The sequence below is a fragment of the Campylobacter sp. CFSAN093229 genome (assembly GCF_011068225.1).
In the GTDB taxonomy this organism is placed as follows: domain Bacteria; phylum Campylobacterota; class Campylobacteria; order Campylobacterales; family Campylobacteraceae; genus Campylobacter_D; species Campylobacter_D jejuni.
On the sequence record NZ_JAAMXB010000003.1, the window covers coordinates 1 to 44,393 of the forward strand.

The 44,393-nt window shown below is 30.5% G+C and carries 43 protein-coding genes and 2 pseudogenes; 29 read left to right on the plus strand and 16 right to left on the minus strand.

Going from position 1 to position 44,393, the window contains the following annotated elements:
* Positions 1-111 precede the first annotated feature (111 nt).
* From FBE93_RS08260 to FBE93_RS01135, 13 genes and pseudogenes are all read left to right on the plus strand, one after another.
* Positions 112-414, plus strand: coding sequence for a hypothetical protein (locus FBE93_RS08260; protein ID WP_172669132.1), 303 nt, complete (start codon positions 112-114; stop codon positions 412-414).
* Positions 415-429: 15 nt separating this feature from the next.
* Positions 430-624 (plus strand): hypothetical protein, encoded by a 195-nt coding sequence (locus FBE93_RS08265; protein WP_171831927.1) that lies wholly within the window; start codon positions 430-432, stop codon positions 622-624.
* A 56-nt stretch (positions 625-680) separates the two neighbouring features.
* Positions 681-854: a hypothetical protein gene (locus FBE93_RS08270; RefSeq protein ID WP_171831928.1), complete on the plus strand. Its 174-nt coding sequence runs from the start codon at positions 681-683 to the stop codon at positions 852-854.
* Positions 842-1,294 (plus strand): hypothetical protein, encoded by a 453-nt coding sequence (locus tag FBE93_RS08275; RefSeq protein ID WP_171831929.1) that lies wholly within the window; start codon positions 842-844, stop codon positions 1,292-1,294. Before FBE93_RS08270 ends, FBE93_RS08275 begins: the two co-directional genes overlap by 13 nt.
* Positions 1,295-1,510: 216 nt before the next feature.
* Complete coding sequence (locus FBE93_RS01095) at positions 1,511-2,302, plus strand: HrcA family transcriptional regulator (RefSeq protein WP_002856966.1); 792 nt, start codon at positions 1,511-1,513, stop codon at positions 2,300-2,302.
* Positions 2,299-2,829, plus strand: a complete 531-nt coding sequence (grpE, locus tag FBE93_RS01100; protein WP_002893254.1) for a nucleotide exchange factor GrpE — start codon at positions 2,299-2,301, stop codon at positions 2,827-2,829. Before FBE93_RS01095 ends, grpE begins: the two co-directional genes overlap by 4 nt.
* A gap of 22 nt (positions 2,830-2,851) precedes the next feature.
* Positions 2,852-4,723 (plus strand): molecular chaperone DnaK, encoded by a 1,872-nt coding sequence (dnaK, locus tag FBE93_RS01105; RefSeq protein WP_002893252.1) that lies wholly within the window; start codon positions 2,852-2,854, stop codon positions 4,721-4,723.
* 131 nt (positions 4,724-4,854) lie between these two features.
* Positions 4,855-6,752: pseudogene (locus FBE93_RS01110) on the plus strand (class I SAM-dependent DNA methyltransferase).
* Positions 6,749-7,402, plus strand: a complete 654-nt coding sequence (locus FBE93_RS01115) for a restriction endonuclease subunit S (protein ID WP_002934436.1) — start codon at positions 6,749-6,751, stop codon at positions 7,400-7,402. The pseudogene FBE93_RS01110 and the gene FBE93_RS01115 overlap by 4 nt, the downstream one beginning before the upstream one ends.
* 11 nt (positions 7,403-7,413) lie before the next feature.
* Entirely contained in the window at positions 7,414-8,358 is a 945-nt protein-coding gene (locus tag FBE93_RS01120) for a hypothetical protein (RefSeq protein ID WP_165434087.1), read from the plus strand.
* 2 nt (positions 8,359-8,360) lie between these two features.
* Positions 8,361-11,277 (plus strand): annotated as a pseudogene (locus FBE93_RS01125) (DEAD/DEAH box helicase family protein).
* 32 nt (positions 11,278-11,309) lie between these two features.
* Positions 11,310-12,335, plus strand: coding sequence for an MBL fold metallo-hydrolase (locus FBE93_RS01130; RefSeq protein WP_165434088.1), 1,026 nt, complete (start codon positions 11,310-11,312; stop codon positions 12,333-12,335).
* 69 nt (positions 12,336-12,404) lie between these two features.
* Complete coding sequence (locus FBE93_RS01135; RefSeq protein ID WP_002934448.1) at positions 12,405-12,746, plus strand: cupin domain-containing protein; 342 nt, start codon at positions 12,405-12,407, stop codon at positions 12,744-12,746.
* A gap of 22 nt (positions 12,747-12,768) precedes the next feature.
* On the opposite strand, the gene FBE93_RS01140 is transcribed toward FBE93_RS01135, so the two are convergent.
* From FBE93_RS01140 to FBE93_RS01210, 15 genes are all read right to left on the minus strand, one after another.
* Positions 12,769-13,935, minus strand: coding sequence for a pyridoxal phosphate-dependent aminotransferase (locus FBE93_RS01140; protein ID WP_002934450.1), 1,167 nt, complete (start codon positions 13,933-13,935; stop codon positions 12,769-12,771).
* Between the two features lie 171 nt (positions 13,936-14,106).
* Positions 14,107-14,745, minus strand: a complete 639-nt coding sequence (gene cysE, locus FBE93_RS01145) for a serine O-acetyltransferase (protein ID WP_002893248.1) — start codon at positions 14,743-14,745, stop codon at positions 14,107-14,109.
* Positions 14,746-16,581, minus strand: coding sequence for a biosynthetic arginine decarboxylase (gene speA, locus FBE93_RS01150; RefSeq protein ID WP_072225844.1), 1,836 nt, complete (start codon positions 16,579-16,581; stop codon positions 14,746-14,748).
* Positions 16,578-17,804 (minus strand): histidine--tRNA ligase, encoded by a 1,227-nt coding sequence (gene hisS / locus FBE93_RS01155; RefSeq protein ID WP_002934453.1) that lies wholly within the window; start codon positions 17,802-17,804, stop codon positions 16,578-16,580. Before hisS ends, speA begins: the two co-directional genes overlap by 4 nt.
* On the minus strand, positions 17,804-18,379 hold the full coding sequence (gene tmk, locus FBE93_RS01160; RefSeq protein ID WP_002934454.1) for a dTMP kinase: 576 nt from the start codon (positions 18,377-18,379) through the stop codon (positions 17,804-17,806). The genes hisS and tmk overlap by 1 nt, the downstream gene beginning before the upstream one ends.
* Entirely contained in the window at positions 18,370-18,846 is a 477-nt protein-coding gene (coaD, locus tag FBE93_RS01165; protein ID WP_002852633.1) for a pantetheine-phosphate adenylyltransferase, read from the minus strand. The genes tmk and coaD overlap by 10 nt, the downstream gene beginning before the upstream one ends.
* Before the next feature lie 39 nt (positions 18,847-18,885).
* Complete coding sequence (locus FBE93_RS01170) at positions 18,886-19,449, minus strand: UbiX family flavin prenyltransferase (RefSeq protein ID WP_002934455.1); 564 nt, start codon at positions 19,447-19,449, stop codon at positions 18,886-18,888.
* Entirely contained in the window at positions 19,446-20,108 is a 663-nt protein-coding gene (gene flgA / locus FBE93_RS01175) for a flagellar basal body P-ring formation chaperone FlgA (protein ID WP_165434089.1), read from the minus strand. The genes FBE93_RS01170 and flgA overlap by 4 nt, the downstream gene beginning before the upstream one ends.
* Before the next feature lie 83 nt (positions 20,109-20,191).
* Positions 20,192-20,968 carry a MetQ/NlpA family ABC transporter substrate-binding protein gene (locus FBE93_RS01180; protein WP_048818643.1) on the minus strand — a complete coding sequence of 259 codons (777 nt, stop codon included), beginning with the start codon at positions 20,966-20,968 and terminating at the stop codon, positions 20,192-20,194.
* A gap of 9 nt (positions 20,969-20,977) precedes the next feature.
* Positions 20,978-21,748, minus strand: coding sequence for a MetQ/NlpA family ABC transporter substrate-binding protein (locus FBE93_RS01185; protein WP_002857015.1), 771 nt, complete (start codon positions 21,746-21,748; stop codon positions 20,978-20,980).
* A 48-nt stretch (positions 21,749-21,796) separates the two neighbouring features.
* On the minus strand, positions 21,797-22,570 hold the full coding sequence (locus tag FBE93_RS01190) for a MetQ/NlpA family ABC transporter substrate-binding protein (protein ID WP_165434090.1): 774 nt from the start codon (positions 22,568-22,570) through the stop codon (positions 21,797-21,799).
* Between the two features lie 191 nt (positions 22,571-22,761).
* On the minus strand, positions 22,762-23,673 hold the full coding sequence (locus tag FBE93_RS01195; protein WP_002932509.1) for a methionine ABC transporter permease: 912 nt from the start codon (positions 23,671-23,673) through the stop codon (positions 22,762-22,764).
* Positions 23,670-24,680, minus strand: coding sequence for an ATP-binding cassette domain-containing protein (locus FBE93_RS01200; protein WP_002932511.1), 1,011 nt, complete (start codon positions 24,678-24,680; stop codon positions 23,670-23,672). The genes FBE93_RS01195 and FBE93_RS01200 overlap by 4 nt, the downstream gene beginning before the upstream one ends.
* Before the next feature lie 4 nt (positions 24,681-24,684).
* Positions 24,685-27,297, minus strand: a complete 2,613-nt coding sequence (locus FBE93_RS01205; protein WP_002932513.1) for a valine--tRNA ligase — start codon at positions 27,295-27,297, stop codon at positions 24,685-24,687.
* 22 nt (positions 27,298-27,319) lie between these two features.
* The gene (locus FBE93_RS01210) at positions 27,320-28,339 is read right to left on the minus strand and encodes a hypothetical protein (protein WP_002932515.1); all 1,020 of its coding nucleotides are present in this window, start codon (positions 28,337-28,339) and stop codon (positions 27,320-27,322) included.
* Positions 28,340-28,467: 128 nt separating this feature from the next.
* Here FBE93_RS01210 and FBE93_RS01215 point away from each other — a divergent pair, with 128 nt between their 5' ends.
* The 14 genes from FBE93_RS01215 (at position 28,468) to purU (ending at position 41,150) form a co-directional block, all read left to right on the plus strand.
* Complete coding sequence (locus FBE93_RS01215; RefSeq protein WP_002932517.1) at positions 28,468-30,498, plus strand: ATP-dependent helicase; 2,031 nt, start codon at positions 28,468-28,470, stop codon at positions 30,496-30,498.
* A 48-nt stretch (positions 30,499-30,546) separates the two neighbouring features.
* Complete coding sequence (gene peb2, locus FBE93_RS01220; RefSeq protein ID WP_002932523.1) at positions 30,547-31,287, plus strand: AcfC family adhesin PEB2; 741 nt, start codon at positions 30,547-30,549, stop codon at positions 31,285-31,287.
* Positions 31,288-31,384: 97 nt separating this feature from the next.
* On the plus strand, positions 31,385-31,912 hold the full coding sequence (gene tpx, locus FBE93_RS01225) for a thiol peroxidase (RefSeq protein ID WP_002856712.1): 528 nt from the start codon (positions 31,385-31,387) through the stop codon (positions 31,910-31,912).
* Positions 31,913-32,158: 246 nt separating this feature from the next.
* The gene (gene napA, locus FBE93_RS01230; RefSeq protein WP_002932525.1) at positions 32,159-34,933 is read left to right on the plus strand and encodes a periplasmic nitrate reductase subunit alpha; all 2,775 of its coding nucleotides are present in this window, start codon (positions 32,159-32,161) and stop codon (positions 34,931-34,933) included.
* Positions 34,934-34,950: 17 nt separating this feature from the next.
* Positions 34,951-35,691, plus strand: a complete 741-nt coding sequence (napG, locus tag FBE93_RS01235; protein ID WP_165434091.1) for a ferredoxin-type protein NapG — start codon at positions 34,951-34,953, stop codon at positions 35,689-35,691.
* A complete protein-coding gene (gene napH, locus FBE93_RS01240) occupies positions 35,688-36,470 on the plus strand; it encodes a quinol dehydrogenase ferredoxin subunit NapH (RefSeq protein ID WP_072225845.1) in 783 nt (260 codons plus the stop codon). The genes napG and napH overlap by 4 nt, the downstream gene beginning before the upstream one ends.
* Positions 36,467-36,991 carry a nitrate reductase cytochrome c-type subunit gene (locus tag FBE93_RS01245; RefSeq protein ID WP_072225846.1) on the plus strand — a complete coding sequence of 175 codons (525 nt, stop codon included), beginning with the start codon at positions 36,467-36,469 and terminating at the stop codon, positions 36,989-36,991. The genes napH and FBE93_RS01245 overlap by 4 nt, the downstream gene beginning before the upstream one ends.
* A gap of 4 nt (positions 36,992-36,995) precedes the next feature.
* Entirely contained in the window at positions 36,996-37,910 is a 915-nt protein-coding gene (locus FBE93_RS01250; RefSeq protein ID WP_165434092.1) for a WD40 repeat domain-containing protein, read from the plus strand.
* Positions 37,903-38,241, plus strand: coding sequence for a chaperone NapD (locus FBE93_RS01255; protein ID WP_002852435.1), 339 nt, complete (start codon positions 37,903-37,905; stop codon positions 38,239-38,241). The genes FBE93_RS01250 and FBE93_RS01255 overlap by 8 nt, the downstream gene beginning before the upstream one ends.
* A 12-nt stretch (positions 38,242-38,253) precedes the next feature.
* On the plus strand, positions 38,254-38,427 hold the full coding sequence (gene tatA2, locus FBE93_RS01260; protein ID WP_002852615.1) for a Sec-independent protein translocase subunit TatA2: 174 nt from the start codon (positions 38,254-38,256) through the stop codon (positions 38,425-38,427).
* 78 nt (positions 38,428-38,505) lie between these two features.
* The gene (locus tag FBE93_RS01265) at positions 38,506-38,754 is read left to right on the plus strand and encodes a tetratricopeptide repeat protein (RefSeq protein ID WP_002859818.1); all 249 of its coding nucleotides are present in this window, start codon (positions 38,506-38,508) and stop codon (positions 38,752-38,754) included.
* The gene (locus tag FBE93_RS01270; protein WP_002856776.1) at positions 38,751-39,242 is read left to right on the plus strand and encodes a hypothetical protein; all 492 of its coding nucleotides are present in this window, start codon (positions 38,751-38,753) and stop codon (positions 39,240-39,242) included. The genes FBE93_RS01265 and FBE93_RS01270 overlap by 4 nt, the downstream gene beginning before the upstream one ends.
* A complete protein-coding gene (locus FBE93_RS01275) occupies positions 39,211-40,329 on the plus strand; it encodes a CCA tRNA nucleotidyltransferase (RefSeq protein ID WP_032598706.1) in 1,119 nt (372 codons plus the stop codon). The genes FBE93_RS01270 and FBE93_RS01275 overlap by 32 nt, the downstream gene beginning before the upstream one ends.
* The gene (gene purU, locus FBE93_RS01280; RefSeq protein ID WP_002852510.1) at positions 40,326-41,150 is read left to right on the plus strand and encodes a formyltetrahydrofolate deformylase; all 825 of its coding nucleotides are present in this window, start codon (positions 40,326-40,328) and stop codon (positions 41,148-41,150) included. The genes FBE93_RS01275 and purU overlap by 4 nt, the downstream gene beginning before the upstream one ends.
* Here purU and FBE93_RS01285 read toward each other — a convergent pair.
* Positions 41,147-42,421, minus strand: coding sequence for an aminotransferase class V-fold PLP-dependent enzyme (locus tag FBE93_RS01285; protein ID WP_165434093.1), 1,275 nt, complete (start codon positions 42,419-42,421; stop codon positions 41,147-41,149). The two genes, purU and FBE93_RS01285, sit on opposite strands and share 4 nt — an antisense overlap.
* 35 nt (positions 42,422-42,456) lie before the next feature.
* Here FBE93_RS01285 and FBE93_RS01290 point away from each other — a divergent pair, with 35 nt between their 5' ends.
* Together FBE93_RS01290 and flgS are read left to right on the plus strand one after the other, a co-directional pair.
* Positions 42,457-43,335: a DUF234 domain-containing protein gene (locus FBE93_RS01290; protein WP_072225848.1), complete on the plus strand. Its 879-nt coding sequence runs from the start codon at positions 42,457-42,459 to the stop codon at positions 43,333-43,335.
* 3 nt (positions 43,336-43,338) lie between these two features.
* The gene (flgS, locus tag FBE93_RS01295; protein ID WP_002859823.1) at positions 43,339-44,358 is read left to right on the plus strand and encodes a fla regulon two-component system sensor histidine kinase FlgS; all 1,020 of its coding nucleotides are present in this window, start codon (positions 43,339-43,341) and stop codon (positions 44,356-44,358) included.
* The last annotated feature ends 35 nt before the right edge of the window (positions 44,359-44,393 follow it).

Sequence of the window (44,393 nt, forward strand, 5' to 3'; positions counted from 1 at the left end):
TAGGGGTTTGGAAGGTAATAGAGGATAAAATTTAAAATTTTCTAAGTTAAAATTACATAGAATATATTAGCAATATTTTTGAAAAGATGTCGAAAATTTGAAGGCATCAAAATGGATTTTATAAAATTTCTTAATCATTTTCAACCCATATCTAAATCTTCTCAGCAAGCTAGTGTATATAAATCTTTTAAGTTGAATTTAAAGCCAAAGATTCTTAATGAAAAAGACGAAAATTCCTCTTCATTTCAAGATCAAAAAACAGATGTAGCTCAAACTATGCTTCAAAGATTAGAAGATGAAAAAGTTTTCAATCAAAAGGTGAGTGATAAAGTAAAAAAAGCTGAAAGAGGTATGACTACTATATATTTTAGAGATCCTATTACAAATAAACTCGTTCGTAGTGCTTTAAGTTAAACAGTTATCAATAAAATGGGAATTAAATTTAATAAAGAAGATATGACTAAAAGACTTGATGGATCATATATATTAAGTGGAAAAGCTGAAAATTTTGTGGCTGGATGGTGTGCTGATATAGCATATACTAGAGCTTATGTGGCTAGCGATAGAAATAATGATGGATATTTAGAAGATTATGAGCTTGAAGATACGAAAGTGGTTTTGTAGCACAGGAAACAAATTTAGGACTTTTTGTGCAATCTTATACATAATTAAATGGTAGTGTGGATACTCTATTTGGTTTTGAAAAAGATTTTAGAGAAATGCGTCCAGATGATACCAAAGATACAGATTACGCTGGTAGAACTATAGGTTTAGAGCTTGATAAAATGATAAGAAAAGATGGAGATTTTAATGGAGAACTTATAGTTTTAGCGAAACTGGCATGCAAGCAGTGAAAACCAAAGCTCCAAATTCTGGATGGACTGAAAGTGTAGGTATATTAACTTTAACTAAATTTGATCAAACTAATACAATAGAAATTAAAGATATCTTGGATAAATTAGGTAAAGGTGTAAAATATGATGATTTAAGTGAAGATGAAAAATCTCTACTTAAAATGCAATTATCTGATAAAATTTTTGATGAAGTTGAAGATAAAGAAACTGGTAATAAAAAACTTGTTTTTAATCTGGATAAATTTAAAATTTTCTATGAAGCTTTTGTGGATTTATTCAAACAAAGAAGTGCAAAAATGCTAGGTTTAAAACCTGAAGATGCAACTAAACTTAATTATGACAATCTTGGTGAAATTGTCAACGAAATGAAGCAAACTTATTTTGATACAAATTCTACAAGTTATGGAAAAATAGCTGATTTAATTAAAATTTGGGCTTAGTTTTTATAATTATCTTGTAAAGTGTATTGTTATTTTTATTTTGATATATTGATATATTGTATTCTTATAAAAAAGTAACTAATAAAAGTTTAGTCATATAGACTAAATAAAATTAAGTATATTTTTTTATATTTATACTTGACAAAATAACACTCAATGTTGTATAATACTTCTAGCAATCAAAAAATAGAGTGCTAAAAATTTAAGGAAAGAGCTATGAAAAGCCGAGATAAAAAGGATTTGATTTTAGATTCTATCATCCAAACTTATCTTTTAGATAATGTTCCTATTGGTTCAAATGAATTGAATTTAAATCTTTGCATCCCTGCTTCAACTATACGCGTCTATCTTAAAAGGCTTAGCGACGAGGGTTTGATCACTCAGCTTCATATAAGTAGTGGTAGAATTCCTACTATTTTGACAATGCAAAATTACTGGCAAAGTTTTTGGAAAAAAGAACAAGATCAAGATATCAATATCAAAAGTGAGAATTTTTTAAAAGAGTTGAGTAAAGAATTTGAAATTTACTGTCTTGTTTATGGTGGTAGAAGCTTAGTGCTTAAAGAAGTGCTTGATCTAAATGCTAAGTTTATAGTGCTTGATTTTAAAGAAGAAGAGCTCGTTTTAAAATATGAAAAAGAAGCATGGAATTTTTTACAAAGTCTTATAGGATTGGATCTTTTTAGTATAGAAAAAATAGCTTTGAGGGTTCATTTTATGGATCTTGTAGAAAAAATAGCTAGCTTAAGGCAAAATTTGATTTGCTATAGAAGCAATGAAGAAAGAGCTTATCAAATTTATCAAAATGATGAATTTGTTAAGCTCTTAGATTGCGGAGTTCATCGTTATTTTAAAGAAAGTCTTGAATTTGAACCTTTATTTAAAGAAGGTTTTATGGGGCTTAAGGTGGATGCGCAGTTTTTGGGCGAAGATGTAAATATTATCTTAGCAGGTAGTGTTTATACGGATTATAAAAAAATATTACAATACATAAAGGAGGCGGCGTGAGCGAGCAAAAGCAAGAATTTGAAAATGAAAACGCAGAAAATTCTGAACATTTGCAAGATGAGAATTTGCAAAATATCGAAGATGTTGAGCAAAACAGATTGCAAAAAGACTATGATGAATTAAAAGACAAATATATGCGTGCAAACGCTGAATTTGAAAATATTAAAAAAAGAATGGAAAAAGAAAAGCTAAGTGCTATGGCTTATGCAAATGAAAGCTTTGCAAAGGATTTGCTTGATGTTTTGGATGCTTTAGAAGCAGCTATCAATGTCGAATGTCATGATGAAATTAGCTTAAAAATCAAAGAAGGAGTGCAAAACACTTTAGATTTGTTTCTTAAAAAACTTGAAAAGCATGGAGTGGCTCTTATTAAAGAAGAAAAAGAGTTCGATCCAAATTTACATGAGGCAATGTTTCATGTAGATAGTGAAAATCATCAAAGTGGTGAAGTGGTTACCGTGCTTCAAAAAGGCTATAAAATAGCCGATCGCGTAATCCGCCCAACCAAAGTTAGTGTAGCAAAATAAATTTTAATAAAAAGGATAAAAAATGAGTAAAGTTATAGGTATAGATTTAGGAACAACCAATTCTTGTGTTGCTGTGTATGAACGCGGCGAAAGTAAAGTAATCCCAAACAAAGAAGGTAAAAATACAACTCCTTCTGTGGTAGCTTTTACAGATAAAGGTGAGGTTTTAGTAGGAGATAGCGCAAAACGCCAAGCGGTAACTAACCCTGAAAAAACTATCTATTCTATTAAAAGAATTATGGGTTTGATGATCAATGAAGACGCGGCTAAAGAAGCTAAAACAAGACTTCCTTATCATATCACTGAAAGAAATGGTGCTTGTGCTATTGAGATTGCAGGTAAAATTTATACTCCGCAAGAAATTTCAGCAAAAGTTTTAATGAAACTAAAAGAAGATGCTGAGGCTTTCTTGGGCGAGAGTGTTGTAGATGCAGTTATTACTGTACCTGCGTATTTTAACGATGCACAAAGAAAAGCGACAAAAGAAGCAGGAACGATAGCAGGACTTAATGTATTAAGAATTATCAATGAGCCTACTTCAGCAGCTCTAGCTTATGGACTTGATAAAAAAGATAGTGAAAAAATCGTGGTTTATGATCTAGGTGGGGGAACTTTTGACGTTACTGTGCTTGAAACTGGCGATAATGTAGTAGAAGTTTTAGCAACAGGTGGTAATGCTTTCTTAGGGGGCGATGATTTTGATAATAAACTTATAGATTTTCTAGCTAATGAATTTAAAGATGAAACAGGCATAGATCTTAAAAATGATGTTATGGCTCTACAACGCTTGAAAGAAGCAGCTGAAAACGCTAAAAAAGAATTAAGCTCAGCTAATGAAACTGAAATTAATTTACCATTTATCACAGCAGATGCAAGTGGGCCAAAACACTTGGTTAAAAAACTTACTAGAGCTAAATTTGAAGGTATGATTGATTCTTTAGTGGCTGAAACCATCACTAAAATCAATGAAGTAGTAAGTGACGCAGGTCTTAAAAAAGATGAGATTAAAGAAATTGTTATGGTAGGAGGCTCTACTCGTGTTCCTTTAGTGCAAGAAGAAGTGAAAAAAGCTTTTAATAAAGATCTTAACAAGTCTGTAAATCCTGATGAAGTTGTAGCTATTGGTGCGGCGATTCAAGGTGCGGTTATAAAAGGCGATGTTAAAGATGTGCTTTTACTTGATGTTACTCCGCTCTCTTTGGGTATAGAAACTCTAGGTGGGGTAATGACTAAGATTATCGAAAAAGGTACAACTATTCCAACTAAAAAAGAGCAAGTTTTCTCAACCGCTGAAGATAATCAAAGTGCTGTAACTATCAATGTTTTACAAGGGGAAAGAGAATTTAGTCGTGATAATAAATCTTTAGGAAATTTCAATCTTGAAGGAATTCCACCAGCACCACGCGGTATGCCACAAATCGAAGTTACTTTTGATATCGATGCAAATGGTATTTTAACTGTTAGTGCAAAAGATAAAGCAACAGGTAAGGCTCAAGAGATCAAAATCACAGGTTCAAGTGGACTTAGCGAAGAAGAAATTAATAACATGGTAAAAGATGCTGAACTTCACAAAGAAGAAGATAAAAAACGCAAAGAAGCTGTAGATGCTAGAAATGCAGCTGATAGCTTGGCTCATCAAGTAGAAAAATCTTTAAGTGAGTTGGGTGAAAAAGTTGCTGCTGCTGATAAAGAAAATATCCAAAAAGCTCTTGATGATTTGCGCGAGACTTTGAAAAATCAAAATGCAAGCAAAGAAGAGATTGAAAGCAAAATGAAAGCTTTAAGTGAAGTTTCTCATAAGTTAGCTGAAAATATGTATAAAAAAGATGAGCCAAACACAGCCAATGATAAAAAGAAAAAAGATGACGATGTAATCGACGCTGAAGTTGAGTAATCTTCCAAAATCTCCATTCAAGCCTTTTTAAAAGGCTTGAACTCAATTCTATTTTATCTTATTTAATTTTTAAATATTTTTTAGTAGTGATCTTATATAATATATTATTAATAAAACACAAGGAACGCATCATGGAACAAAGCCAATTCCAACCCATTATCAACTTCATATGGAGCGTGGCAGATGATTTACTTCGTGATGTTTATGTAAAGGGTAAATACCGCGATATTATTTTACCTATGACGATTATAAGAAGAGTAGATGCAGTTTTAGAACCTACAAAAGATAAAGTTCTCAAAGTTTACAACACTTATAAAGATAAATTTGAAAATTTAGATTTTATACTAGGCGGAAAACAAGGAAACAACCTAGGCTTTTCTAATTATTCTAAATTTAGCCTACAAACCCTTCTAAATGATCCAAAAAATATCAGAATAAATTTTGAAAAGTTTTAGTGAAAATATCAAAGATATCATTTTAAAATTCAAATTCAAAAACCAACTTGACACCTTAAAGAATCAAACATACTTTTTGGAGTGATAGAGAGATTTTGCTCACCTAGGGTAAATTTTGGCATAGAAGATATCTTAGATGAAAAAGGAAATGTTATCCACAAAGGCTTAAGCAACCTTGGCATGGGGTATGTTTTTGAAGAACTCATTCGTAAATTTAACAAAGAAAACAATGAAGAAGCCGGAGAACATTTCACCCCAAGAGAGATCATAGAGCTTATGACCCATCTTGTATTTTTACCCGTAAAAGAACAGATCAAAAAAGGAACATGGCTTATTTATGATAATGCTTGTGGAAGCGGTGGAATGCTCACAGAGTCAAAAGAATTTATCACAGATCCTGATGGCCTTATAAAATCAAAAGCAAACATCTATCTTTACGGACAAGAAATCAACCCTGAAATCTACGCCATATGCAAAGCAGATATGCTGATAAAAGGCGAAGATCCAGATCATAAAAATTTGGCTCCACTTTAAGCAATGATCAACAAGATAAAAAATTTGATTTCATGCTTAGCAATCCACCCTATGGTAAGTCTTGGGAAAATGATCAAAAAATTCTAGGGGTAGAAAAGAAAGGTTTAAATTCAACTTGCAATGACCCAAGATTTAGCGTAGGTATCACAAGCAAAAGCGATGGGCAAATGATGTTTTTGCTCAATATGCTTAGCAAGATGAAAACAGATACCCCTTTAGGCTCTCGCATTGCAAGCGTGCATAATGGCTCATCACTTTTTAACTCAGATAGTGGCATGGTGGCCATAAGAAAACATATCATAGAAAAAGACTATCTTGAAGCTATAGTCGCTCTACCTACAAATATGTTTTACAATACAGGAATTCCTACTTTCATATGGATCATCACCAACAAAAAGCCAGAACATAAAAAAGGCAAAGTCCAGCTTATAAACGCTACAAGCGAAGAGTATTTTTCTAAGATGAAAAAGTCTTTAGGCTCTAAACAAAATGAAATAACAAAAGAACATATAGAAAAAATCACTAAGTTATTTTTAGATAATATTTCTAACAAAGACTGCAAAATTTATGACAATGAAGACTTTGGCTATACTAAAATCACTATAGAAAAACCAAAAAGTATAGAAGTTTTAAAAGATGATGAAAAATTTGCAAAATTCAAAGACAAAGACAAAATCTTAGAAAAATTACAAGAGTTAGAGCAAAACCCACAAGATTTTGAAGATAGAAATGAATTTATAAGCTTTTTAGGTGTAAAACTCAAAAAAAGTGAAGAAAACCTCATCATCGATAGTGATAAAACCAACAACACCGAAAAAATCCCACTCAAAACAAACATACAAAGCTACTACGACACAGAAGTAAAACCCTATATGAAAAATTCTTGGATAGCTTGGGATAGTGCCAGTGTGGGTTATGAAATACTTTTTAACAAATACTTTTATACCTATACTCCACTAAGAAAACTAGAAGAAATAAACAACGAATTAGAAAAGCTAGAAAAAGAAGTGCAAGATCTTTTAAAAGAGATCATACAATGACAAATTTCAAAGATAGTGGCATAGAATGGCTTGGCGAAATTCCACAGCATTGGGAAGTAAAAAGACTTGCAAATTTTGGAACATTTCTTAAAGGCAATGGTATATCACGACAAGATTTAGTTGAATATGGAGAGCCGGCTATTCTTTATGGAGATATTTATACAAAATATCAAATAAAAACACATTTTTTATATTCTAAAATTTCTAAAAAAACTTTACTGAGTACGACACCTATATACAATGGAGATATTTTATTTTCGGGTTCTGGAGAAACTAAAGAAGACATAGGAAAAAGCATTGTCTATCTAGGCGATGATAATGCATTTGCCGGTGGTGATGTGATTATTTTTAGACAAAAAGAAAATAATGCTTTATTTTTATCTTATGTGTTAAATACAAAATATGCTAATTTTTGCAAAAGTATTAATTCAAAAGGTGAAATCATAGTTCATATTTATGCTTCAAATTTAAAAGATATTAAAATTCCACTTCCACCTTTAAAAGAGCAAGAACAAATCGCAAATTTTTTAGATGAAAAATGCGAAAAAATAGATTTATTGATAGAAAAAACCGAAAAACAAATAAAATTAATAAAAGAATACAAAACCACACTTATAAACCAAGCTGTATGCGGTAGGATTAATTTGTAAAGGGAGAAAAGATGAAAGAAGAAATTTTAGAAAATATAAAACAAAATTTTCAAATTCATTATTATTTTGATGATAACTCTCATCCAATGAATGCTTTTGTTCGCAATGCTATGGAGAAAGATTTTCTAAATTTTATTAATGAAGTAGGAAACATTTTAGATATAAAAATTAAACTTGAAAGCCAAGCTAGAGAAGAAGGCGGACTAAAGGAAAATATAATAATATATTTAATAGGATGTATTCTAGGTTATTTTGCTCCGGCTGTAAATAATATTTTAACTTTTTATCTAACAGGTCAAAATAGATTACAAAATGCAGATTTGAAATTAAAAGATCTTGAGTTTAAACTGAAAGAACTTGATTTAAAATTAAAAGAAGAAGAATTAAAAAATAAAAAATCTCAAAATGAGTATATTAAAAAAATAGAAGAAAATCATAAAATATATAGATTATTATCAAATTTTTATAAAAAAGTAGAAAATTATGAAAAAATTAAAAAAATAGGATATCAAATTAACAATTCAAATGAATTAATTATTGAACGAGAACAATTTAAATCTTTTATTATTGAAGAGAACAAAGACACAGAAATTGTTGAAGATGCTGATATTGAAATAATATCACCTGTATTAAAAGAAGGTAAATATAAATGGAAAGGTATTTATAATGGAGAAAAAATTGATTTTAGTATGGGTGATAGTGGTTTTAAAAACGCTGTCATTAAGCAAGAGTATAATTTTATTAATGGAACAACCATTAATTGCCAATTGGAAATTAGTAGAACTTTTGATGATTATGGGGAAGAAACTAAAACATTATATAGAGTAAAAAAAGTTTATGGTATAAAAATTAATGATATTTCTAAAATTACAAAATTTGGCCAAAAAAGAAGAAAACAAAAAGAAGAAAGTTTAGAACCAACTTTATTTGATTTCGCAAAAGATACTAAGGAATAACAATGACTAACTACACAGAAAAGAAGCTTGAAGATTTCATAGAATCATATTTATTAGAAAATAATGCCTATATCAAAAGAACAAATGAAAATTACGATAAAAATTTATGTTTAGATGCAGAACTTTTTGAGAATTTCTTACAAGCTACGCAAAGTGTAGCATTAGAAGAGCTTAAAAAGCGTTGTGGGCAAAACTATAAAAAAGAACTTTTTAATCGTATTTTCTCACAGATTAAAACCAAAGGCATAGTCAAAGTCTTGCAAAGCTATGTGGAGATCAAAGGCATTAAAATTTACCTAGCCTTTTCAAAACCAAATACTAGTGCAAACGAAGAAAGCGTGAAAAAATACGAGCAAAACACCCTTTCTATTATACGCCAACTTCACTATAGCACGCAAAATAAAAACTCCCTTGATATTGTGATCTTTTTAAATGGCTTGCCCCTTATCACTATAGAACTTAAAAACCATTTCACCGGGCAAAATGTCTTTCACGCTATAGAGCAGTATAAAAAAGATAGAAACCCAAAAGAAACTATATTTAACTATACGATAGTGCATTTTCACTAGATAATGATCTTTGTTATATGAGTACAAAATTAGATCAAAATGCGACTACATTTTTACCTTTTAACCTTGGTTTAAATAATGGTAGTGGCAAAATAGGCTTAGCAAATGGAGCAGGCAACCCACCAAGTGATGGTATAAAAACAGCTTATTTATGGGAGAAAATCTTTAAAAAAGACACTTTGCTAAATTTATTTTTTAATTTTGTGCAAGTTGTGAAAAAAGAAAACGAAGAAATCATCATATTTCCTAGATACCATCAATTTGATGTAGTAGAAAAGCTACTCGCCCATGCAAAAGAAAACGGCACAGGGCAATGCTATTTGATTCAGCATAGTGCAGGAAGTGGTAAGAGTAATTCTATATCTTGGCTTGCGCATAATCTTGTAAGTTTACATAGACTTAAAAAAAATATCTTTGATTCTATCATCGTAGTAACCGATAGAAAAGTGCTTGATAGGCAAATAAGAGAAAATGTAAAATCTTTTTCATAGAAGACAAAAGATCTAGTCGAAGCCATCACTCATGGAAGCAAACAGCTTAAAAATGCTTTAGAAGAAGGTAAGAAAATCATCATCACAACCATACAAAAATTTCCTTTCATTTTAGATGAGATCAAAACTTTAAAAAGCAAAACTTTTGCTATCATCATCGATGAAGCACACTCTAGTCAAAGCGGAAACAACGCTCAAAAAATGGCAGAAGCCATAAGGGATAAAAGTAGTGATGAAAATCAAAATTTAGATGATGAAATTTTAGAAATCATAAAAAATAAAAAACTCCAAAGCAATGCTTCTTATTTTGCATTTACCGCTACGCCTAAGCCAAAAACCTTAGAAATGTTTGGTATGCCTTGTGATGTTAATGGAGAACAAATGTTTATCCCTTTTCATCTTTACTCGATGAAACAAGCTATAGAAGAAGGTTTTATACTCGATGTATTAAAAGGCTATACAACGTATAAAAGTTACTATAAAATCATATCTTGTACAAATGACAATCCAAAATACGACAAAAAAAGAGCAAACGCAAAACTAAAAGCCTATGTCCAAAACAATATAAAAACAATCGAACAAAAATCACAAATCATGTGTGAGCATTTTTTCCAAAATAGCTTTAAAAAGATAAATGGCAAAGCAAAAGCTATGGTTGTAGCAAGCTCAAGAGAAAATGCTGTGAAGTATTATCTTGTTTTTAGAGAGTATTTAAGAAAAAATTATCCATATTTTAAAGCTATAGTGGCTTTTTCAGGTGAAGTAAATTTAGAAGGTGAAATTTATAGCGAAAGTGGTTTAAATGGTTTTGCAGAAAATGTTTTAAAAGATGAGTTTAAAAAAGATGAGTATCGTTTTTTAATCGTTGCGGAAAAATATCAAACCGGATTTGATGAGCCATTATTACATACTATGTATGTAGATAAAGCATTAAGCGGGGTAAGTGCGGTACAAACTCTATCAAGACTAAACTGAACTTGCAAAAACAAGGAAAATACTTTCGTGCTAGACTTTGTAAACACCCATAAGATATAGCAAAATCTTTTAGTATATTTTATGAACAAACTTACTTAAGTGAAGCCCACAGATGATAATAGAATTTTTGATTTAAAAGCAAATCTAAATGAGTATGAAATTTATACCCAAGAAGAAATAGATGATTTTACAAATGCTATTTTAAGAAAAGAAAAAGAAAATATCATTCATGCAAAATTGGACATAATGCTAGATAGATTTAATCAAAAAAGTGATGATGAAAAATTAGATTTTTATAATAAAGCAAAAACTTATCTTAAAGAGTATTCTTTTCTTGCACAAATATTACCCTATGAAGACATAGAGCTTGAAAAACTCTATATATTGCTTAAAAAACTTGCTAGTAAGATCATCTGCCTAAATCAGAGGATTTAGCCAAAGGAATTTTAGATAATGTGGATTTTGATAGTTATCGCTTACAACTTGATAAAACACAAGATATCATTTTGCAAGGAAATGGAGAGCTAAAGCCTTTGTTTGCAGATGGTTCGAGCAAAAGTGTTGAAGCTGAATTAGAAGAACTTTTAAACATCATCAAAGATTTTAATAACAAATACGCAAATATAGACTTTAATGAAAGCGATAAAATCGCTAAAATCTTATACGATATAAAAGATGATATAGCAAAAAATGAAAGAATACGTGAAACTTTTAGCAAATCCGATATGCAAAATTCTCGTATCGAGTTTGATGCACTTTTAAAAGATAAAATTCAAGATATCTTGGAGTTAAATTTAGAACTTTTTAAACAATTTAATCAAAATATAGAATTTAAAGACAAGATAGCAAATACCATGTTTGATATGGTTTGTAATGATTTTTAAAGTATAAAATTGTCAAAAAAGGATAAATGTTTATGAGTGTAGATTTTTTTAAAACCTTTGATATTTCAAATAATGAAAGATTAAAAGCTAAAAAAATACAGGGTAAAAAATATGAAATTTTTCTTAATGAAAACGAGCAAAGCCTTATAACTCCTAAAGTATCTTTTAGAGAAATTTTGAGGTATTATTATCTTTATCCAAAAAATGCCATTCCTTCTTTTAAATTACCTTTTTTTAAGCCTGATTTGAGTGATTTTAGCACCCCACATATTACTTGGCTTGGCCATTCTTCGCTTTTTGCAAGTTTTAAAGAATATAAAATTTTGATTGATCCTATTTTTAACACTCATGCTTCGCCCATTTCTTTTATCAACAAGGCTTTTAAAAATGCTCCTGTTTATAATATAAATGATTTTAATGAAATTTTTGCTGTGATTATCACGCATTCGCATTTTGATCATTTAGATGCTAAGAGTGTAAAAGTTTTAAAAGATAAGGCTAAATTTTTTATCACTCCTTTAAAAGTGGGAAATTATCTAAAAAGCTATGGGGTGAGTGAGAAAAAAATCATAGAGCTTGATTGGTGGAATGGAATAGAATTTGATGATTTAAAAATCATTGCAACACCTGTACAGCACAGTTCAAGTAGGGGTGATGGCAAAAACAAAACCCTTTGGGCTTCTTTTGTGATGGAATTTTTAAGTGTAGATAAAAGAGTGTTTTTTAGTGCAGATGGAGGGTATTTTACGCATTTTAAAAAAATAGGTGAGTATTTTGGAGGTTTTGACTTAGCTTGTCTTGAAAGCGGACAGTTTAATATCGCTTGGCCATATTCACACTCTTTTCCTGAGCAAATTTTAAAAGAGGCAAAAGATCTTAATGCAAAGGCTGTCATGCCTATACATTGGGGGAGATTTTTAGCAGGAACTCACGCGTGGAATGAAGTGATAAAATTTCTTTATGAAAATTTAGATTTACCCCTTATCACACCAAAAATGGGCGAGGCTTATGAAATAGGGGCTAAATTTAAACAGGATTTTTGGTGGAAAGAAGGATAAATTAACACAAGTTTATAATTTATATTTTGGTTTTTGCTATAGTTTTATAAAACTAAAAAAGGAGATTTTGTGAAAATCATTCAATGGAATAGGGCGGAATTTAACCCAAAAGAAGTGAAAATCAATGTTTTAATTGACAATGAAAAAGGTAAAGAAATTCAAATTTTATTAGCTAAAGACAGTGTGATGAAAGAGCATAAAGCTCCTTTTGCTATACATGTTCAAGTTTTAAGTGGTAAAATTTGGTTTGAAGTGGAAAAGGAAAAATTTGAATTAAATGTTTTAGATATGATAAGCCTAGAGGCAAATGTAGCGCATTCTTTAGGTGGATTGGAAAATTCTATAATAAGATTGAGTTTAAATAAATCAGATAGTGTTCAAAGGGTAAATGCTGTGCTTAAAAAGCCTTAAAGTAATTTTAAGGCTTTAGGGCTTAATAAGAAGCAATGAAATTTGCTATTCTTTCTAAACCTTTTTTGATAAGCTCATCGCTTGTGGCATAAGAAAGTCTGAAGTATCCATCCATTCCAAAACCTACACCTGGAACAACGGCAACTTTTTCTTGTTCAAGTAATTTTTGACAAAATTTCATAGAATCTTTTTCTATTTTTTGTATATTTACAAAAAGATAAAAAGCACCTTCTGGTTTATAAACACTGATATTTGGGATTTGTTTAAGTATGTCTAAGGCTAAGTTACGGCGTTTTTCAAAGGCTTGACGCATTTTTTCTATATCTTTATCACATTCTCCATTTAAAGCAGGAATGGCCGCATGTTGAGTAATGGAGCAAATATTTGAAGTGCTTTGTCCTTGAAGTCTTTTAACGGCTGAAATTAGGGCTTTATTTTTGCTTGCCATATAGCCAAAACGCCATCCTGGCATAGCTCCACATTTGCTAAGTCCGTTAATAGTTACAGTGCGTTTTAAAGCATCTTCACTTACACTTGCAAAAGCTACAAAATCAAAACCATCATAGCGAAGTTTTTCATACATTTCATCACTTAAAACAGTGATTTGCGTTCCTTCTAAAACTTTAGCAATTTGAGTTAATTCTTCTTTAGAATAAATCGATCCCACAGGATTTGAAGAAGAGTTTAGCATCAAAACCTTGGTTTTAGCTGTGATAGCTTTTTTTAATTGTTCAGCGGTAATTTTAAAGCCATTTTCTTCTAAGCCTTCTACAAATACAGGTTTTCCACCTGCAAATTTTACCATTTCAGGATAGCTTACCCAGTAAGGACTAGGGATAATCACTTCATCATCTTTTTCTACTAAACATTCTATACATTCAAAAAGAGAGTGTTTTGCGCCTACATTGGTGATAATTTCGCTTGTTTCATAATCAAGATTATTATCTTTTTTAAATTTGATTTGAATAGCTTTTAATACTTCAGGAATTCCCGCAATAGCAGTGTATTTTCCACATCCTTTTTCAATAGCACTTATAGCGGCATTTTTGATAGTTTGTGGTGTGTCAAAATCAGGTTCACCTGCTGAAAAACTAATGATATCTTCGCCTTTGGCTTTAAGTTCATTGGCAAGTGCAGTGATGGCTAAAGTGATAGATTCTTCTAAAACTTGAGATCTTTTTGTAAGCATTTTTCAATCCTTGATAATTTTTGTTTAATTTTAGCAGAAAATTGCATTTTTACAATAAATTTAATTTAAAAATGAGTTATAAATTTCAATAAATGTGAAAATTTGTATTAATTTTTAGGAAAAATTAATACGCATAATAATACATATAATTTTATGTATTATAAAAAATTATTATTTTTGTGATTCAGGTTGTTTTAATATAAGATTTTCAAGTTCTAAAATTTTCTTTTCTAACTTTTCTAGTTTGTCATCGCAATTTGCATCTATGGCTCTAATGTTTTTATTTTTACGCTCTTCGATAATATAAGCAGGAATTCCAACGGCAGTTAAATTTGCACCTACATCTTTAACCACTACAGCATTTGAGCCTATTTTGGCATTTTCTCCTATGGTGATATTGCCAAGTACTTTTGCGCCTGAGCCTATGATCACTCCTTTTTTTATGGTTGGATGGCGTTTAGTACCTTTTTCTAGGCTTGTTCCACCTAAAGTAACGCCTTGATAAATTAAAACATCATCTTCTATAATTGCTGTTTGACCTATAACCACTCCATTGGCATGATCTATAAAAACACGCCTTCCAAGTTCTGCGCCAGGGTGTAAATCTACCCCAGTTAAAAATTGTGAAATTCCACTAATCATTCTTGCAATACGTTTAAAATTTCTTATATAAAAAAAATGTGCAAAGCGGTAATTTACTACAGCCCACACTCCAGGGTAATTAAAAAAAAGTTCTATACAAGAATTAAAAGCTGGATCTTGTGCCTTTGGCTGAGAAAAATCTTCTTTTATAATACCCCAAAAATTCATCTAAACTCCTATGCTTTTTAAATAACCATTATCATTTAAGAAAAGATAAAGTTCCCCTAAAATATGCTTTTTTTGCTTGTCATTTACAAGCTTAGAATTACTTATGCGTTCATTAAGTATATCCATGATAGCGTGTATATCATAGTTTAAATCTTCTAAGGCATCAAGTATGGATTGTGCTTCTATAATCCCCTCAACTTCATAGCCTTTTTCATTGATACTTATAATAGCTTCAGTGGGATGAGTAAAAAGATTGTGTTTCATTCCAAGTACTTCTTGATAGGCACCTACAAGAAAAAACCCTAGAAAATAATTTTCTTTTTCTACATCTACATCGTGTAAAAATAAAGGTTTATCTTTAGAATATGAAATTTCTCCATCGCTATCGCAGGTTATATCCCAAATACTTGCACTTCGAGTCGGTTCTTCATCTAAGCGATCAAGGGGCATGATGGGGAAATTCTGTTCTAAGCCCCAAAAATCGGGTATGCTTTGAAAGAGTGAAAAATTTACCAAATACCTTTCTTGCACTTCATCCTGTATGGCAAGTAAATCCGCAGGATTTTGTTTATCGCCTAAAAGCAAGATGGCTTTTTTCGTAATCAAATGAGTTAAAATTTCAGCATTGGAACGATCTTGTAAATCCACATAGCCCAAATCAAAAAGAGTTAGAATACTCTCTAAATGATCTATGCTATCGTGCAAGTATTCTAAAGCATTGGAAGGTTTTATGCTTTTATAAAGATCATAAAGCTCATCGATAAGTTTTGGATTTTGTTTTTTAAGTATGAGTTTGTTTTCTGCGTATTCTTGAGAAAAAAGTTCTAATACAGGAGCGATTAAAACAGCATGATTGGCTGCTACAAAACGTCCGCTTTCTATGAAAATATCAGGCTCTAAATCTTTTTTTTGTTCAGCTATATTTTTTAGGATAAAAACTACATCGTTAGCGTATTCCCTTAAGGTATAATTTCTACTTTTTTCATTTTTAAATTGTGAGTATTCCACAGCTAAACCGCCACCAAGATTGATAGCTTTTAGATTTTTAGCCCCCATTTTTCTAAGTTCTGTGTAAATATTTCCTGCTTCGTTTAAGGCTTTTTTTAAAGGATGAATTTCGGTAATTTGTGAGCCTAGATGAAAGTGAATCATGGTAAATTGTTCTAAAAGTTTGTTTTCTTTGAGTAAATTTACTGCTTCTATGAGTTCAGTGGATGTAAGTCCAAATTTAGAATTAATCCCACCGCTTTTTGCCCAAATTCCAACTCCAGCAGAATGCAAACGCACACGTAAGCCTATATTTGGTTTGGGTTTAAAGCGTTCTTTGGCTATGTCTATGATAGCTTCAAGTTCATTAAGTCCTTCTATGGTTAAAGTAATATTATGTCCCATTTCAGCTGCGATAAAGCCTATATTGATAAGTTCTCTATCTTTAAAGCCATTTACTGTAATAGGTGCACCTTCATTATTATAAGCCATAGCGAGTAAAAGCTCTGCTTTAGAACCTGCTTCAAGTCCGTAGTTATAGTCTTTTCCAAGCTTTACAAGATTTTTTACAAAACCAGGGTATTGATTTACCTTTAAAGGATAAACAGCGTTAAATCCTCCTTTATAGCCAAATTCTTTTCTTGCTTTATTGAAATTTCCGTAAATATTTTCAATTTGTTTTTGAATAAGATGAGGAAATCTTAAAAGTAAAGGTCCCTTGTATCCATCATCTCTTAATTCTTTAACTATATCAATAATAGCAGGTTTTTTCTCATGATTGATACAAACTTTACCATTTTTGATAATGAAATTTTCATTTCCCCAAATATCAATACCATAATCCATTATAAAACCTTCTTTAAGTCTGAAATTTTAATCATTTTTTCTTCTTTTTTTGCTAAATTTTTATAAAACAAACTTTCATTTTGTGCTTCATTTTCTCCCATACAAAGAAAAATTTCAGCATTATTTTTATCCGCGTTTTCAAGATGTTTAGCTAGTTTTCTTGCTTCATAGCTTAAAAGCACTTTATGTTCTTTTCTTAAATTTGTAGCGATATGCAAAAGTTTTTGGATATAAATTTCATCCATAGCACAAAGATAAATTCCTTCTCTTTGAACCTTTTCTTCTTTTTGTTCTAAAATAGCTATAATTCTTTCTATACCCATGGCAAAACCTACACCAAAACCACTTTTTCCATCAAGGTATTCAATAAGTCTATCATATCTTCCGCCGCCAGCAATAGCAGCTTTTGCACCAATTTCATCGCTAATGAATTCAAAAGCCGTTTTAGAGTAGTAATCAAGCCCTCTAACAAGTTTAGAATCCACTTCAAAATCCACTCCGTTTTCTTTTAAAACGCTTTGTAAAATTTCAAAGTCTTTTTGGCAAGATGAGCATAAATTTTGATTTAAAAGCGGAACATCGTTAAGTAAGCTTTGGCAATGCTCATTTTTACAGTCTAAAACACGAATGGGATTTAAGTTTTTTCTACGCAAACAATCCTCGCAAAAACCTTTTTTGCTATCTAAAAAATGTATCAAATTTTCACGATATTTTGGCATACATTCTAAACAACCTAAAGAGTTAATCAGTAGTTTAAATTTAATATCTAAGCGTGAAAAAATTTCTACTAACATTAAAATAATACTGGCATCTTCATAAACGCTTGCGTTTCCAAAACTTTCAACGCCAAATTGATGAAATTCTCTTAAGCGTCCCTTTTGAGGTCTTTCATAGCGGAACATGGAACCATGATAAAACCATCTTTTCACACTAGTGTTTTTATCGAGTTTTTTTTCTATATAGGCACGCACCACCCCAGCAGTTCCTTCAGGACGCATGCAAACATGATTTTCGCCTTTATCGATAAATTCATACATTTCTTTGCCTACTATATCAGAACTTTCTCCTACGCTTCTTTTAAAAAGGGTGCAAAGTTCTAAATGCGGTGTGTTGATAAAAGTAAAGCCATAGTTTTTAGCTACTTCTTCACAGATTTTAATCACTTTTTCATAATAATATGCATCTTTATCTAATAAATCTTTCATTCCTTTTAAAGCGTTAATCATTATAAAAATTCCTTTATTTGTTGGTGTAATTTTTCTTTATTTTCTTTTGCGTTAAGTGTTAAAATTTCTATAGAAATTTTTTCTTTTAAAAAATGAAGCACTTTTTCGAGTTTATCTTGCACGCTTAAAAAATACTCAATGCCACGTTTTTCTATGCTATCTAGTTCTTTTTGATTGAGGCGTTCTTGGATAAGGTTTGTATCTCCTTTTAAAAAGATAATTTTTTGTGGAAAAAAATTTTCTAAAGCAAAACTATTTAAAGCAAAAAGCAAATCGTTTTCAAAATCTTTGGCATAAGCCATGCCTGAAATAAAACTTCTATCGCTAATAATGAGTTTGTTTTGATTGGTTTTTAAGATTTCTTCAAAATGTTGAGCACGATCAGCTAAAAAAAGCAAGAGTTCAGCTCTTTTGCTAATAGGATGAGTTTTATTAAGTAAAATTTCTCTTAAATGTTTTCCAAGTTCTGTTCCGCCAGGTTCGAGTGTGAAAATGGCGTCTTTATAAATTTCTTTTAAAAGTGAAATTTGCGTACTTTTTCCTACGCAGTCAATACCTTCAAAAACTACATACAAGATTGATCCTTTAAAAAAGGTAGAATTTCTTTTGGAACAAGAGAACTTACATCACCCCCATGTGCTACTATAGAACGCACAATAGAACTTGAAATAAAAGCATGTTTTAGACTTGGCATAAGATAAATGGTTTCCATATCTTCCCAAAGTGCGTGATTTGCATAGCCAATTTGCAATTCGTATTCAAAATCACTCACCGCTCTAAGTCCACGGATTATAGTATTAACTTTTAATTCTTTGGCTAAATCTACAAGTAAATTATCAAAAGCAATGATTTTAACATTTTTTAAATTTTGTGTTGCAAGCAGGGCTAGTTCTTTGCGTTTTTCTAAATCATAGCAAGGTTTTTTATGTTCACTTTTTGCTATGGCAACGATGACTTCATCAAAAATTTTTAAAGCCCGTTTTATAACATCTAAATGCCCGTTGGTAATAGGATCAAAAGTCCCAGGATATAAACAAGTCATTTTTGCTCCAATTTTTTTTAAAAATATAACAAATTTAAACTAAAAAATTTGCCATTTTTCATATAAATTGTGTTTTATTTCTAAAAGATCTAGCCATTTACCTACGATAAAATTTTCCATTTGCTCTAGATTGTTTGCTTTAGAATAACTCGCGATAATAGGAGGTGCGATAATAACTCCCATTTGGCTAAGTTTTAACATATGTTCTAAATTTAAAGTAGAAAAAGGCATTTCGCGTACGCCTAAGATGAGTTTTTTTCTTTCTTTTAAGGCCACTGCTGCAGCACGCATTAAAAGAGTGTCTGCAAAACCAGCGTGAATTTTTGCTAAACTTGAAATCGAACAAGGAGCAATGATGGTTTTTTCTATTCCAAAAGATCCACTTGCTACACTTAGACTTAAATTTTTATCATCTAAAAAATGAGTGTATTTAAAATTTTCTTGACAAATTTCTTCTAAATTTGATTGATTTTCAGCTTTGTAGCTAAGTTTTGCACCTTGGGTTAAAATACAATAAAGTTCGCATTGATTTTCTAAATTTTTTAATAATTTTAAGCCTAAATTGACACTGCTTGAACCAGAAATTCCTAATAAAACCTTCATTGTATAATCATCCTATTTTTACCCACTACGATGCCTTGTATAACTTTACCTTCTTTGTTTTTTGCACGAATCCTTTCGCCCATATTTGCACTTTGCAAAGCCACAAGTTCGATTAAAACATCAACATTTGATTCGCTTAAAAGCCCGATTATAGGATCATTTCGGCGTATTAAAGCTGTGGTTTTAAACATATTTGCTCTTAAAATGGTGTTTTTGTTAATATTGCTTTTAGCTACAAGATTATCCACATCATCTAAGGTTAAGGCATTTAAAGGAACTTTATCAAAATCAATCAATACGCTTTTATAGTCAAAAGCTCCAAGTTTATCTCCTCTTTTTATAGCACGTTCGCTTTTTAAAACTTCTAAATTTGCTTGAATGAAATATCTAAAAAATACATTTTTTTGTATATTTTGCGGAGTTTTAAATTCAGCCCTTAAAAAGCCTTGTGCTTGATTAAAACGCCCATTAGCGATTCTTAGAAATTCATATTGATCAAAATCTTTAGGCAGTGATGTTATTTTTAAATCAATTTGAGAAATTATAATTTTAGGAAAATTATTTCTAAATTCTTTAGCCAGTGCTGTTTTGATTTCTTCTAAACTAGCTGCTTGGATATAATTTATCACAATAAAAAAAGTTAAAAAAATAATTTTCATTTTTATCCTAAGAATTATAATGTAATAAATAGTATTTTAGCTTTTATAAGTTTAACAAAGCCTTTAGAAGGCTTTGTATAGAGTTAAAAAGTAGGGATAACAGAGCCTTTATATTTTTCTATGATAAAATTTTTAATTTTATCGCTTGTTAAAATTTCTTTAATAACAAGACTTTTTTGACTTGTTTCTTCACCTTTTCTTGTAGCTAAAACAATAGCATATAAACTATCTTTATCTTCCATAAAAATACCATCTTTTAAAGGGTTTAAGCCTGCTCCAAGAGCATAGTTTGTGGTAATAATAGCCAAATCAGTATCATTTAGGGCTCTTGGAAGTTGAGCGGCTTTAAGCTCTATAAATTTAAGTTTTTTTGGATTTTTACTTATGTCAATAGGGGTTTTAAGGGTGCTTTGACTTTTAAACTCTATTAAATTTGCTTTAGCTAGTAAATCAAGAGCTCTGCTTTCATTGGTAGTATCATTAGGTATAGCGATTTTAGCACCATTAGGAATGTCTTTTATATCTTTTATGGAGTTAGAATATATAGCCATAGGAACTAAAACAATAGCACCTAAAGAACTTAAATTTGTTCCTTTGTGGGTATTAAAATCATCTAAAAAAGGTTTATGCTGATATAAATTTGCATCTAAATCTTTCTCATTTAAAGCGATATTAGGTATATTATAGTCATTAAATTCCTTAACTATTAACTTCCAACCTTTTTCTTGAAATAAGGGTTTAGAGAAATTTAAAATTTCAGCATAAGGCGTTGGTGTTGCACCTATGATTATGGTTTTATCTGCTCCAAAACTAAGGCTAATTGTAAATAAAACACTTAAAAATATTTTTTTAATATTCATGCTATACTCCTAAAAAGCTGGGATTAATATATCTTTATAATGTTCATTAATGATGGCTTTAAATTTATCGCTTCTTAAAATTTCATCAATTACTTTGGTCTTTTCGCTATTTTTATCTTCTGAGCGTACCACAACATAATTTACATAAGGGCTATTTTTATCTTCCCTAAAAATAGTATCTTTACTTGGATTCAGACCGGCTCCAAGTGCGAAATTAGAATTAATTATAGCAATATCAACATCATCTAAAGCTCTTGGAAGTTGTGCGGCTTTAAGCTCTATAAATTTAAGTTTTTTTGGATTTTTGTTTATGTCCAATGGGGTTTTTAGAGTATTTTTGTTAAGCTCTATTAATTTTGCTTTCTCTAAAAGCTCTAAAGCTCTACTTTCATTAGTGGCATCATTAGGTATAGCAACTCTAGCACCTTCTTTAAGATTTTCTAAATTTTTGATTTTTTTACTATAAACTCCTACTGGAGCTATAAGTACAGGCGTTGTTGCAATTAAATTTGAACCTTTCTTTAGGTTGTATTCTTCTAAAAAAGGTTTGTGTTGATATAAATTTGCATCAAGTTCTTTTTCCTCTAATGCACGATTGGGCAAAATATAGTCTGAAAATTCTACTATTTTAAGCTCATACCCTTTGTTTTTAAAATCATCTTTCATTAGTTCTAGTAAGCTACCAAAAGGATTTGGAGTGGCTCCTATAGTAATGTTTTGTGCAAATAGACTAGATAAATTTAGAATGCAAGCGAGTATAATAATTTTAAATAAATTCATAAAAACTCCTTTGTATTTAAGAAAAAAGTCCCTAGGTAAGGGACAAAATTAAAAAGCAGGTAAAACAGATCCGTTGTATTTTTCTATGATAAATTGTTTGATTTTATCACTTTGTAGAGCTTGGATTAAGGCTTTGATTTTTGGATCGTTTTCATGTCCTACTCTTACAACAAGAATGTTTGCATACGGGCTTTCTTTATCTTCGATAAATACGCTATCTTTTGCAGGATTTAGATTTGCAGAGAGAGCGTAGTTGGAATTAATTACAGCAAAATCAACATCATCTAAAGCTCTTGGAATTTGTGCGGGCTTTAATTCTACAAATTTAATTTTTTTAGGATTGTCTATAATATCAAGAGGTGTTTTTAAAGCCTTATCTTTAAATTTTACCAAACCTTTTTTTGCAATAATATCTAAAGCTCTACTTTCATTGGTTGGATCATTTGGAATGGCGATTTTAACCCCTTCTTTAATATCATCTAGACTTTTGTATTTTTTGGAGTAAACAGCCATAGGTTCTATGTGTATGGCAGCTACTTTGATAAGTTTGGTGCCTTTGTTTTTATTAAATTCTTCCAAATAAGGAGTATGTTGGAAAAAATTTGCATCGGCTTCTCCGTTATCAACAGCTAGATTAGGTAAAACATAATCCGTAAATTCTTTGATTTCAAGTTTATAGCCTTGTTTTTCTAAATCAGGTTTTACTTGCTCTAGGATTTCAGCATGAGGGACTGGAGTTGCTGCAACTGTGATGGTTTCTAATGCATTTGCATTAAGACTTAATGTTAAAATACTTGCTATAAATAAAGATTTGATTTTCATTTTTTTCCTTTTTAGTCATTTTGTGCTTGCTTTAATCTTAATAAATTCACTCTGACTATCAGGAAGAAGCATATAAAAACTTGTTGATAGTCAGATTAGCGCATCTGATACATCATTTTAATTCCTTTAATTTTTTGTTTAAATTTTACTTAAAAAAACTTATATTTATCTTAAAATGAGATATAATCTCCTTATTTTTTGAAACCTTTATAAAGCAAACTTCCCAAAAATAAGATAAAAACAATTACTTGCCAAAAGAAATTTTCATCATTGTTTATATTGATAACTATGCTAATTCCAAGTAAAATCAATAGAGTGGCGATGATATATGTAGTTTTACTATTTTTAGCCCAAGTATAAAATAAATTACCTAGAATTTGAACTAACTGAACTAATATAAGTAAAATAACTACAGTTTGAATCATAACTTCTTTGTTAAATCTTTCATAACCATAGCGAATAGCGACATCTCCCAAACCTCCACCACCGACAGTTCCAGCAAGAGCAGAAAAACCAATGGTAAAGATCAAAGTTAGGGTAATTCCGCTAATTATAGCAGGAAGGGCCTCACTAAAGATAACCTTGAAGATAATTTGAATATTGCTAGCACCATAACTTTTTGCTGCTTCTATGATTCCTTTGTCTATTTCTTTAAAAGCGCTTTCAAGCATCTTTGCCAAATAAGGAGCTATTCCGATAGCTAAAGGAACTATGGCAGCATTTGTACCTATGCTTGTGCCTACTATGATTTTAGAAAGTGGTAAAAGAACAACTATAAGAATTAAAAATGGAAAGGCGCGTAATATATTGGTAATAAAATCTAAAATACTATAAGCGATTTTATTTTCTTTAATTCCGTTTTTATCCCAAATAGCAAGTAAAATTCCAGGAATGATAGCCAATAAAAATCCAAATAGTACAGCCATTAAACTCATATAAATTGTTTCATTAAACGCAGGTTTTAAAATGTTTTCATAATTTTCACTGAAACTTGTAATAGAACTTAAACTCACTTCTTTAATATCCTGCCAAGAAAATTCATTAAAAAATTGAGAAATTCTACTAAAAAAAGCACTGATGATAGAGATGTTTTCTTCATTCATGATGCCACCTCCCATAATACTCCACTTTTTTCTATGTAATCAAGAACCTTGTCTTTATCCTTTTCATTTATATTTATAACTAAATTTCCTAAGGCTTTTCCATTAAGTTTTTCTATTTTACCCCAAACTATGTTAAAGTCTATATTTAGAGTTCTTGCCATATGAGTGATGACGCTATTTTGGGCAACTTCTTTTGGAAAGTAAAGTTTGATATTAAGTCCGTGCTCAGGCAAGAAGTCGCTTTCTCCTAAAAATTCTTTCATTTTGGCATTAGGCCTTAAAAAAAGCTCATCAATTGCTCCACTTCCTATGATTTGTCCATGTTCAAGTAATAAAGCTTTTTGAGCTATGTCTTTTACCACATCCATTTCGTGAGTTACTAAAACAACAGTAATCCCAAATTCAGCATTGATTTTAGATATAAGCTCTAAAATATTTTTTGTAGTGTTTGGATCAAGAGCCGAAGTAGCTTCATCGCTAAGTAAAATTTTTGGGTTTAAAGCTAAGGCTCTAGCAATAGCAACGCGTTGTTTTTGCCCTCCACTCAGTTCTCTTGGATAGGATTTATTTTTATGATCAAGCCCTACGATTTCAAGTAAGGAATTGACTTTTTGGGCAATTTCTTTTTCGCTCATGTATTCTTTATTAAAAAGCTTGGCATGAAATTTACACTGAGTATAGTGTGTTCTTAAAGGCATAGCAACATTTTCAAATACATTTTTGCGCTCCATTAGGGCAAAATTTTGAAAAATCATCCCTATATCTTTTCTAAGCATTCTTAACTCTTTTGATTTTTTTTGACTTAAATCTTTAATTTCTTGATCAAAGACTTTTAAATTTCCTTCTTGATAATTCTCAAGTCCATTAATACATCTTAAAAGAGTGGATTTTCCAGCTCCACTATGACCTACTATGGCGTAAATTTCACCCTTTTTAATCTCCAAAGAAACATCGTTTATCACGAGTTCCTTGCCATAATATTTTTTTAAATTTTTTATTTTTATCAAATTTTTAACCTCTTAGATTTTGAAGTTCAACTGATATTTTTTCAAGTTGAATTTTTAAATTTTCTAGAGCTTCTTTATTTTGCTCAACCACCTCTTTAGGTGCGTTAGCGATGAATTTTTCATTACAGAGCATAGAATTAAGCTTAGCACTTTCTTTTTCAAGCTTATTTTTTTGATTTTCAAGTCTTGTTAAAATACCACTTAAATCAACATTTTCAAGCGTAATAAAAATTTCTAAATTCTCGCTAACATCACATATTGCCTTTGGTAATTTTTCTTCACTAAATTCTATTTGCTCGCACTTTGCGAGCATCATGATAAAATTCATATAAGCTTTGATTTCATCTTTGATTTTTTTATCGTTAAATTTGATATAAGCTTTTTCTATTTTAGAATTTCCAAGATCGATTAAACTTTTAGCACGGCGGATACCAACTATGCTTTCTATGAGCAAAGAAAAGATTTTTTCTATATTTTTATCTTGTTCTTTAAATTTTGGATATTTGCTTATCATAATAGAAGGGCTTGTTTTAAGTTCTGTATCGCTTAGTTTGTGGTATAAATACTCGCTGATAAAAGGCATGAAAGGATTTAAAAGTTTTAAAGCTTCTTTGAAAATACTACCAAGTTCTTTAACGCTTGATTTTTCGGCTTTGCTAAGCTCTATACCCCAATCGCAAAAATCATCCCAAAAGAATTTATATAGAGTATTAGCTGCATCATTAAAGCGATAATTGTCTAAATTTTCTCTTACATCCTTAACACAAGTTTGAAATTTGGCATAGATATATTTTGCTAATTCTGAATGAAGTGTGATATTTTCCAAATCTTCAAATTTACTTTCATTTAAAAGCAGATAATTTGTAGCATTATAAATTTTATTTGTAAAATTTCTAACTTGTAAAAGTTTATCATTGCTAAGTTTAATATCGCGTCCTTGTATAGCAAGAAGTGCTAAAGTAAAGCGTAAAATATCAGCACTATATTCTTTAATGCTTTCATTTGGATCGATGACATTTCCAAGGCTTTTACTCATTTTTCTACCTTGCTCATCTTTCACAAGAGCATGTAAATAAATATCTTTAAAAGGAAGTTGATGTAAGGCATTAGTGCTTTGAAACATCATTCTAGCCACCCAGAAAAATAAAATATCAAAACCTGTAATGAGTAAAGAATTGGGATAAAAATCTTTTAAATCCTTTTCAGACCAAATTTTATCTTTACCCCAATTTTCATTTCCCCAGCCTAGAGTACTCATAGCCCAAAGTCCTGAAGAAAACCAAGTATCAAGTACATCTTCATCTTGTTTGAAATTTTGACTTTGACATTTTGGACAAGTTTTAGGCGTATGTTGGCTTGCCCATTCATGAGAGCATTCGCAATAATACACAGGAATTTGATGTCCCCACCAAAGTTGTCTTGAAATACACCAATCTCTTAAATCTTTCATCCAAGCATTAAAGCTATTTATCCAGTGATTTGGGTAAAATTTGCTTTCTCCAAGCGCAACTTTTTCTATACTTTCTTGGGCGATTTCTTTTTTTACAAACCATTGTTTGGAGATATAAGGTTCAACTATATTGTTGCAACGATAACAATATCCTATTTGATTGTTATGCTCTTCTATTTTTTCTATAAAACCAAGACTTTCAAGTTTGGCTACGATTCTTTCTCTTGCTTCTAAGCGTTCTAAACCTTGAAACTCTAAACAATGCTCGTTTAAAATTCCTTTTTCATCAAAAACACTTATAAAATCTAAATTATGTCTAAGTCCTACTTCATAATCGTTCATGTCATGAGCGGGAGTAACTTTTACAACTCCTGTTCCAAATTCTTTTTCTACATGTTCATCGGCTATGATTTTAATGGCTTTTTTGCTTATAGGCAAAATCACTTCTTTGTCCACAAATTTAGTATAGCGTTCATCATCAGGATGCACCATAACTGCAGTATCGCCAAAAAAAGTTTCAGGACGCGTTGTGGCTACTACTAAAAATTCATCGCTATCTTTTAAAAAGTATTTAATATGATAAAGTTTTCCTTTGTTTTCTTTGTATTCAACTTCTATATCACTTAAAGCGCCATCGTGAGTACACCAATTTATCATGTAGTTTCCACGTACAATAAGTCTTTTATCATAAAGTTCTACAAAGGCTTTTTTTACGGCATTAACCAAACCTTCATCCATAGTAAAACGCAAGCGACTCCATGCAGGAGTGATGCCTAGTGTTCTCATTTGGTCTAAAATTTTTCCACCGCTTTGCTCTTTCCACTCCCAGATTTTTTCTATAAATTTCTCTCTACCTAGTTCTTCTTTTTTAATGCCTTGAGCAAGGAGTTGTTTTTCTACAACATTTTGAGTGGCAATACCTGCGTGATCAAGCCCTGGTTGATAAAGAACCTTATAGCCATCCATTCTTTTATAACGCGTCATAATATCTTGTAGAGTAAAAGTTAAAGCATGTCCTATGTGTAAAACTCCAGTGACATTAGGAGGAGGCATCATAATGCAGAAATTTTTATCTTTTTCTTGTATGGTTTTATTGCCATCAATTTCAAAATATCCGCGTTCTTCGCAAATTTGATAATACTCTTTTTCTAAATTTTTATCATACATTATTTGCCTTTATTGTTTTAGCTTATTTAGTAGAGCTAATTTCTATAATTTCACAAAACGGGAAGAAATATTGTGCTGTATTAAGTCCAGTTTTCAAACTTTTGATATGTTTAGAAAAATCACTTCCTTTGCCGTCTTTTTTAATTTGAAGTTTAAGTCTTTCTAAAATTTCTTCACGTGCTACATGTTCATTTAATTCTTTTGGATTGTTTAAATATGGGCTTAATCTATCTAAACTAATATATTTATAAGCTTTTTTCATATCTGAAAAGATAATTTCTTTGTTATAGATAGTTAATTTCATTTCCCCTTTTGGTAGCATTTTAACAAAAATACTTAGATAATAATCTTTTGCATTATCTTGTATAACGCTTAGCATATCTTTTAACAGATTGATTCTGTATTGGCTTAAAAATTTTCCATCTAAAATGTAAACTTTCATATTTTCTGTGCTAAGCTCAGGTTCTAAACGACTGTTTTTTCCTATGCTTAGATATTCTCTAGCGGTATTTAGATATTTATTTTTGTTTGATTTGTTTGATTGAAGTTCTTTTTTTACAGCTCTTTCTCTTTCTAAGATCTTTTGTTGTTTGCTGATTTCTTTTTTAAGAGCTTCTATTTTGGCTTGTTTATTTTCTTGTTTTAATTTTCCTTTATCCGTATCTAAAATTTGCTTATTTTCATTTGTGTTAATATTATTACTTGTATTGGTGCCATTATTTAAGCTTTGATTGTTTTCGCTTATTGATGTATTAAATGTATCGTTATTTAAGCTTTGATTTTCATCTAATAGGTTTGTTTCTTGCTTTTGGATGGTATTGTTATTAATATTTATATCTGATGAACTATTGTTGGTTTGGATCGAAGGTGAATAGGAATTATCGTAGTTATTGGTATACGATTTTTGTTCCGTGTAAGTGTTGGTATTTAAGGTGTAATTCTTTGGTTTTGAATATTCAAAAAGATAATAATATGTTCCACCTAATATCACAATAACAGCAATTAATATGCCAACAATAATAGAAAAAATTTTCAAATTCATTTGCTATCCCTTAAAAACAGAAAGTTAAATAATTTTAGCATTGTACTATAATCTAATATAAAGTAATTTTAAATTTTTATATTTTTAAGTAATTTTTTTTTATAATTTTAACTTTTATAAGGAAAATAATGCCACTTTCAAAATTAAATAATGAACAATATCTTGCCGCTACTGCTGATTTTGGACACAATCTTGTTATTGCAAGCGCAGGGACGGGAAAAACTTCTACTATTGTTGCAAGAATTTCTTATCTTTTAAGCAAGGGAGTGGCACCTCAAAAAATTATGCTTTTGACTTTCACAAATAAAGCCAGTAAAGAAATGATAGGGCGTTTAGGGAAATTTTTTGATAAAAATATTACCAGTAAAATACTTGCAGGAACTTTTCATAGTACGGCTTATACCTTACTTAGAAATGCGGATAAAAATATAGCCTTAAAGCAAGCAAGCGAGTTAAAAACTCTACTTAAAAGTGTCTATGAAAAAAGAACTTTTAGGCATTTAAGTGATATAAAACCTTATCAATCAAGTTATTTATATGATCTTTATTCTTTGTTTCAAAACAAAGCACACAATCAAGATTTTTATACTTGGTTTTGTCAAAACTATGAAGAACAAAGTATTTATGCTGAAATTTATGAAGATATTTTAAAAGAATATGATAATGAAAAAAAGCGTTTTAATTATGTAGATTTTAATGACTTGCTTATCAATCTAAAAGAGCTTTTAAAAGAAGAAAAATATGAATTTGATGAAATTTTAGTAGATGAATATCAAGACACAAATACTTTGCAAAGTTCCTTAATAGAGGCTTTTCATAGTAAAAGTTTGTTTTGCGTAGGGGATTATGATCAAAGTATTTATGCTTTTAATGGAGCGGATATTAATATCATAGGTGGGTTTAAAGATCGTTTTAAAGATGCAAAAATTTTTTCTTTAAATAAAAACTACCGTTCATCAAGAAGTATTTTAGCTTTAGCTAATAAAGTGATTTTAAATAATGAAAGATTATATCCAAAAGAACTTATTGTTACAAGAAATGATGAGTTTAAAGCCCCATCTTTGCTTACTTTTGAAGAATTATTTGATCAGTATCAAAATATAGCTAAAATGATACTTACAAGCGGAGTAAGTTTGGAAGAAATTGCCGTGATTTTTCGCAACAACTCAAGTGCTGATGGGGTTGAAGTAGCTTTAAGGGAGCAGGGTATTGCAAGTGTGAGAAAGGGAAGTGGAAGTTTTTTTGAAAGTTTGGAAGTTAAAGCTTTTAGTGCTATGCTTGCGCTTGTGGTAAATCCTAAAGATATCATGGCTTTTATTCATTTGGTTCAATACACCAAAGGTGTGGGTGGAGTTTTAGCAAAAGAAATTTTTGACGCACTTTTAAAATTAGGGCATGGAAATTTAATAAAAGGTTTTTTAGATCCTGATAAAAATGTAAATTTGCAAAATCATCAAAAAAGAAATTATCAACTTGGGCTTTTTGCAGATTTGGAAGAATTAGCCAGCGAAACTCGTTTTAAATTTGAGAGTGAATTTGATGCACATCCTATTTTAAGACTTTCAAAAATCAATGATTTGTGCGCTAGAAATTTGGAAAAAATCTATCTTTTTTTAAAAAAAGCTATGGAAATAAAACATTCTTTGACTTTAGTCAATTTAATTTGTGAAAATTCTTTTTATAGAGAAATTTGTGAAGAACTTGCAACCAAAAGAGCAACAAATAAAGCAGGGCAGGTGGATTTATTAAGAAAGAGTGAAAATTTAGAAAAAATAGAAACAAAATTCAATGTCTTAAAAGAGCTTACAAAAAATTATAGCGATATTTATAAGTATTATAATTTTCTAACTTTAGGTGCAAGCGAAATGAGTAGTGGCAAAGGAGTTAATTTGCTTAGCGTACATGCAAGTAAAGGCTTGGAATTTGATCTTGTTTTTGTGATTGATCTTGCACAAGGTCGCTTTCCTAATCAAAAGCTTATGGGAATGGGTGGAAGCTTAGAAGAAGAAAGAAGACTTTTTTATGTTGCGGTAACTAGGGCAAAAAATATACTTTATTTAAGCTATGCTAAATATGATAAAAACAAAAAAACTTCTTTTGCTCCTTCTCGTTTTCTTATAGAAGCAGGGCTTTGCAAGGGAGAGTTAACTATAGATTGATACAATTTCCTTTCAAGTAAGTTATATTATTAAAGAAAGGTTTATTTTATGAAAAAAATATTAATTTTAAGTTTAGCAGCAGCAAGTTTTTTAAATGCTGAAATTTTAGTTTATGGTCCAGGTGGTCCTGCTCCTGTACTAAAAGAGCTTGCTTTAAAATTTGAAGAAAAAACAAAAGAAAAGGTGATTGTAACTGCAGGTCCAACTCCAGCTTGGATAGATAAAGCAAAAGAAAATGCAGATTTGATTTTTTCAGGCAATACTTCAATGATGGATGATTTTGCTAAAAAAATTCCAAGTTTAAGTTTAGAAAATTTAAGCGTTTTAAATATGCGTCCATCAGGTATTATCGTGCGTCCAAATAATCCAAAAAATATTAAAAATTTTGAAGACATTTTAAAAGATGGCGTAAATGTTATGGTGGTTGATGGTGCAGGACAAGTTGGACTTTATGAAGATATGGCTTTAAAAAGTGCAAAAAGAGAAAATTTGGTAAAATTACGTAAAAATATAAAAATTTATGCTAAAAATTCCAAAGCTGCTGTAGATGAGTGGAATAACAATCCAAATATTGATGTTTTAATTATTTGGTCTCATTGGGCAAAGGCTTTAGGCGATGATAAAGCTTTATTTATCAAAGATAAAAATGCAGTGATTTATCGTGCAGCTGAAATAGCTCCTACAAAAAAAGGTTTAGAAAATAAAAAAGCTTTAGAATTTGTAGATTTTATTAAGAGTAAGGAAGCTCAAAAAGTGTGGAAAAAATATACTTGGAAAGAAATAAAATAATTTTCAGTGAAATTAAAAATAATTAATATTTATAGGATATAATTACTCCTAAAACATTAATTGTAATAATGTTTAAAATATCAAAAAAGGAAATTAAATGAGTACAGTAAATTTTAAAGGAAATCCTGTAAAACTTAAAGGAAATTCAGTAGAAGTTGGAGCAGATGCTCCTAAGGTAAATCTTAAAGCTAAAGATTTAAGCGTGATTGAAATCGGTGCAGCGGGTAAAACTCAAATCATTTTAAGTGTTCCAAGCTTAGATACACCAGTTTGTGCTACAGAGGCTAGAGAATTTAATAAAAAAGTAGCCAGTTACAATGGTGCTGAAGTGATTGTAGTAAGTATGGATTTACCTTTTGCTATGGGAAGATTTTGCAGTACAGAAGGTATTGAAAATTTAAGTGTTGCAAGTGATTTTGTGGCAAAAGAATTTGGTGAAAAATATGGTGTTTTGATAAATGAAGGTGCTTTAGAAGGGCTTTTAGCTCGTGCTGTATTTGTGATTAAAGAGGGTAAAGTGGCATATAAAGAACTTGTAAATGAAATCACAGAAATGCCAGATATTGCAAAACTTGATGCATTTTTTGGTGGTTCTAGCTGCTGCGGTGGTTGTGGTTGCCATTAATTTTGATTAAGCCCATTCTTAGGGCTTAATTTTTACATCTTCATTTTTTTATTATTTTAAGTTGATTATATTTTGATTGTTAAGTTGATTATTTTTAATATTTATTTTGTGTAAGAAAAATATAAAAAGGACAATAAAACTCCTATAAAATAGAGCTTTAAAATTATTATTTTTATTAAAATTTCAAGAGATTTTTATACTCCATTTTTTATAATAAGATGATTTTTTTATTTTGGAGGAATAAGGATGAATAGAAGGGATTTTATTAAAAATACCGCTATTGCAAGTGCTGCTAGTGTTGCAGGACTTAGTGTTCCAAGCTCTATGCTTGGCGCGCAAGAAGAAGATTGGAAATGGGATAAGGCTGTTTGTAGATTTTGTGGAACTGGCTGTGGAATTATGATAGCCAGAAAAGATGGCAAAATCGTAGCAACAAAAGGTGATCCTGCAGCACCCGTAAATCGCGGACTTAATTGTATCAAAGGTTATTTTAATGCTAAGATCATGTATGGTGAAGATCGTCTTGTTATGCCTTTACTTCGCATGAATGAAAAAGGCGAATTTGATAAAAAAGGCAAATTTCAACAAGTTTCTTGGCAAAGAGCCTTTGATGAAATGGAAAAACAATTTAAAAAAGCCTACAATGAACTCGGCGTTACAGGTATAGGGATTTTTGGTAGTGGGCAATACACCATCCAAGAAGGTTATGCTGCTTTAAAACTTGCAAAAGCGGGCTTTAGAACAAATAATATCGATCCAAATGCAAGACATTGTATGGCCTCTGCAGTGGTTGGTTTTATGCAAACTTTTGGTGTAGATGAGCCATCAGGCTGTTATGATGATATAGAGCTTACAGATACTATTATCACTTGGGGAGCTAATATGGCTGAAATGCACCCAATCCTTTGGTCAAGAGTAAGCGATAGAAAACTAAGCAATCTTGATAAGGTCAAAGTTGTTAATCTAAGTACTTTTTCTAACCGTACTTCAAATATTGCTGATATTGAAATTATTTTTAAACCAAATACAGATTTGGCTATTTGGAACTACATAGCAAGAGAGATTGTTTATAATCATCCAGAGGCTATGGATATGAAATTTATCAAAGATCACTGCGTATTTGCAACTGGTTATGCTGATATTGGTTATGGTATGAGAAATAATCCAAATCATCCAAAATTTAAAGAAAGTGAAAAAGATACAGTTGAAAAAGAAAATGCAATCACTCTAGACGATGAAGAGGCTACTTCTTTATCTTATCTTGGCGTTAAAGCGGGTGATAAATTTGAAATGAAACATCAAGGTGTGGCTGATAAAAACTGGGAAATTTCTTTTGAAGAATTTAAAAAAGGTTTAGCCCCTTATACTTTGGAATACACTGCAAAAGTAGCCAAAGGTGATGATAATGAGTCTTTGGAAGATTTTAAGAAAAAACTTCAAGAATTAGCTAATCTTTACATAGAGAAAAATCGCAAAGTCGTAAGTTTTTGGACTATGGGCTTTAATCAACACACAAGAGGTTCTTGGGTAAATGAACAAGCTTATATGGTGCATTTTTTACTAGGAAAGCAAGCTAAACCAGGTAGTGGAGCCTTTTCTTTAACAGGACAGCCAAGTGCCTGTGGAACAGCTAGGGAAGTAGGAACTTTCTCGCATCGTTTGCCTGCAGATATGGTTGTAGCCAATCCAAAACACAGAGAAATTTCTGAAAAAATTTGGAAAGTTCCTGCAAAGACCATCAACCCAAAACCAGGCTCTCCTTATCTTAATATCATGAGAGATTTAGAAGATGGAAAAATTAAATTTGCATGGGTGCAAGTGAATAATCCATGGCAAAACACTGCAAATGCAAATCACTGGATCGCAGCAGCAAGAGAAATGGATAATTTTATTGTTGTAAGTGATTGTTATCCTGGAATTTCAGCAAAAGTAGCTGATCTTATTTTACCAAGTGCTATGATTTATGAAAAATGGGGTGCTTATGGTAATGCTGAAAGAAGAACTCAACATTGGAAACAACAAGTTTTACCTGTAGGTGCTGCCATGAGTGATACTTGGCAAATTTTAGAATTTGCAAAACGCTTTAAGCTTAAAGAAGTTTGGAAAGAGCAAAAAGTGGATAATAAGCTTACCTTGCCAAGTGTTTTAGAAGAGGCAAAAGCTATGGGTTATAGTGAAGATGATACACTTTTTGATGTGCTATTTGCCAATAAAGAAGCAAAAAGCTTTAATCCAAACGATGCTATCGCAAAAGGCTTTGATAATACTGATGTTAAAGGTGATGAGAGAAAAATTCAAGGCAGTGATGGAAAAGAATTTACAGGCTATGGCTTTTTCGTTCAAAAATACCTTTGGGAAGAATATCGTAAATTTGGCTTAGGACACGGCCATGATTTAGCGGATTTTGATACCTATCATAAAGTAAGGGGTTTAAGATGGCCTGTGGTTAATGGCAAGGAAACACAATGGAGATTTAATACTAAATTTGATTATTATGCTAAAAAAGCGGCTCCAAATTCGGATTTTGCTTTTTATGGTGATTTTAACAAAATGCTTACAAATGGGGATTTAATAGCCCCTAAAGATGAAAAAGAGCACAGTATTAAAAATAAGGCTAAAATTTTCTTTAGGCCATTTATGAAAGCACCTGAAAGACCAAGTAAAGAGTATCCATTCTGGCTTGCAACAGGAAGGGTTTTAGAGCATTGGCATAGTGGAACTATGACTATGCGTGTGCCTGAGCTTTACCGCGCCGTGCCTGAAGCACTTTGCTATATGAGTGAGAAAGATGGAGAGAAATTAGGCTTAAATCAAGGTGATTTGGTTTGGGTGGAATCTCGTCGTGGTAAAGTAAAAGCAAGAGTAGATATGCGTGGAAGAAACAAACCGCCTGTAGGACTTGTGTATGTGCCGTGGTTTGATGAGAATGTATATATCAATAAAGTTACTTTGGATGCGACTTGTCCGCTTTCAAAACAAACTGACTTTAAAAAATGTGCTGTAAAAATTTATAAGGCTTAATTTAGGGTTTTGATTAAATGAAAGGTAGAAGAGAATTTTTTGTTAGTGCCTTTAAGGCTGCATGTTTATGCGCAGGAGGTGGATTTTTGGCTAATTTGGCTTTAAAAGCTGATGATAATTATGCCTTGCGTCCTCCTGGGGCTGAAGATGAAGCTAGATTTTTAAGCAAATGTATTCGTTGTGGGCTTTGTGTAAAAGCCTGTCCTTATGATACTTTAAAGCTTGCTAGCTTGTTAGATAGTCCAAAAAATGGCACGCCTTTTTTTAAGGCAAGAGAAATTCCTTGTTATCTTTGCAAGGATATTCCTTGCATTAGAGAATGTCCAACTGATGCTTTAGATAAAAAGCATTTAGAGCAGGGTATAGATTCTTTGAAAATGGGTATTGCTATTGTTGATAGTGCTTCTTGTGTGGCACACTGGGGAATTCAATGCGATGCTTGTTATAGAGCTTGTCCTTTGATAGATAGGGCTTTAAAACTTGAGCTTAAACGCAATGAACGCACCGCCAAGCACGCTTTTTTACTACCTAGCGTGGATCATGAAGTGTGTGTAGGTTGTGGGCTTTGTGAACTTGCTTGTATTACTGAAAAACCGGCCATTCGTGTTTTGCCAAGGGAGTATGTATTGGGAAAAGCAGGATCTCATTATGTAAAAGGCTGGGATGAAAAAGATGAAGGTCGTATAAAAAATGCAGATACTTCAAAACATTTTGATGCTAAAAAAGCAACCAATTATTTAAATGATGGAGAACTGTGATGAAGTATTTAATTGCTAGACGCATCGTTCAGTTTGGAATTTTAGTGCTTTTTAGTTTTAAAGCTACGGATTTTATCTTACAGGGAAATTTAAGTTCTTCTAGACTTTTTAATACCATACCTTTAAGCGATCCTTTTGCGGTTTTGCAAATTATTTTAGCAAGCTGGAGTATAGATTTAATGGCTTTAATAGGAGCTTTGATTATATTTTTTATCTATGGTTTGCTTTTAGGAAGGGTTTTTTGCTCTTGGGTTTGTCCTGTTAATTTAATCACAGATTTTGCTGCTTTTGTGCGAAATAAATTAACCCTTAATAATAAATTTTTAATTTTGCCTAAAAATTTACGCTATTTTGTATTGGTCTTGGTTTTAATCCTTTCTTTTGTATTTTCATTGCCTGTGTTTGAAAGTTTTTCTTATATAGGAATGATACATAGAGGGATTATTTTTGCTACAAGTTCTTGGATTTTTGTAGCCTTTATACTTTTTTGTATTGATACTTTTTTAAGCCCTAGGGCAATTTGTTCACATTTTTGTCCACTGGGAGCTTTTTATGCTTTTATTTCTCGTTTTGCTTTGCTTAAAATAAAGCATGATAGTGATAAATGCACCAAATGTTATGAATGTATCCGTATTTGTCCTGAAAAACAGGTTTTGTGGATGGTTGGAAAAGAAAGTACTAGCGTGAAATCAGGAGAGTGTATAAGGTGTGCAAGATGTATAGAAGTTTGTAATGATGATGCTTTGAAATTTAATATTTTTGATTTAAGGAATAAATGATGAAGAAGAAATTGGTTTTATTAGGAAGCGCTGCAGTGGTGTTTTTTGCCGCTTGTGCAATGAATAGTGGGGTAAGTTCAGAACAAATTGGACTTAGAAAAGCAAGTTTAGAAAATGAAAATAAAGTAAATTTAGTGGAAGCAAATTTCACAACTTTACAGCCTGGGGAATCTACTCGTTTTGAGCGTTCTTATGAAAATGCACCACCATTAATTCCGCATGCTATTGAAGATTTGTTGCCTATAACTAAAGATAACAATATGTGCTTAAGCTGCCATGATAAGTCTATAGCAGCAGATGCTGGTGCAACTCCACTTCCTGCTAGCCATTATTATGATTTTAGACACAATAAAACCACAGGGGATATGATTAGCGATAGTCGTTTTAATTGTACTCAGTGTCATGTTCCACAAAGCGATGCAAAACCTTTAGTGGGAAATAGCTTTAAACCTGAATTTAAAAATGAACAATTAAAAAGTCGTTCAAATTTAATTGATGTGATTAATGAGGGTGTAAAGTAAATAAATGAAAAAATTTCTTTTTATTTTGAGTCTTTTTTGTGTTTTGTCTTATGCTTATGAGCTGAAATTAAATGCCAATATAACAGCTTTAAAGCTTGATAAGCAAAACTTATATATAGGCACTGATAAAGGTGAAATTTTACAATATAACATTAAAGATAAAAGTTTAAAAGAACTTTTATCTTTACCAAAGATTAAAAATTATTATGGTAATGATTTTGCTAAAATTTACAACATTGATGTTTTTAAACATACACTTTTAATACTTAGCGAGGGTGATTTTGGTGCTAAAAATTTAAGTTTTTATAAGGAAAATTTACAAATTAAAAAGCTCGAAGAAAATAGCATAATAAAAGCATTTTTTATCAATGAAAATACTTATCTTTTGATTTCTATTGGTTCTGAAATAGAATTGATCGATAAAAGCTTAAAGAATATAAAAAAATTTAATTTTTCCCATTCTAGTCTTAATGATGCAGTTTTAAATGAAGATAAGAGTAGACTAGTTGCAGGTTTTGAGAGTGGCGAAGTGGAACTTTTTGATTTGAAAAATTGGAAGATGTTAAAAAACTATGATAAAATGCATAAAGATAATATCCATCAAGTAGATTTTAAAAATAATGTTATTTTAAGTTGTGGAACGGATAGGCGTATAGGAGTTGTAAAAAATGAAGAGCAAAATTTTTTACAAAAAGATTTTTTGATATATACTTGTGCTTTAAGTCCTAATGGAGAATTGGCTGTTTATAGCGATAATGAAGCTGGAATTAGTGAAGTTTTTAGCACAAGTGATTTTAAGCCTGTTAAAACTTTTAATAATGAAAATTTGATGAGTGAGTTTATTATTTTTTTAAACAATAAAGATTTTATCATTTCAGGCTTTGGTGATAGTATAATGTTTAGGAGTATTGATGAATAATCTTTCTAGTGTTTTGATTTTAGCAAAAGAAGAATATATAAATGATTTAAAAAAGGCTATATCTGAAATTCCTTTTTGTTCTGTAGAACTTTGTGAAAATGAAAAGATTATAGTTGTGATTGAAAGTGAAAATTTAGAAGATGAGTTAAACTCTTATAAAATGCTTGAGAAATTGCCAAATATTATCAGTATTAATATGGTTTTTTCTTATCAAGATTTAAATGATGATATCCAAAAAGCAATCAATAGTGGCGCAATAGAAACGATAGAAAAAAATGAAAATGCTGAGAATGTTCGCTACTATGGTAGTGTGTTTAATCAATTTTCTTAAAGTGTAAAGTATATGGTATTTTTAATCCCATTGCTTATTATAATTGGTGTTATTTTTGGAATTGATTATGTGTATTTTAAAAATCAAGATTTAAAAGTGCAAGTTAAAAAAGAACAAAAAGAATTAAATTCTAGCTTAGAGAAAGAAAAAAAAGAATATATAGAAAAATTGTTTAAAACAAAATAGGCATTAAAAATCATATTATTTTCTTAAAGATAAATTAAAAAGCTTTTTGCTAGAATTAAAGAAAAATTTTAGGAAACAGTGATGAAAAATACAGTCACTGAAGCTTCTATCTATGAGGCTCAAGGGTTAAAAGACGAAGCTTTAGAAATTTATAAAAATATCTTAAAAGAAGATCCAGATAACCAAAACGCTATCGATGCGGTTCGTCGTCTTAGTGGTTTTAGATCCAAGCATAAAGACTTAAACACTCAAATGTTGGATTTTTTTATTAATATGAAAAGCGATGAAGAAATTAATGAATTTAAAAGGTGGTTGATAAAAATATGAATTTGGAAGATTTAGCTAAAAAAACCATTAGCGAAGTTAGCTCTATCATGGAAGAGCAAAGAAGACAAAATGAAATTTTAAAAGAACAAGAATTAAATAGAAAAACTGAAATAAAAGATGAATTACCGCCTATGGAGTTTGTATGCGAAGAGCTCGATACTCCGCAAGACTTAGAAGATAAAATTTCTATGGCAAAATTTGAAGAAGAGCAAAAAATACAAAATAATATTGAAATTTCTACTCAGGAAAATAAAGAGTTTAAAAAAGAAGAGCCTTTTTTACAAAGTGAAATTTTAAATCCTAGTGTTATGACAGAGGTTCAAACGCTTAATGAGGATATTTTTTTAAAACATCTTAGAGAGAGAATTTTAGTTCTTTTTGAAGGTTTAAATAGCATAAAAAAAGATGATCTTGAAAATAGGTTAAACTTGACCATAAATTTTTTAGAGTTTTTACTTGCAAATATCGAAGATAAGCTTAAAAAATAATCCCGATTTACAGTTTATCGCTGAGTTTTTAAAGCCTTATACCAAACGAGTGTATTTGGTTGGAGGTAGCGTTAGGGATTTGTTTTTAGGCTTAAAAATTTGTGACTATGATATAGAGCTTTATGATATAAAACCTAAAGATTTTGAAAAGATTATGCAAAAATTGGGCGCACAAGGCTTTGGAAAAAGTTTTTTTGTGTATAAGTTTAAAAATTATGATTTAGCTCTTGCTAGAACCGAAAACAAAATAAGCTATGGACATAAAGGTTTTGAAGTTCAAATTTGCAATGATGAAAAACTTGGCGCCAAAAGACGCGATTTTACCATAAATTCTATGATGATTAATCTTTTTAACGATGAGTTTTTAGATTTTTATGGAGGATTAAAAGATCTAGGAGCAGGCTTTTTAAGGCATATTGACAAACAAAGCTTTCAAGAGGATAGTTTAAGAGTATTAAGAGCGGTAGTATTTGCTTCAAGGTTTAACTTTAAGATAACTAGTGAAAGCTTGAAATTGATGCAAAGTATGGATATAACTGATCTTAGCAAAGATAGGATCAATGCGGAGCTTTATAAATTCTTTAAAAGCCCTAGACTTGATGTCGGCTATAGATATTTACAAGAACTTGGCTTAGAGAAACAGGTTTTCGGCTTTGAGAGTGTTTTTAAGAGTTTGGAATTTCAAAATTTACTCAGACAAAGTAGAGAATTTGTAAAAAGCGATGCTTTATTCTTGTATTTGTATTTGAATTTTTTTAATTTAGAAAAAGATATATTTTTTAAAAGAACTAAACTTAAAAAAGAATACCTAAAATACGCAAATCAAGCTTTTTATCTTGATGATATAAGTGATTTTGAACTAGTAAAAATTGCTTTTGAAATGCCTTTGAAGGAATGGCTTGGACTTTGGAGTAAAAAGCGTATTGAGCAAGCTAAAAGATTAGGGCTTTATGAGAATAAGTTTGAAAGTAAAATTTTAGCAAAAGATTTCATAAATGCTGGATTTTGTGGTAAAATTCTTGGTTTAAAGCTTCAAGAAGCAAGAGAGAATGAATTAAAAGAATATATAAAAGGTTTAGCTAAATGATTTCTGTATTAAAAATTTGTACCAAAGATCAAAAAGGTTTAATTTATAGAATTTCTGATGTTATTTTTAAATATCATATCAATATAGTAAAAAACGATGAATTTGTAGGCGAAGGAATGTTTTTTTTTCGTGCTCTTTTAGAAGGTGAGTTTGATAAAGAAGCTTTTATAGGAACGCTTGAGGCTATGCTTGGACAAGAAGCCTTGATAGAGCTTTGCGAGAAGAGAAAAAAAGATATTGTTGTTTTTGCTACTAAAGAAAGTCATTGTTTGGGAGATTTGCTAATAAAGCATTATAGTAACGAACTTGAAGCAAATATCAAAGCTGTGATTTCAAATCACAACTCTTTAAAGGATTTAGTTGAGAAATTTGAAATTCCTTATCATTTTATCAGCGCTGAAAATTTAGATCGTAAAGAGCAAGAAAATCAGATTTTAAAATGTCTTGAACAATATAAATTTGATTATTTGGTTTTGGCAAAATATATGAGAATTTTATCTCCTGATTTTGTTAGGCATTTTGAAGGTAAGATTATAAATATTCACCATTCTTTCTTACCTGCATTTATAGGAGCAAATCCTTATAAACAAGCCTTTGAAAGAGGGGTTAAAATAATTGGAGCTACGGCACATTTTGTAAATAATAATCTTGATGAAGGTCCTATTATCACTCAAGCTGTTTCGCCTGTAAACCATGAATTTACTTGGCAAGATATGCAACAAGCAGGTAGAAATATAGAAAAAGATGTTCTTTCAAAAGCACTTGATTTGGCTTTTGAAGATAGAATTTTTATACATAATAATAAAACTATAATATTTTAATGCGATAATTTTACTATAGTTTTATTTAAAGCATCGAAAAAATAATCAATATCCTCTTTTTCATGCGTATAATGCAAGCTTATTCTTAACCAGCCTGGTTTTGTTTTAAGTTTTTGATTATCTTTTAAGCCTAGCAAATCATGACCATAAGGCCCAGCACAAGCACATCCAGCGCGTGTTTCTATGTGGTATTTTTTACTAAGTTCGTAAGCGATATCAAAAGGAGAAATTCCTTTGATATTGAAAGCAAAAATAGGCAATCGGGTTTTTAAATTCTTTGCATATAAAATTAAATTAGGTATAGTTTTTAGTTTTTCAAAAAAATAATCTTTTAAAATTTCTTCTTTTTTTTCTATATTTTTAACCCCTATAGAATCTTTGATTTTAAAAGCTAAGCTAGCGCGAATGAGTTGTAAAATTCCAGGTGTTCCTCCTTCTTCTAAAGCTTCTTCATTACAAAGGTAGCATTGTGAAGTGCGAGAAACATAGCCCACAGTTCCACCTGCTGCAAAGCTAGGCTTGTTTCCACAAAGATCTTTTTTGATGGCTAAAAGTCCAGAACCGCCAATACCACCGATTAATTTATGAGAACTTATAAACAACGCATCATAGTATTGACAAGATATGTTTTTATAGGGAATGAAACTAGATGCATCAAAAGCAACTATCCCTTTAAATTTACGAACCATTTTAGAAATGCGTTTGTAATCACTTAATATCCCAGTAACATTTGAAGCCAAAGAAAAGCTAGCGATTATTTTTCTTTTTTTGTTTTTTTGTAAAGTTTTTTCTAGAAAATCAAAATCAATTTCTCCATTTTTATCTAAGGGAATTCTAATGCATTCACACAAGCCTTCTCGAAATGAAAGTTCATTAGAATGATGCTCATAAGGCCCTACGATAACTAAAGGTAAGGTATTTTTATCAATTTGCGTAAAATATCTTTCTTTTACAAGAGGAGGAATGTAAATGCCGATCAATTCTTGAAATTTTTTAATAGCACTGCTTGATCCTGTTCCGCAGGCTATAAGGGCAAAATTTTCATCTAATGATAAACTTTTTTTTATATCTTTTCTTGCTTGTTCGTAAATTTGTTGAGTTTTAAAAGAATTCAAAGAGCTATCAGAATGTGTGTTTGCATAGGTTGGAAGAATTTTTGAAATTTCTTTTTCTACACATTTTAGGGCTAAAGCACTTGCTGTGAAGTCAAAATGCAAAATACCTTTTTTTAAGATCAATTCTTTTTTTAAATCTGAAATTTGCAAATACAATCCTTATAAAAATTTGCTAAAATTATACTATAAAAATGCTTTATAAAAGGAAAAATATAAAATTTAAGAACTTTGTAGATTTGCATAAGAATTTGTCTTTAAGCAAGCTTTTTGATTTTTATAGTGTGTTTGAAGGTTTTGAAAAATTAAACATTTTAAATTTTGAAGATGATGTATTTGCAAATATAGAGCAAATTTTGCTTGATGATTATCTAAAAATTAAAAGTTATTTCGCCTTGGATGAAACAAGTTCTTACGCTCTTACTTTACTAGCTAAAAACAATCGCAAGCGTTTTTCTATCAATAGAAAAATTCAGCATTTTAAAGCTTTATCTACACTTAAATATCTTTTAGAAACAGGTATAATAAAACTTGAGTATAGTAAGGAAGCTAAAAAAATAAAAGATAAAAGACAAAAAATCAAAAAAGAACTAAGATCTTATGTTGTCCAAGATAAGATTATATTTAGCAACCATTTTACTCGTTTCTTTTTTTATTTTTTAAAGCCCAATGAAAAGCTTATTTTGCAAAATCGTTATAAAGAAGTTTTAGAATGCATTAAGGAAAAATTTGAACTTTATCAAAGTTTTTGTTTTGAACAGCTTTCTAGAGAATTGTTTGAGAAAAAATTCAATATCAATGGAGTGCAAAGTTACTGGGATAAGAATTTAGAACTTGATCTTTATTATCAAGATGAAAATTTGTGTTTTGTCGGAGAGGTTAAATTTAAAAATAAAAAAATTTGTAAAAATATTTTAAATCTTTTAAAATCAAAAGCAAAGTCTTTAAATTTGGCTCCAAATTATTACATTATAATCTCAAAAAATGGTTTTAGCAAGGAATTTGATAAAATATGCGAACAGAATTTGCTTTTACTTGATTTGAATGATTTTAAGATTTTATTAGAGGAATGATAAATGAATGAAAGTATTTTAAAAAGTTTAGACTCAAATGAAAAAGAAACCCTACAAAAAGGCTTAGAAAGTCTTATAGAACAAACTTATGTAATAGAAAATGAATACAAAACTTTAAATGAAAACTATAATTCCTTACGCGCAATGGTTGATGAGATTATAGAGGTGTTGCCTAGTGCACTTTGGATTTTAGATAAAGAAAAAAATATTATTTTACAAAATCAAGAAGCCTTGAAAAATCCAAAATTACTTAGTATCATTAGTCTGGATAAAATTCGTGATGAGCTTGAATTTGAAGGTAGGTTTTATGCGGTAAAAATCATAGCACATAATGAAAAAACTATAGTTTCAGCTACAGATATTAGCGATGAAAAACGCAATGAAAGGCTTGCAAGCATGGGTAGTGTAGCGGCTCATTTGGCACATGAGATAAGAAATCCTATTGGATCTATATCTTTACTTGCTTCAACCCTTTTTGCTCGTAGTGAGCTTAAAAATAAGCATATAGTTCTTGAAATCCAAAAGGCTATTGCTAGAGTAGAGCGTATCGTAAATTCAACTTTACTTTTTACTAAGGGTGTGCACATCAATGCTTTAAATTTTAATCTTTTAGAGTTAAAAGAAGAGTGTGAAAGTGCCATTAACTCTTATAATTTCACTTCTCAAATAGACTTTGAAATATCTTTTTTGGATAAGCAGATTTGTGCTGATAAAGCTCTTCTTGGTTTGGTTTTGCAAAATTTGATTTATAATGCTATTGATGCGATAGAAGAAAGCGAATGTGAAAAGCCTATGATTAAAATTTTAGCAAGTTGTGATAATGAAAAAATATGCATCAGAGTGTATGATAATGGTTGTGAAATAAAAGATGAGAAATTGGTTTTTGAAGCTTTTAAAACAACAAAACTTAAAGGCAATGGGCTTGGCTTGTCTCTTTCTAAAGAAATCATAAACGCTCATAAGGGAGAGTTAAGTTTTCAAAGCGATCCTAAGAATTTTTATTTTACCTTACCTTTGGTGTGATAAATATTTTCTTTTCACCCCAAAACGGAACAGAT

What these genes read in the sequence shown, in the direction of transcription:
- FBE93_RS08260 (WP_172669132.1), top strand. Translation starts at nt 112, where the DNA reads ATGGATTTTATAAAATTTCTTAATCATTTTCAACCCATATCTAAATCT.
- FBE93_RS08265 (WP_171831927.1), top strand. Translation starts at nt 430, where the DNA reads ATGGGAATTAAATTTAATAAAGAAGATATGACTAAAAGACTTGATGGA.
- FBE93_RS08275 (WP_171831929.1), top strand. Translation starts at nt 842, where the DNA reads ATGCAAGCAGTGAAAACCAAAGCTCCAAATTCTGGATGGACTGAAAGT.
- FBE93_RS01095 (WP_002856966.1), top strand. Translation starts at nt 1,511, where the DNA reads ATGAAAAGCCGAGATAAAAAGGATTTGATTTTAGATTCTATCATCCAA.
- dnaK (WP_002893252.1), top strand. Translation starts at nt 2,852, where the DNA reads ATGAGTAAAGTTATAGGTATAGATTTAGGAACAACCAATTCTTGTGTT.
- FBE93_RS01115 (WP_002934436.1), top strand. Translation starts at nt 6,749, where the DNA reads ATGACAAATTTCAAAGATAGTGGCATAGAATGGCTTGGCGAAATTCCA.
- FBE93_RS01120 (WP_165434087.1), top strand. Translation starts at nt 7,414, where the DNA reads ATGAAAGAAGAAATTTTAGAAAATATAAAACAAAATTTTCAAATTCAT.
- FBE93_RS01130 (WP_165434088.1), top strand. Translation starts at nt 11,310, where the DNA reads ATGAGTGTAGATTTTTTTAAAACCTTTGATATTTCAAATAATGAAAGA.
- FBE93_RS01140 (WP_002934450.1), bottom strand. Translation starts at nt 13,935, where the DNA reads ATGCTTACAAAAAGATCTCAAGTTTTAGAAGAATCTATCACTTTAGCC.
- cysE (WP_002893248.1), bottom strand. Translation starts at nt 14,745, where the DNA reads ATGAATTTTTGGGGTATTATAAAAGAAGATTTTTCTCAGCCAAAGGCA.
- hisS (WP_002934453.1), bottom strand. Translation starts at nt 17,804, where the DNA reads ATGATTAACGCTTTAAAAGGAATGAAAGATTTATTAGATAAAGATGCA.
- coaD (WP_002852633.1), bottom strand. Translation starts at nt 18,846, where the DNA reads ATGACTTGTTTATATCCTGGGACTTTTGATCCTATTACCAACGGGCAT.
- FBE93_RS01170 (WP_002934455.1), bottom strand. Translation starts at nt 19,449, where the DNA reads ATGAAGGTTTTATTAGGAATTTCTGGTTCAAGCAGTGTCAATTTAGGC.
- flgA (WP_165434089.1), bottom strand. Translation starts at nt 20,108, where the DNA reads ATGAAAATTATTTTTTTAACTTTTTTTATTGTGATAAATTATATCCAA.
- FBE93_RS01180 (WP_048818643.1), bottom strand. Translation starts at nt 20,968, where the DNA reads ATGAATATTAAAAAAATATTTTTAAGTGTTTTATTTACAATTAGCCTT.
- FBE93_RS01185 (WP_002857015.1), bottom strand. Translation starts at nt 21,748, where the DNA reads ATGAATTTATTTAAAATTATTATACTCGCTTGCATTCTAAATTTATCT.
- FBE93_RS01190 (WP_165434090.1), bottom strand. Translation starts at nt 22,570, where the DNA reads ATGAAAATCAAATCTTTATTTATAGCAAGTATTTTAACATTAAGTCTT.
- FBE93_RS01195 (WP_002932509.1), bottom strand. Translation starts at nt 23,673, where the DNA reads ATGAATGAAGAAAACATCTCTATCATCAGTGCTTTTTTTAGTAGAATT.
- FBE93_RS01205 (WP_002932513.1), bottom strand. Translation starts at nt 27,297, where the DNA reads ATGTATGATAAAAATTTAGAAAAAGAGTATTATCAAATTTGCGAAGAA.
- FBE93_RS01210 (WP_002932515.1), bottom strand. Translation starts at nt 28,339, where the DNA reads ATGAATTTGAAAATTTTTTCTATTATTGTTGGCATATTAATTGCTGTT.
- FBE93_RS01215 (WP_002932517.1), top strand. Translation starts at nt 28,468, where the DNA reads ATGCCACTTTCAAAATTAAATAATGAACAATATCTTGCCGCTACTGCT.
- peb2 (WP_002932523.1), top strand. Translation starts at nt 30,547, where the DNA reads ATGAAAAAAATATTAATTTTAAGTTTAGCAGCAGCAAGTTTTTTAAAT.
- tpx (WP_002856712.1), top strand. Translation starts at nt 31,385, where the DNA reads ATGAGTACAGTAAATTTTAAAGGAAATCCTGTAAAACTTAAAGGAAAT.
- napA (WP_002932525.1), top strand. Translation starts at nt 32,159, where the DNA reads ATGAATAGAAGGGATTTTATTAAAAATACCGCTATTGCAAGTGCTGCT.
- napG (WP_165434091.1), top strand. Translation starts at nt 34,951, where the DNA reads ATGAAAGGTAGAAGAGAATTTTTTGTTAGTGCCTTTAAGGCTGCATGT.
- FBE93_RS01245 (WP_072225846.1), top strand. Translation starts at nt 36,467, where the DNA reads ATGATGAAGAAGAAATTGGTTTTATTAGGAAGCGCTGCAGTGGTGTTT.
- FBE93_RS01250 (WP_165434092.1), top strand. Translation starts at nt 36,996, where the DNA reads ATGAAAAAATTTCTTTTTATTTTGAGTCTTTTTTGTGTTTTGTCTTAT.
- FBE93_RS01255 (WP_002852435.1), top strand. Translation starts at nt 37,903, where the DNA reads ATGAATAATCTTTCTAGTGTTTTGATTTTAGCAAAAGAAGAATATATA.
- tatA2 (WP_002852615.1), top strand. Translation starts at nt 38,254, where the DNA reads ATGGTATTTTTAATCCCATTGCTTATTATAATTGGTGTTATTTTTGGA.
- FBE93_RS01270 (WP_002856776.1), top strand. Translation starts at nt 38,751, where the DNA reads ATGAATTTGGAAGATTTAGCTAAAAAAACCATTAGCGAAGTTAGCTCT.
- purU (WP_002852510.1), top strand. Translation starts at nt 40,326, where the DNA reads ATGATTTCTGTATTAAAAATTTGTACCAAAGATCAAAAAGGTTTAATT.
- FBE93_RS01290 (WP_072225848.1), top strand. Translation starts at nt 42,457, where the DNA reads ATGCTTTATAAAAGGAAAAATATAAAATTTAAGAACTTTGTAGATTTG.
- flgS (WP_002859823.1), top strand. Translation starts at nt 43,339, where the DNA reads ATGAATGAAAGTATTTTAAAAAGTTTAGACTCAAATGAAAAAGAAACC.